The organism is Bacteroides sp. LFL-34 (assembly GCF_027257075.1).
GTDB classification, from domain to species: Bacteria; Bacteroidota; Bacteroidia; order Bacteroidales; family Bacteroidaceae; genus Bacteroides; species Bacteroides ovatus.
Genome location: NZ_JAPQKZ010000028.1, coordinates 1 through 57,671 on the forward strand (window position 1 = coordinate 1; position 57,671 = coordinate 57,671).

At 41.0% G+C, this 57,671-nt stretch carries 46 protein-coding genes, 1 tRNA gene, 1 pseudogene and 1 riboswitch (1 of these 49 running past the window's edge); of the genes and pseudogenes, 16 read left to right on the forward strand and 32 right to left on the reverse strand.

Annotated elements, in window-relative coordinates:
* Window positions 1-529 precede the first annotated feature (529 nt).
* Both N5O98_RS16430 and N5O98_RS16435 read left to right on the forward strand, forming a co-directional pair.
* The gene (locus N5O98_RS16430) at window positions 530-4,741 is read left to right on the forward strand and encodes an acyl-CoA dehydratase activase (RefSeq protein WP_004311436.1); all 4,212 of its coding nucleotides are present in this window, start codon (window positions 530-532) and stop codon (window positions 4,739-4,741) included.
* 4 nt (window positions 4,742-4,745) lie between these two features.
* Window positions 4,746-5,366: a TetR/AcrR family transcriptional regulator gene (locus N5O98_RS16435; RefSeq protein ID WP_004304037.1), complete on the forward strand. Its 621-nt coding sequence runs from the start codon at window positions 4,746-4,748 to the stop codon at window positions 5,364-5,366.
* Window positions 5,367-5,555: 189 nt separating this feature from the next.
* Here the strand turns inward: N5O98_RS16435 and N5O98_RS16440 are convergent, their stop codons facing one another.
* From N5O98_RS16440 to N5O98_RS16485, 10 genes are all read right to left on the reverse strand, one after another.
* Window positions 5,556-5,978: a pyridoxamine 5'-phosphate oxidase family protein gene (locus N5O98_RS16440; RefSeq protein ID WP_004309698.1), complete on the reverse strand. Its 423-nt coding sequence runs from the start codon at window positions 5,976-5,978 to the stop codon at window positions 5,556-5,558.
* Window positions 5,979-6,070: 92 nt separating this feature from the next.
* Window positions 6,071-6,949, reverse strand: a complete 879-nt coding sequence (locus N5O98_RS16445; protein ID WP_008648609.1) for a helix-turn-helix domain-containing protein — start codon at window positions 6,947-6,949, stop codon at window positions 6,071-6,073.
* A gap of 123 nt (window positions 6,950-7,072) precedes the next feature.
* Window positions 7,073-7,621, reverse strand: coding sequence for a Crp/Fnr family transcriptional regulator (locus N5O98_RS16450; RefSeq protein WP_004297054.1), 549 nt, complete (start codon window positions 7,619-7,621; stop codon window positions 7,073-7,075).
* 40 nt (window positions 7,622-7,661) lie between these two features.
* Window positions 7,662-9,026, reverse strand: coding sequence for an MATE family efflux transporter (locus N5O98_RS16455; protein ID WP_004304040.1), 1,365 nt, complete (start codon window positions 9,024-9,026; stop codon window positions 7,662-7,664).
* 236 nt (window positions 9,027-9,262) lie between these two features.
* Window positions 9,263-10,828 (reverse strand): STM4011 family radical SAM protein, encoded by a 1,566-nt coding sequence (locus N5O98_RS16460; protein WP_004309700.1) that lies wholly within the window; start codon window positions 10,826-10,828, stop codon window positions 9,263-9,265.
* Window positions 10,829-10,839: 11 nt separating this feature from the next.
* Entirely contained in the window at window positions 10,840-12,117 is a 1,278-nt protein-coding gene (locus N5O98_RS16465) for an STM4012 family radical SAM protein (protein ID WP_022199476.1), read from the reverse strand.
* Entirely contained in the window at window positions 12,114-12,968 is an 855-nt protein-coding gene (locus N5O98_RS16470) for an STM4013/SEN3800 family hydrolase (RefSeq protein ID WP_004304043.1), read from the reverse strand. The genes N5O98_RS16465 and N5O98_RS16470 overlap by 4 nt, the downstream gene beginning before the upstream one ends.
* Window positions 12,955-13,965 carry an STM4014 family protein gene (locus tag N5O98_RS16475; RefSeq protein ID WP_004309702.1) on the reverse strand — a complete coding sequence of 337 codons (1,011 nt, stop codon included), beginning with the start codon at window positions 13,963-13,965 and terminating at the stop codon, window positions 12,955-12,957. Before N5O98_RS16475 ends, N5O98_RS16470 begins: the two co-directional genes overlap by 14 nt.
* Window positions 13,966-13,968: 3 nt before the next feature.
* Window positions 13,969-15,042 (reverse strand): STM4015 family protein, encoded by a 1,074-nt coding sequence (locus N5O98_RS16480; RefSeq protein WP_004304045.1) that lies wholly within the window; start codon window positions 15,040-15,042, stop codon window positions 13,969-13,971.
* 201 nt (window positions 15,043-15,243) lie between these two features.
* Window positions 15,244-16,380 (reverse strand): OmpA family protein, encoded by a 1,137-nt coding sequence (locus tag N5O98_RS16485; RefSeq protein ID WP_008774604.1) that lies wholly within the window; start codon window positions 16,378-16,380, stop codon window positions 15,244-15,246.
* A gap of 430 nt (window positions 16,381-16,810) precedes the next feature.
* Window positions 16,811-17,031, forward strand: a riboswitch (cobalamin riboswitch).
* Between the two features lie 130 nt (window positions 17,032-17,161).
* Here N5O98_RS16485 and nrdD point away from each other — a divergent pair.
* Both nrdD and nrdG read left to right on the forward strand, forming a co-directional pair.
* Window positions 17,162-19,255, forward strand: a complete 2,094-nt coding sequence (gene nrdD / locus N5O98_RS16490; RefSeq protein WP_004309703.1) for an anaerobic ribonucleoside-triphosphate reductase — start codon at window positions 17,162-17,164, stop codon at window positions 19,253-19,255.
* Window positions 19,239-19,724: an anaerobic ribonucleoside-triphosphate reductase activating protein gene (nrdG, locus tag N5O98_RS16495; RefSeq protein ID WP_004297064.1), complete on the forward strand. Its 486-nt coding sequence runs from the start codon at window positions 19,239-19,241 to the stop codon at window positions 19,722-19,724. Before nrdD ends, nrdG begins: the two co-directional genes overlap by 17 nt.
* A gap of 79 nt (window positions 19,725-19,803) precedes the next feature.
* On the opposite strand, the gene N5O98_RS16500 is transcribed toward nrdG, so the two are convergent.
* From N5O98_RS16500 to N5O98_RS16515, 4 genes are read right to left on the reverse strand one after another with little or no spacing between them, the layout of a single operon-like run.
* Window positions 19,804-20,964: a MalY/PatB family protein gene (locus tag N5O98_RS16500; protein ID WP_004304046.1), complete on the reverse strand. Its 1,161-nt coding sequence runs from the start codon at window positions 20,962-20,964 to the stop codon at window positions 19,804-19,806.
* A 3-nt stretch (window positions 20,965-20,967) separates the two neighbouring features.
* Complete coding sequence (locus N5O98_RS16505; RefSeq protein WP_022199478.1) at window positions 20,968-21,831, reverse strand: DUF3737 family protein; 864 nt, start codon at window positions 21,829-21,831, stop codon at window positions 20,968-20,970.
* An 11-nt stretch (window positions 21,832-21,842) separates the two neighbouring features.
* Complete coding sequence (locus tag N5O98_RS16510) at window positions 21,843-22,394, reverse strand: cyclophilin-like fold protein (protein ID WP_249363212.1); 552 nt, start codon at window positions 22,392-22,394, stop codon at window positions 21,843-21,845.
* A gap of 17 nt (window positions 22,395-22,411) precedes the next feature.
* Window positions 22,412-23,443 (reverse strand): alpha/beta hydrolase, encoded by a 1,032-nt coding sequence (locus N5O98_RS16515; protein ID WP_004326669.1) that lies wholly within the window; start codon window positions 23,441-23,443, stop codon window positions 22,412-22,414.
* A 646-nt stretch (window positions 23,444-24,089) separates the two neighbouring features.
* Here N5O98_RS16515 and N5O98_RS16520 point away from each other — a divergent pair.
* The 3 genes from N5O98_RS16520 (at window position 24,090) to N5O98_RS16530 (ending at window position 26,753) form a co-directional block, all read left to right on the forward strand.
* Window positions 24,090-25,016, forward strand: a complete 927-nt coding sequence (locus N5O98_RS16520; protein ID WP_082431397.1) for an IS1595 family transposase — start codon at window positions 24,090-24,092, stop codon at window positions 25,014-25,016.
* Window positions 25,017-25,115: 99 nt separating this feature from the next.
* A complete protein-coding gene (locus N5O98_RS16525) occupies window positions 25,116-26,390 on the forward strand; it encodes a hypothetical protein (RefSeq protein ID WP_229119332.1) in 1,275 nt (424 codons plus the stop codon).
* A gap of 90 nt (window positions 26,391-26,480) precedes the next feature.
* Entirely contained in the window at window positions 26,481-26,753 is a 273-nt protein-coding gene (locus N5O98_RS16530) for a hypothetical protein (protein ID WP_195600957.1), read from the forward strand.
* Here the strand turns inward: N5O98_RS16530 and N5O98_RS16535 are convergent.
* The 3 genes from N5O98_RS16535 to N5O98_RS16545 all read right to left on the reverse strand — a co-directional run bounded on the left by N5O98_RS16535 (window position 26,750) and on the right by N5O98_RS16545 (window position 29,004).
* The gene (locus N5O98_RS16535; protein WP_195600954.1) at window positions 26,750-26,896 is read right to left on the reverse strand and encodes a hypothetical protein; all 147 of its coding nucleotides are present in this window, start codon (window positions 26,894-26,896) and stop codon (window positions 26,750-26,752) included. The genes N5O98_RS16530 and N5O98_RS16535 overlap by 4 nt on opposite strands.
* A gap of 190 nt (window positions 26,897-27,086) precedes the next feature.
* Complete coding sequence (locus N5O98_RS16540; RefSeq protein ID WP_022199480.1) at window positions 27,087-28,292, reverse strand: MFS transporter; 1,206 nt, start codon at window positions 28,290-28,292, stop codon at window positions 27,087-27,089.
* A gap of 16 nt (window positions 28,293-28,308) precedes the next feature.
* Window positions 28,309-29,004 (reverse strand): flavodoxin family protein, encoded by a 696-nt coding sequence (locus tag N5O98_RS16545; RefSeq protein WP_004309708.1) that lies wholly within the window; start codon window positions 29,002-29,004, stop codon window positions 28,309-28,311.
* A 190-nt stretch (window positions 29,005-29,194) separates the two neighbouring features.
* Between N5O98_RS16545 and N5O98_RS16550 the strand changes: the two genes are divergently transcribed.
* Together N5O98_RS16550 and N5O98_RS16555 are read left to right on the forward strand one after the other, a co-directional pair.
* Entirely contained in the window at window positions 29,195-30,100 is a 906-nt protein-coding gene (locus N5O98_RS16550) for a helix-turn-helix domain-containing protein (protein WP_022199481.1), read from the forward strand.
* A 141-nt stretch (window positions 30,101-30,241) separates the two neighbouring features.
* Window positions 30,242-31,999 carry a 1-deoxy-D-xylulose-5-phosphate synthase gene (locus tag N5O98_RS16555; protein ID WP_022199482.1) on the forward strand — a complete coding sequence of 586 codons (1,758 nt, stop codon included), beginning with the start codon at window positions 30,242-30,244 and terminating at the stop codon, window positions 31,997-31,999.
* A 174-nt stretch (window positions 32,000-32,173) separates the two neighbouring features.
* Here N5O98_RS16555 and N5O98_RS16560 read toward each other — a convergent pair whose 3' ends face one another.
* Window positions 32,174-33,064 carry a helix-turn-helix domain-containing protein gene (locus N5O98_RS16560; RefSeq protein ID WP_004304051.1) on the reverse strand — a complete coding sequence of 297 codons (891 nt, stop codon included), beginning with the start codon at window positions 33,062-33,064 and terminating at the stop codon, window positions 32,174-32,176.
* 155 nt (window positions 33,065-33,219) lie between these two features.
* Here N5O98_RS16560 and N5O98_RS16565 point away from each other — a divergent pair, with 155 nt between their 5' ends.
* Window positions 33,220-33,891 carry a YczE/YyaS/YitT family protein gene (locus N5O98_RS16565; RefSeq protein WP_004297076.1) on the forward strand — a complete coding sequence of 224 codons (672 nt, stop codon included), beginning with the start codon at window positions 33,220-33,222 and terminating at the stop codon, window positions 33,889-33,891.
* Between the two features lie 156 nt (window positions 33,892-34,047).
* Here the strand turns inward: N5O98_RS16565 and N5O98_RS16570 are convergent, their stop codons facing one another.
* The 3 genes from N5O98_RS16570 to N5O98_RS16580 form a co-directional block, all read right to left on the reverse strand.
* Window positions 34,048-37,407: a S41 family peptidase gene (locus N5O98_RS16570; protein WP_022199483.1), complete on the reverse strand. Its 3,360-nt coding sequence runs from the start codon at window positions 37,405-37,407 to the stop codon at window positions 34,048-34,050.
* Window positions 37,408-37,424: 17 nt separating this feature from the next.
* Window positions 37,425-38,246: an MBL fold metallo-hydrolase gene (locus N5O98_RS16575; RefSeq protein WP_022199484.1), complete on the reverse strand. Its 822-nt coding sequence runs from the start codon at window positions 38,244-38,246 to the stop codon at window positions 37,425-37,427.
* A 407-nt stretch (window positions 38,247-38,653) separates the two neighbouring features.
* Complete coding sequence (locus N5O98_RS16580; RefSeq protein ID WP_004297080.1) at window positions 38,654-39,193, reverse strand: flavodoxin family protein; 540 nt, start codon at window positions 39,191-39,193, stop codon at window positions 38,654-38,656.
* A 194-nt stretch (window positions 39,194-39,387) separates the two neighbouring features.
* Between N5O98_RS16580 and N5O98_RS16585 the strand changes: the two genes are divergently transcribed.
* The 6 genes and pseudogenes from N5O98_RS16585 (at window position 39,388) to N5O98_RS16610 (ending at window position 45,340) form a co-directional block, all read left to right on the forward strand.
* Window positions 39,388-40,077: a Crp/Fnr family transcriptional regulator gene (locus N5O98_RS16585; protein WP_004304055.1), complete on the forward strand. Its 690-nt coding sequence runs from the start codon at window positions 39,388-39,390 to the stop codon at window positions 40,075-40,077.
* A gap of 136 nt (window positions 40,078-40,213) precedes the next feature.
* Complete coding sequence (locus N5O98_RS16590; protein WP_004309714.1) at window positions 40,214-41,050, forward strand: AraC family transcriptional regulator; 837 nt, start codon at window positions 40,214-40,216, stop codon at window positions 41,048-41,050.
* Window positions 41,051-41,426: 376 nt separating this feature from the next.
* A pseudogene (locus N5O98_RS16595) lies at window positions 41,427-42,499 on the forward strand (alpha/beta hydrolase).
* Window positions 42,500-42,508: 9 nt separating this feature from the next.
* Window positions 42,509-43,702 carry an MFS transporter gene (locus N5O98_RS16600; protein WP_008774612.1) on the forward strand — a complete coding sequence of 398 codons (1,194 nt, stop codon included), beginning with the start codon at window positions 42,509-42,511 and terminating at the stop codon, window positions 43,700-43,702.
* Window positions 43,699-44,538: an aldo/keto reductase gene (locus tag N5O98_RS16605; protein ID WP_004309718.1), complete on the forward strand. Its 840-nt coding sequence runs from the start codon at window positions 43,699-43,701 to the stop codon at window positions 44,536-44,538. The genes N5O98_RS16600 and N5O98_RS16605 overlap by 4 nt, the downstream gene beginning before the upstream one ends.
* A 40-nt stretch (window positions 44,539-44,578) precedes the next feature.
* On the forward strand, window positions 44,579-45,340 hold the full coding sequence (locus N5O98_RS16610; RefSeq protein ID WP_118161474.1) for an NADPH-dependent oxidoreductase: 762 nt from the start codon (window positions 44,579-44,581) through the stop codon (window positions 45,338-45,340).
* A 66-nt stretch (window positions 45,341-45,406) separates the two neighbouring features.
* On the opposite strand, the gene N5O98_RS16615 is transcribed toward N5O98_RS16610, so the two are convergent.
* The 11 genes from N5O98_RS16615 to N5O98_RS16660 all read right to left on the reverse strand — a co-directional run.
* Window positions 45,407-46,687 carry an alginate export family protein gene (locus tag N5O98_RS16615; RefSeq protein ID WP_008648626.1) on the reverse strand — a complete coding sequence of 427 codons (1,281 nt, stop codon included), beginning with the start codon at window positions 46,685-46,687 and terminating at the stop codon, window positions 45,407-45,409.
* Window positions 46,688-46,716: 29 nt separating this feature from the next.
* On the reverse strand, window positions 46,717-47,508 hold the full coding sequence (locus tag N5O98_RS16620) for a cytochrome c biogenesis protein (protein WP_004297090.1): 792 nt from the start codon (window positions 47,506-47,508) through the stop codon (window positions 46,717-46,719).
* Window positions 47,505-48,740: a cytochrome c biogenesis protein ResB gene (locus tag N5O98_RS16625; protein WP_004304069.1), complete on the reverse strand. Its 1,236-nt coding sequence runs from the start codon at window positions 48,738-48,740 to the stop codon at window positions 47,505-47,507. The genes N5O98_RS16620 and N5O98_RS16625 overlap by 4 nt, the downstream gene beginning before the upstream one ends.
* A 12-nt stretch (window positions 48,741-48,752) precedes the next feature.
* Complete coding sequence (nrfA, locus tag N5O98_RS16630) at window positions 48,753-50,234, reverse strand: ammonia-forming cytochrome c nitrite reductase (protein ID WP_004304071.1); 1,482 nt, start codon at window positions 50,232-50,234, stop codon at window positions 48,753-48,755.
* Window positions 50,235-50,273: 39 nt separating this feature from the next.
* A complete protein-coding gene (gene nrfH / locus N5O98_RS16635) occupies window positions 50,274-50,873 on the reverse strand; it encodes a cytochrome c nitrite reductase small subunit (RefSeq protein WP_004309722.1) in 600 nt (199 codons plus the stop codon).
* Between the two features lie 162 nt (window positions 50,874-51,035).
* Complete coding sequence (locus N5O98_RS16640; protein ID WP_004309723.1) at window positions 51,036-51,527, reverse strand: DUF4625 domain-containing protein; 492 nt, start codon at window positions 51,525-51,527, stop codon at window positions 51,036-51,038.
* A complete protein-coding gene (locus tag N5O98_RS16645) occupies window positions 51,524-53,683 on the reverse strand; it encodes a TonB-dependent receptor (protein WP_195664345.1) in 2,160 nt (719 codons plus the stop codon). The genes N5O98_RS16640 and N5O98_RS16645 overlap by 4 nt, the downstream gene beginning before the upstream one ends.
* 87 nt (window positions 53,684-53,770) lie before the next feature.
* Window positions 53,771-54,085, reverse strand: a complete 315-nt coding sequence (locus N5O98_RS27505; protein ID WP_004297096.1) for a hypothetical protein — start codon at window positions 54,083-54,085, stop codon at window positions 53,771-53,773.
* 145 nt (window positions 54,086-54,230) lie between these two features.
* The gene (locus N5O98_RS16650) at window positions 54,231-54,851 is read right to left on the reverse strand and encodes an HU family DNA-binding protein (protein ID WP_004309726.1); all 621 of its coding nucleotides are present in this window, start codon (window positions 54,849-54,851) and stop codon (window positions 54,231-54,233) included.
* A 269-nt stretch (window positions 54,852-55,120) separates the two neighbouring features.
* Complete coding sequence (locus N5O98_RS16655; RefSeq protein WP_004311208.1) at window positions 55,121-57,367, reverse strand: hypothetical protein; 2,247 nt, start codon at window positions 57,365-57,367, stop codon at window positions 55,121-55,123.
* Between the two features lie 213 nt (window positions 57,368-57,580).
* Window positions 57,581-57,671: transfer RNA gene (locus N5O98_RS16660), tRNA-OTHER, on the reverse strand; it runs 29 nt beyond the window's last position.

Genomic DNA, 57,671 nt, shown 5'->3' on the forward strand with positions numbered 1-57,671 from the left:
ATTGGAATATAGCAACTTGTTGCCAAATGCATGAGGAAAAAGCAGCATAGCCAAAAGAAAATATAGCAGAACTGTAAAATATAAAAGAGGTTGTGCCAACGTTTTGACACAACCTCATTTTGTTTATAATTCAGCTTAAAATCTCTCGTCTGATCCTAGAACTGTTCTACAATAGTTTATAATAAACTCGAATACCGTTTTACTAAAACTATCAAAAAGTTTATTATAAACAGAATCCGGGTTTATTAAAAGCCACGTTACCTTTTGTCAAAAATAGAGTAAACAAGATTTCTAAGATTCACCATAAAAGATCTACTACAACCCAACAAGTAATATAAATACACAATTATTCATTTACGTCTTTTTTTACACGATCGTTTTCCTCCCTCACATTCCATCTTTCTTTTTTCCCAATTCGTTAATTAAATCAAAAACTTCAATTACGATTTGCCGTATCTACCATATTTTTACATACATTTGCGTCTGACACAGATGTCAAACACGAGGTCTAATTTAAGATATTTGGTATATGAATGTATATAAAGTGGGTTTAGATATAGGCTCTACTACCACTAAGATGGTAGTATTGGATAAAGATGGAACTACAGTCTTGTTTTCCGGATACAAAAGGCATCAGGCAAAAATACAAGAATGTTTACTCGGATTTCTTTATCAAATAAAGGAACAGTTGGGTGATATTCCTTTATCTTTCCACATTACGGGCTCTGTTGGAATGGGAATTTCAGAGAAATGCTCTCTGCCGTTTGTGCAAGAGGTTGTAGCTGCAACAAACTATGTGTGCCGGGAGCATCCGCACACAGCCACTATGATCGATATTGGAGGAGAAGATGCGAAAGTTGTTTTCTTTCAGGACGGACAGGCTACAGACCTGCGCATGAATGGAAATTGCGCCGGCGGAACCGGGGCTTTCATTGACCAGATGGCTATTCTGCTTGGAGTCTCCATCGACGAATTGAATGAACTAGCACTTCGTTCCAATCAGGTATACTCTATCGCTTCACGCTGCGGAGTATTCTGCAAAACGGACATACAGAATCTGATAGCCAAAAATATATCTAAAGAAAATATAGCAGCTTCCATTTTCCATGCAGTAGCCGTACAGACCACTGTCACACTTGCACGCGGTTGCAATATCGTAGCTCCGGTATTACTCTGCGGTGGCCCATTGACTTTTATTCCGGCCCTTCGAAAAGCATTTGCCAACTATCTGAATCTGTCACAAGATACAGATTTCATATTACCGGAAAAAGGAAATCTGATCCCTGCCTGGGGAGCAGCATTGGCAGAGAACAATGAAGAAAGTATTCATCTCTCCAACCTGATACAGGTAATAGAAAACAAACTAAGTGTTACCTCACCTTTCCAGAGTGATCTTTCTCCTATATTCGACAGTGAGGAAGAATATCGGTCATGGAAAAAAGAAAAAGACCAGTATAAAATTCAATATGCCAGTCTGCGTCCCGGATTACAGGAAGCAACTATCGGCATAGACTCCGGCTCTACTACCACCAAAATCGTAGTACTCGACAACAATCATCGTATCCTTTACTCCTATTATCACGACAACAACGGAAACCCTATAAAAACAGTAGAGAACGGCTTGCAGAAACTATATGAAGAATGCCGGAGACGAGGAACTACCCTGCGCATAAAAGGAGGATGTTCTACCGGTTACGGAGAAGATCTGATAAAAGCGGCTTTCCACATGGATGCGGGAATCATTGAAACCATCGCTCATTATGCTGCTGCCAAACATATCAGCAAAGAAGTTTCTTTTATCCTGGATATTGGAGGGCAGGATATGAAAGCCATCTTTGTGAACGACGGAGTAATCAACAGAATCGAAATCAATGAAGCCTGTTCCTCCGGTTGCGGTTCTTTTATCAGCACATTTGCGCAATCGCTGGATTACAGTGTGGAGGACTTTGCCAAAGCAGCTTGTTTTTCGCAAGCACCATGTGATCTGGGTACACGTTGCACAGTCTTCATGAACTCCAAAGTAAAACAGGTACTTCGGGAAGGAGCGTCCGTAGCGGATATAGCTGCCGGATTATCTTATTCCGTTGTTAAAAACTGCCTGTATAAGGTTCTGCAATTAAAAGACACGGAGATACTTGGCGACCATATTGTCGTGCAGGGAGGAACCATGCGTAATGATTCCATCGTACGAAGTCTGGAAAAGCTGACCGGGAAACAAACCTTCCGCAGTAACTGTCCTGAATTGATGGGTGCTCTTGGTTGTGCCCTATATGCCAAACAAATCGAAAATGCCCGGGTGACGGAGCTGAACGAGATGCTCCAATGGGCGCAATATACTTCCAAGCAACTTCAATGCCGGGGGTGCGAGAACCAGTGCGCCATTATGCGATATACGTTCAACAATGACAACCATTACTTCTCCGGCAACCGATGTGAAAAGGTATTTTCCAATAAAGGAAGCCATGCGGACAAAGGCATCAATACGTATGATAAAAAGCTGGAATTATTATTCGACCGGAGCGCAGACATTCCACAACCCCTATTTACCATAGGCATTCCACGTATTCTGAATATGTATGAGGAATACCCTTTCTGGCATACCTTATTTACTGCTTGCGGCATTCAGGTACAGTTGTCGGCCCCCTCTACATTCAGCAAATACGAGACTGCTGCCGGCATGGTGATGTCTGATAACATCTGCTTCCCTGCCAAACTTGTGCACAGTCATATCCGTAACCTGACACTGCAAAACGTCAACCGGATATTTATGCCGTTCGTTGTTTTCGAGAAAAAGGATAAGCAACAGCAAAACAGCTATAATTGCCCCATCGTTTCCGGTTATTCGGAAGTCATCAAAAGTGTACAGGAAGAGAATATACCGATAGATGCTCCGACTATCACCTTCAAAGATGAAGCATTGCTGTATAAACAATGCTATGAATATCTGAAATCTTTGGGTATCAGGGATGAGGTATGCAAAAATGCCTTCTCACGCGCATTACAGGAACAATATGCTTTCGAAGAAAAAATTGCTGCCTATAATCAGGAAGTTCTGAACGAGGGACGGGAAAAACACAAACTGATTATCTTACTCGCCGGACGCCCTTACCATAGCGATCCACTGATACAGCACAAGGTTTCGGACATGATTGCTGCGATGGGAGTTTATGTGATAACTGATGATATTGTCCGCCAGCAGGAGATTTCATTGGAAAAGACTCATTACCTCTCTCAATGGGCATTTACCAACCGTATTCTGAAAGCAACCAAGTGGGCGGCAATGCAAGAGGGTGACATACAATATATGCAGATGACTTCTTTTGGCTGCGGTCCGGATGCTTTCCTTATAGATGAAGTACGTAACTTGCTGAAACGATACGGCAAGAATCTTACTTTGCTCAAGATAGACGATGTTAATAATATCGGCTCCATCAAATTACGAGTCCGCTCGTTGGTGGAAAGCTTGAATTTCAGTTTGAAACATTCTCAAGCGAAAGATCCCGAGCCATTTGTTTCAACTGCTCCTTTCACCAAGAAAGACAAAAAGAAGAAAATCCTCGCTCCATTCTTTACGCCTTTCATTTCACCACTCATTCCATCCATCATGAAAGTGGCCGGATATGAAATGGAAACGTTACCGTTGAGCGACACCGCATCTTGCGACTGGGGATTGAAATACTCCAATAATGAGGTATGTTATCCGGCAACATTGATTGTCGGCGACATAGTAAAAGCCTTTAAAAGCGGACGTTATGATCCTGCCAATACGTGCGTTGCCATCACACAAACCGGTGGACAATGTCGTGCCAGCAACTATATTTCACTGATAAAAAAGGCATTGATTGAGAATGGATACACCAATACACCGGTGGTATCACTTGCTTTCGGCAGTGGTATTGAAAATGAGCAATCCGGTTTTAAAGTAAACTGGCTCAAGGTTTTGCCAATCATACTTGCGTCTGTGTTATACAGTGATTGTATCGCTAAATTCTATTATGCAGCCGTCGTTCGTGAGAAAGAACGGGGACAGGCCGCCCGTCTGCGCGATCTTTATCTGGATACAGCACAGCCCATCATCCAGAAAAATAAACCGGAGGACTTGTTGAGTTACTTATATCTCGCTGCCAGAGACTTCAACAAAATCTGTGAACAGAGATCCTGTCACAAAGTAGGTATTGTTGGAGAAATATTCCTGAAGTTCAACCCTTTTGCTCAAAAGGACGTCACCTCATGGCTCATCAACCAGAAGATCGAAGTGATTCCGCCACTGATAAGTGATTTCTTCATGCAGGGATTTGTCAACCTGAAAGTGAGACAGAACCAACACTTGCAGCGAAAACTCACTCCCGACTTTGTTATCGACTGGTTATACAAGAAAGTCCAGAAGCAGATTAATAAAGTGAATGAAATCGGCAAAAATTTCAATTACTTCACGCCGTTCGAATCAATCTTTGAAAAGGCAGAAAAAGCTAAACAAGTCATCTCCCCGGGCACCCAGTTTGGAGAGGGTTGGCTGATATCCGGTGAAATACTATCCTTTGCTTCCCAAGGAGTCAATCATGTCATTAGCTTGCAACCTTTCGGATGCATTGCCAATCACATTGTAGAAAAAGGAATAGAAAAACGTATAAAATCGCTGTGCCCTCAAATGAATATACTATCTTTAGACTTTGACAGTAGCGTCAGCGATGTGAACATAACAAACAGATTATTACTTTTTATTGACAACATAAACAACTAAAATTATGGCTACAACGGAACATAGCGATTTAGAGCAGCAAATAATAAAAACTGCCCAACAACTTTTTATAGAAAAAGGATTTGTGGAGACCAGCATGAGTGATATTGCTGCAACGGTAGGAATCAACCGGCCCACTTTACATTATTATTTCAGAACCAAAGATAAGATGTTCAAAGCCGTGTTCGGCTCGATAGTCATGTCTTTAATGCCGAAAATACAGGATATAGTAAAACAGGATATCCCATTTATGGAGCGACTAAGCATGATTCTGGATGAGTATATTGAGCTTTTCACAAGTAATCCCTGTCTTCCCAGATTCATTTGCGGAGAAATACAGCGTGATGTAAACCACTTGCTTGCCACTGCAAAAGAACTTCAGTTCGGAGATGCTTTATCCCAAGTGAAAGACAGTATACTGACAGCAATGGAAGACGGTAAACTTAAAAAGGTTCCGATACATATTGTATTTCTGACTGTCTACAGCCTATTGAGCTATCCATTTCTTGCCAAGAACCTGATAGTATCTTTATTCTTGGAAGATGAAGCCGCTTTTGCTGACTTCCTGCAAGAATGGAAACAAAACATCATCAACCAATTGCAGAACTTATTGTGTTATGAGGAATAGTATAGATACTATATAAGGAGGTGTGTCATAATGAATAATAAAACGCAGATTAACGCAAATTATCGCAGATTATTCCAATTATATTGATATATTAATCAACGACTTATAAAATTATTTCTGCGATAATTTGCGTTAATCTGCGTTTTGACACACTCCGTTATTACCATTCCAATCACCCCATCTTGCACCTTATTCGACCACAAAATCTTCCGATTTAAAATTACTATAGAAACGTCCTGAAATAGCAGTAAACTTCAATACACAGTAATCGGGATCCGTCACTCCCTCCGGATAATACATGGTATCTCCCTCCTGCCAGATCATCTCTTTACTGGCACTATCCGTCAAGACATCCATCGTACCGCGTAGCATGACACCTCTAAAGAATCTCGTATCACAGAAGTAGATACACGCATGGTTGTTCTCACGGTATTGCGCCACACGCATGGACGAAGTATTTGTTGTCAGATAAATAGTTTTTATCCCCTTTCTTTTTCTGGGTTGCAGCATTGCTTTGATGGTAGGAAATCCTTCACCGTCTATCGAACCGATAAAAGCTGTTTTCAGCTTATCAATCATGTTGCCTACTGTTTTTTCCGCGTCTCTCATCATTTTACTTTTTATTATTGGTTTATTATCTGATGCGAAAGTAGAGAAATGCCAGGAAAGCAATGCAATAAAAAGAAAGGTAGAAATAGCACTTTTTACGGTTTGTGTACTTTACGATACAATAACGGAGTTTCTCCCGTATGCTGCCGGAAGCTACGGATAAAATAAGAAACCGTTGAAAAACAGAGTTCAAATGCAATATCAGCTATAGGAAAGTCCGTATAAACAAGCAGCCTCTTAGCCTCTTCCATCACCTTGCTCTGAATATATTGTTTTGCGCTGATTCCCATGGTCGAGGTTATCATCTCATTCAGATAATTAGGAGTAATGCAGAGCTTATCCGCATAATATTGAACCGAATGTTGCTCTTTTGCATGTGTAGCAACCAAATTCATGAATTTACTTACATGATTATTGGAAACTTCCCTACTTCTGCCCTCCTCTATCGAAGTCATTTTAAGGTAAGCACGGTCCAGCAACATCAGGACTTCATAAAGCAATGCTCTCAAAACGTGTACATCGCCCTGTTGATACGAATCAATCTCCATCTTTATATCATGCAAGGTTTCAAGTATGCGTGTATAAAGCTCATCAGACAAATGTAGTAGCGATGAAGAACTTTCTATCTGAAAAAACGAAAGATGCTGTACAAACAAAGAATCTTTAAAGAGGAAAGACAAAAATTCTTCTTCGAAAATCAGAGCATACCCATTGGTGATATGATGAGTATCCCAGTTCCGGATTTCCCCCGGTTTAGAGAAAAGAACGTCACGAGGAATTGCTTCATAGGTTTGGTTATCGACTGAAAAAGCTCCCTTACCTTCTGTTATAAAAGTAATATCATAATAATTTAGAGTGTGGACAGCACTTTTAGCCAGGAACTTCTTCACATACTTCAGTTCTACTACATCGACCAAAAGTTCACTCCCATACTTATGCTTATAAAAAGTATATCGAGGTATTGAGTTTTTCATTCAGAATACAAAAATAGTATTCCTTACCAAATAATCCAAAGACTTTTCAAATTCGATTCGATTGAATAAGCCATGAACCATCTGATAAGGAATACATAGAAAAATATGTCTAGGTTATATTTCCTATTTAGAACTTCCGGCCAGATATCCCAAACTGGTCACATCTGCCCCCAAGTAATGATTAATGTGCTTCAATGGCACCCTGTACAGAATATCCGGAATTTCCGCCAATAAAGAGAGGTACCTTTCCCTTACTGTCAGCTTGCGGGCATTCATATCCTCTTCCTCTTTAAAGTAAAACTGATACTCCATCAGTTGACGGACCAGATTCGCAAATGAAATTGAAGATGCACACAACTCTTCAATCTCCTCTTCACTGATGTAATAAGCAGCACATTTCGTCAGTGTCTTGATAGAATACTGACTTGAATTATAGCATAACACAGCATCACCCGCAGAGAAAAACCGATTGGTTCTCTCTTCTCCTTCATGAGTGGTATATGTATGCAAAATACCGGAAACAATAATGTACAAGCTCTGTTCTGGCAATGTGGCAGAAGCAATCGTTTCTCCTTTATCCAGATACACCATTTCCATTCGAGCCAACAGCTCTTTCACTTCTCTTTCATCCACCTGATACTCAAAACAGAGTTTCTTCAAATAAGCTTCCATACAAAATAGATTTTAGTTAATATATGTCACTTAAAAACACCTAATTCGACATAGCAGGCATCATTGTGCCTCTCAAATATAATTTCCTTTGGGTATATCGTAAATACCAGATACAGATCAATAATGAAACGACCGTTGAAATGGGTGGAGCAAATCCCATGATAAACAGCGACGAGCTATCTATCTGGCTGAACCAGTATGACAACGGTATACGGAACAGGAAAGTGGCTATCAGACTGTGAATCATCGGGAATAACGAGTTTCCTTGTCCGCTGAAATAAGAATTAATGCAGAACACGAAACTAACCACGATGCAGTCGATGCTATACCCTCGCAAATAATCTGCCGCCATTGCCACCACAGCAGCATCTTTCGTAAAGAAAGCAGTAAGAGTCTCCGGCAGGAATTGCGAATACACGCAAACCGACACACCGAAAACAAGAGCAATCCCAATCCCCGAAGCCAGACATTTATTCATTCTCTTGATAAGTCCCGCTCCATAGTTCTGTGCAGTCATGGTTGCCACAGCCGATGATATAGCCATCGGAGGCAGCATAGCAAACACGATGATTTTCTCAACAACACCCAGGGAAGCAGATGCAATGACTCCCATCTGATTGACAATGACAGTGATAATCAGAAAAGAAACATTGATTAAAGCATCCTGCAAAGCAATAGGTGCTCCCAACACCAAGATCTTTTTAGACAGATTCCGGTTCAATCGAATATCTTTCCGTGAAAAGTCAAAATGGAATCCGTGCCGGTATAAGAACCAGAGCGCTATTCCAAAGCTGACTCCTTGTGCAGTTACAGTAGCGATAGCCGCTCCCGTAGCCCCCCAATGGAAATAACCGACCAATATAAAATCGAGCACTATATTTATCACACATGCCAGCCCAACAAAATAAAGTGGTGTTTTAGAATCACCCAATCCACGCAAAATACCACATACAACATTATATCCTACTATAAACAGAATACCCAGAGAGCATACCAAAATATAGTTTTTCGTATCTACCATCGCTTCGACAGGAGTATGCATCAGTTCTGCTATCCGACTATGAAAAAGCACCATGACCAAAGTTAGCACTACGCCGGTTATTGAAAACAACCATACGGAAGACCCGATAGTAAAAGCTACTTTTCGATTGTCTTTAGCTCCGGTAGCAATAGCAATCAGCACTGTTGTCCCGGTAGTAATACCCAGAATAATACCTGTAATTGTCTGCATCACCTGACTACCAATAGCTACGGCTGCCACACTTGCCGAATCATCATATTGTCCGACAACGAAAAGGTCAGCTCCGCCATAAAGTGCCTGGAGCACATTGGCAATCAGAAAAGGTACTGCAAACTGCAACAATACCTTCGGTACGCTTCCTTGTGTCAAATCTAACTCTTTCATAGTTTCTTCGATACTTTTCCTCTTTATCTTATTTTGTTACAACAAAAAAAAGTGCCGGACAAGCGAATGATTTGCACCATTCATCTTATCCAGCACTATAATTATTATTATAGCACCCTCCGATGAGGATTTTTATGCCTGTCCCTATTTCAGGGCTGCAAATATGGGCTTTGTTTTCATAATTACCAAATTTTAACCGGTTTTTATTTTCTTATGAAGATGTAACTAGCTATATATCAACTATTATCAGACGAGGTTTGGTCTATAGGATCTCCGTTAGAAAAACGAAAGAAAGCTGCCAACCGATCCGGATTCAGCGTATAACGTGCGCATTCTTTTAATAAGGGTTCCGCATTCATTACGGCACAAGAATGAGAAACCACGGACATCATCGGCCAGTCCTTTAACGAATTTCCTACAACTAAAGTGTGTTCAGAAGCTAAACCCAAAGCCTTACATAACTGAAGCATCCCCTCTTTTTTACTCGCTTCAGGATGAATGACTGTTATCAGCGGAGCTTTATGAAAGACCTGGCAGGGATTTTCTTTCAACCGGGTAAGAATAGATTCTCTCTGTTCTTTATCACGTACCAATATACTATACTTGTAAACCACTCCTTCATAACTATGAATAGTAACTTTTGACGATTCTCCATATACCTCCGGATATACTTTCACCGGCAAACACTTAATCTGCCGCGAATAAGATAATAAACCTCCATCTGCAAACACTCCTCCCCTGAATAAATCAAAAAGAGCCTTTCCCAGCTTTTTCTTCGCCTGCTCCATCGACAGAGAAGTGGCAAGATATAAGGAAACGGACTGTGCCATATATCGCAAAGCGTTAGCATAACTTTCTGGAACTTTTCCCTGTGAATCAGTCAGTGTTCCATCCACATCGAAGAAAACAGTCGTAATAAGTGGCTTGTCCGGTATTCGCCAGAATGCCCCTTCTCCCATTATTCGATGTAAAGGGTGATTGTTCAGGTTACTAAATGCAATATAACAGTCACAAACCTTCCTCTTGCAAGATAACGGCACAACAGCTCCATCACCTTGATAAAAATTACCTATCTTCACCCGGCTTCGGGGACAAGCATACATATCCCCTTTCCAATCGATAAAACAATTATCCCTTCCTCCTGCGCAAACTTCCCATTGTACCGGAGCATTCTTCAAGTCATACTCAAAAAGATTATCCAGTTGACTGAAAAACTGAATATCTTCCTGACTTAATGGTGCCCTTAACCCTTGCATAGCATTAATGAATAAATAAATATCCGGCAAAAGAGCATTCCGTAAATCATTGAGTACGGCCTTTGCAGAGGGATTTCCTACCGCTCCGACACATACCTGTATTCCCGCATGATGGAGTATATGAATCTGATGCGCAAATTTCTCTACCGAAGTCATCTCAGGATGAAAACTAGCCCAAAGCCTTATCTTACTTATCACAGTGGGAGCCACACGAATCTCATCAAGCCAGTGTTTAGCCGGAAAAGAAAGGTTAGTCTGACAGGAAATTCCGGCCACCTGTGGCAATGCCGCCAAATGCACCATTCCTTTCCGATAATAACGATGGATCAATACTTCACCGTAAGGAATAATAAATAACTGCAACGGCTCCCCTTTCCATTGTTCAATAGCTGCTATAAAACGATTCCATGCCTGTTCATCCTGTGTCGTATCTGCCAGATGCGACTTCTTGCCGAAAGGACAATAAGAACAGGTATAGTTGCAGCTATTCAATTTGCCGCGATAATATATATGCCTGAAGGAAAGTAAAGAGCTTTCGTTTTCCATTTCTATTTCGTTCAATAAGAATAAGTTTCCATCAGTTCTCTTATTTCAGGAGTAATGAACAACTGACCAATATAATCGGAGTATGCCATTCCGTCGGAAGTCAGACAAATACGACCGTTATCCGTATTTTCTATCCATTGCCGTTCAGCTAACTGTCGAAACAACATCACATTATCCGGTGATTCTCCAAAGCGACGCTTATATTCGGCCTTATCAAGCCCCATATAATACATCAGATTTTTAATGATGAAACGTTGTCGCCGTTCTTCCTGAGAAAGAATAAATCCATTACGAGCCACTGTAAAATCAGTAGTGCCCATATAATCATCTATCTCTCCGGCAATACAACGCTGGCAAACAGTATACCGGGTGGCATAATGCAAATTACCCAGGTAACTGCGTCCGCCGGAGCCACACGACAGCATCACTTCATCCCCACATGAGATTTCCGCATCAGTAGACGGATGATGAATAAAACGTCGCATCGACGTTTGTAGAAAACCTCTGTCTTTCAACAAATCACAAGCGGCACAATACATCTGAAAACAGACATCGTCGGATTCCCGCTCCGTGATAGCCGTTCCCGGTCGTACATATAGCGGATAGATAAAGAGTTCGTTAGGCTGAAACAGAAGAGCCTGTTCCAATGAATAAAGAAAGCTGGCCACAGTTTGTCCTCTGATTCCGTAAATCAAATCAATATTAAAAAACGGGAATTGTCTCTTCCGAATAGCCTCCAGCGCCTGATTAATCATGTCTCGCCGGGGACGTCTTTTCAAAGCTGTTAATTCTTCGTCAAGGAAACTCTGTACGCCAATACTCACACGAGCTACTCCTGCTTGCTTCAACAAGTCCAAACGGGTAGGATCGGCATATTCCGGCGATGTTTCTACGGAAGTAAAGGTATGTGAAGGATGCACTCCGAATAAGGCAGCCGTATCCAATAGGTATTCCAGTTGAGGAACAGTGAGGAGCAACGGTGTGCCTCCTCCAATGGCGAAACTATCAAATGCCAGTCCGGTAGTGAGTGGAGACAACTGTTGCGCCTGCTTGTGAAGAGTTTCCAAATAAGTTGCGATATAATCCGCACGATTTGTTTGCAGAGAAAACAGGTTGCAATATCCACATTTATGACTACAAAAAGGAATATGGAAATAAAGCGATGCTTTCTGTCCTTCCACCTGTTTCAGGTAAGGAACCAGCGAAACCGGGGACGGAAAAGAACGATAAGCAGTTTTATGTGGATAACTATACATATAGTCTACATATCGTGGTAGCGGTTGATTCATTTTTTCGTTAAAATAAAGTGTTTGTAAGGGACTGTATAAACCGTTTCGTGAGATATGCAATGATATTCATATCCATCCTCTCCATAGCAAGTGCCATGATCGGAAAGAGCAATCACCAGCGTATTTCCCCGCTTCTGAAAGGCCTGAAATAAACGGGGTAGCTGACTGTCGACATATTGCAGCGCGGCAGCGTGTGATTCCTTATCATCCTTCATTTTGCCTTCCACATAATGACAGTTCGGATAATGAATAGCAGAAAAATTGATATACATAAAAATCCGTTTGTCCTCCGGATAGTTTTCGAGTTTCTTCAATGCAAAATCAATTTGTTTTTCAGTACTATCGGGTGCCGTGCATCCAAAGGTCGGCAGCCAATAACTTTTAGTAAAGTAACCGGGAAACACACGCCCCAGTTCATTACGCTTGCTGAAGAAGTTCACCCCTCCTATACAAATCGTTTCATAGCCTACATTGGCAAGGCTTTGCACAAAAGTTGCTTCCGTAAACGGATAACTTCCCGCAGGCGGAATACGTCCCGTACCAGCTTGCACAGGGAAAAACAACCACTTACGGCTGCGTAGCGAATGAGGTTCCGCCGGAGAAGGCAGAAATCCTGCAAAGATGGCAAAATGAGACGGGTAAGTAAAATTTCCCGGCGCATGTCTTTTTTCCCATTCTCCTCCGTGACTGTTCAGTACCGGTGTTCTTCCTGCCTCTTCTTCCTCCTTGCTGACATCATAACGCAAGGTATCAAAGCAAAGCATCAATATATCATGAGTACCCACCACCTGATTCATATCCAGATCCGGATTTTGGGTCTGTTCGCCAGCCGGCAGTTCATCTATTTGCATGGTTATATCTCTTTTTTATGTTTTTTATCTGTTGAATATAAATAGAATTATGAGCAAACATATCCTGATACACATGATCTCCCTGTCCGTTGACTTCTATTATATAAGGAATATCTGTTCCTCTCTCTATCAGTACATCCACTCCGGCATATTGCAAATCCAAAGATTGAACCGCTTCCTGACACTGAAAATAGATTTGTTGCCGCACTACTTCCGGCAAAGACAATTCGTTCCACCAATGTGCCTTATTGTTCAGATGCAGATTGGTTATGCTTCCTTTACTGCATCTCACAACGATATAATCAATTTCAGATTCCCGGCACACTACACGAAGATCATAATTCTCTCCCTGCAACTGCTCTTTAGGAATCCATTCTTCTAAAATAGCTTCTGTTTGCATCACAGCTTCCGCCAACGGGATCATCTCTTTTTCCGTACTCAAACGGTTGATACGTTTAGTGTTATGAATGACTCCATCCACTTGTTGCAAGGTAGTATAGACTACCCATTTATTCCGGTTGGGTTGATAGCGAACAGCCATAATACCTCCCGCCCCCGAACCGTAACGGGGTTTCAAAAAGCATCCTCTACCGCAATCGGCAAGAAGCTCTCTCAACTCATCAAAAGAACGGGGAGAAGGTAACATCGGAGTCACTTTCAACCCTCTGTCCATCAACACTTGTTTAGTTTCCTTTTTATCAAGAGCACGTAATAAAGCATGGGGAGTATTCAAAAAGCACACGTCATCAGATAGCCTCATCTCGCCTAAACGTTGCAGTGTCTCCTTATATGCCTGATTCAACAGCGCATATTTCAGGAAATTCGTTTCATCGCTTACACAAGGTTCCAGTTTGATAACTGCCTGCCGTAGTTGCGGCAAGCAGTTAAAAAGTTCCCCGTAAGTCATAAAACGAACTTCCACCTGCAAGTGTTTGCCTGCTTCAATAAAGTATTCTATACGTTTGGACAGAGAGTTGCTGACAACGATTATCTGCATCTCCTATTCTGTAATCATCGGGTAATACCACAATTCACCATCATATTCATCTGCCTCTTCAGTTTCAGCAATATCTATTTTCATAGGGAGACTCTGCAACTGTTTCTTCATCTCCTTGCTCAAATAATTATAGCGCATATTGATAAACTTCAAATGAGCGATCTTATCCATATTATCCAGCAATAATTGGGCACCTTCATCTTTGAGAGTACCAGCCGAAACATCCATTGTTTCAAGTTGGGGAAGAATATCCGACTCCAGGAACATTTCTACAATCTTGTCCTGTTCTTCAGAGTTGACGATCCCCAGATAAGTCAGCTTCGGGAAACGTTCTTTGGAGAACAACGGACGGAATATCTCAATATCAGCTTCAAATCCATAATCTTCCACACCAACATATAGAATCAGTTTTTCCAGATTGGGGAAATCAGAACCAAGAATATCTTCTACCACTTCGGTAGGCAGGCCACCACTGATAATTTCGAGTGACCGCAACTCCGGCCGTGAAGTCTTTCCCAAACGCAGATTATTGGTTCCTTTGATTTTCAGATCTTTCAATTTAGGCATGGCATCGAGCAGCGGACTAATATCAGCTTGTTCAATCCATGAAATCTCCTGTTCTTCCTGCTCAATATCTCCCCAGAACAAGCCTTCTATTTGTGCGAACTTCTCCTTATTTTCAATCATTCCCTGTAATAAGGCAGAACAGTCGCCACCCTCATAATCCCAACAACCGATTGTTATTTGTTTATATTCAGAGAGATGTTTATCTTTCAATATCTTATCCAGAAGATTCACATTGTTTTCATACTCATCATAACTCAAAGTATATTTCTTGGCTTCCACTTTCATTTCACGTGCAGTTTCTTCAGCAGTTTCTACATACCCTTTTTTGGTCTTTTCCGCAATCAGTTTGCTGGCTGCTTTTTCAGCTTCTTCAGTCGTTGCGTAGTTTTTCACTTGTGTTTGTCCGTCGGTCCCCAACTTACCATAATTTACAGTAATATCTGTTCCGACTACCTCTATGCTCCAGAATTTCTGCGATTTAAAATCTTGAAAAACGAATACTCTCTTCATAATACAGTTTTTAATGGTTGATATTTGCACACTCAACACAGAACGCGCATGAACAATACCTGCAAAAATAACCATTTTATGTAATGTACAAAGAAATCTGTTTACTAAACTTTCAGAGTATTCAAAAATACAACCCAAGATATGCAACAAAGGCTGCCTTTTGGGGCAGCCTTTGTTATTCTATTTCTGTAATATATCAGTTTAATCTTCAATAGTACATATACTTACACGGTTCCAATCCGGTTCAGTAAACATATCGCCTACACCCTGACCTTCAGCAGTGATACGAGATGCACTGATTTTATACTTGTTGACCAAGATCGTTTTTACAGCTTCTGCACGTGCTGCGGCAATTCTGGCATTCACTTCAACACTACCTTCCGGAGAAGCGTATCCCTTAATAACCACTTTAGAATCAGCATATTTCTTCAGGTAAGAAGCTACACGTTCCACATTAGGAAGTTGTGAAGCGTCAACTGACGATTTACCTTGTCTGAAAGTAATGATAGATTCGGGTACACGGGCGGTTTTCACTACAGTCTCCACCGGAACCACTTTTGTGCGGCATGCTTCAAGTTCTTCCTGCAATCCGTTGATACGTTGGTTTGCATTGCTGATCTCACCATCTTTGTTGTTTACATCTGCACGAAGTGCATTGATTGAAGAGTTCAGTCCGTCAATTTCGGCTTGATTATATACTCTCACTTTGGCAAAATGATGTGTTCCGTTACTTGTCTTAAAGTGATATGTCAATCCGGCTGTCAACTCAAAACCTGCGTTATTAGCATTGAAACGGCTCTTTGTTTCAGGGTAAGTACCTTGCATATCATACACAATGGCAGGTTTGATTCCTAATGTCCATGCTTTACTTTCACCCAAGTTGAAATTGAAATTCAATCCCAAACGCGTAGACCAGGAGTTCTGATCGCCATCGCCATTCACATAATAATGTAACCAACCCATTCCGGCCACAGCTTCCACTTCAAACAAACGAGGTTCGCCCGTGTAACTTGCAAATAGATTCATCAAATTGACTTTACCCAATACGCTGACATCCGAAGCATCGAAAGCCGTTTTACTGGATGTGGTATTGATATATCCCATTCCTTGGAATCCCAAACCGAAGATAGGAGTTAATTGCTTTGAGACTCCCACTCCAAAAGTGGGACGCATACCTTTAAAGAAAGCACTGTGAGTAAGGGGAGTAACTCCACCGGCATTTACTCCGACAGACCAATTATCTGTAAGTTTGGTACCTTCTACAACTGATTGGGCATTTGCTACTGTAAAGCCACCCAATATAAAAGCTAATAAAATAATAGATTTTCTCATATTCATAAGTTTTAAATGTAATGTTTTATCTGCTAAATCATTAGAAATGTATTGTTTGTTCATGTCTAACTTTCTAGTTCATTTTTTAATTCGTTATTCACTTTAAACAACATATCATATCAAAAATTAGTTCGCAAGCCATGAGCCCTATTAACATCTATTATGCTTTCGAAAAATCTAAAATATGGAAACATCAATGCAAACGCCTCATTCCCTGAAGAGAAAGGGATCCCAACATCGCTAACCATTATGCATCTTGTTTCATTATTCTACACTTTCATTCATCCATCAGGCAGGAAATACATAAACCGGACTCTACTAAAATACGAAGAATAGAACATAAACGGAAAGTTATCAGGTTGTTAATGCCATATATCGTTCTGATAAAGAGCGGATATTTTTCTTCCTTTTCAATTGGAATCTTGATTTAATTTCTAACTTTGCCGCCAACATCGGTTTCCGGAATGGCATTATCACCAGACGGAATTAAAAGGGAATCCAGTGAAAATCCGGAACTATCCCCGTAGCTGTAAGTTTTATCTCTCTCATAAAAAAGAGAAATGTTATGGCATTCATTTGCCACTGATTCATGAAACGGATCGGGAAGGCGCCACAACAAAAACAAGTCAGAAGACCTGCCGATAAAATTTCCGTTATTCCAGGCTTTCGGGTGAAAGGCAATAGAACGAATCGTACAGGTCCATTTTATTACAAGTCTCCAGAAATTGTCGTGCATGAATAACTATGTAGGCACTAAATCTATTTTGTTAATTCTTAAAATATAGGTATGATTAGTTCGGAGATATTCATTATCAAAAGAGACGGAAAAAAAGAAGCTTTTTCCCTCGACAAAATCAAAAATGCCATATCCAAGGCATTTTTATCAGTAGGTAGTTTTGCTACGCAAGATGTGATAACCAATGTGTTAAGCCGTGTCAGTATCAGTGACGGAACAAACGTAGAGGAAATCCAAAACCAGGTGGAAGTCGCCTTGATGGCAGAACATTATTACAGCGTGGCCAAAGCGTATATGCTGTATCGTCAAAAACATTTGGAAGACCGTGAAGTCAGAGACAAACTTAAATTCCTCATGGATTATTGCGATGCTTCCAACCCTGCCAGCGGTAGCAAGTACGATGCCAACGCCAATGTGGAAAACAAGAATATCGCCACGCTGATAGGAGAACTGCCCAAATCCAATTTCATCCGCCTCAACCGCCGCCTGCTGACAGACCGTTTGAGGGATATGTATGGTAAAGAGGCTTCCGACCGTTATTTGGAACTCCTGAATCATCACTTCATCTACAAAAATGATGAAACCAATCTGGCAAACTACTGTGCCAGTATTACTATGTATCCCTGGCTGATAGCAGGAACAACAGCAGTAGGAGGCAATTCTACCGCCCCGACCAATCTGAAATCCTTCTGCGGAGGATTTATCAACATGGTATTTATCGTATCCAGTATGCTAAGCGGCGCATGTGCCACTCCTGAATTCCTGATGTACATGAACTATTTCATAGGTTTGGAATACGGACAGGACTATTATAAACACCCTGATAAACTGGCAGACTTGTCTCTGAAACAAAGATCGATCGATAAAATCATCACAGACTGTTTCGAGCAAATCGTATATTCCATCAACCAGCCTACGGGTGCCCGCAATTTCCAAGCAGTTTTCTGGAATGTGGCTTATTATGACAAGTATTATTTCAATAGCCTTTTCGAGCACTTTGTTTTCCCCGACGGAAGCAAACCCGACTGGGGTTCGCTTAGCTGGTTGCAGAAGCGTTTTATGAAATGGTTTAATGAGGAGCGTACACGCACCGTTCTGACATTCCCTGTAGAGACAATGGCACTCCTGACCAAAGACGGCGATGTACTGGATAAGGAATATGGCGACTTCACCGCTGAAATGTATGCCGAAGGACATTCATTCTTCACCTATATGAGTGACAATGCCGACTCTTTGAGTAGCTGCTGCCGTCTGCGTAATGAAATACAGGACAATGGCTTTAGCTATACATTGGGAGCCGGAGGAGTCTCTACCGGTTCGAAGAGCGTGTTGACCATCAATCTGAACCGTTGTATACAGCATGCTGTAAAATCAGGTATTCTCTACCCTTTCTTCCTGGAAGAAGTAGTAGACTTGGTTCACAAAGTACAGCTTGCCTATAATGAGAACCTGAAATTATTGCAGGCAAAGGGTATGTTACCTTTGTTTGATGCGGGTTATATCAATATGAGCCGCCAATATCTGACTATCGGCGTGAACGGACTGGTGGAAGCAGCCCAATTTATGGGAATCGACATCAACGACAATCCGAAATACGTGGCTTTTGTGCAGGAGATTCTCGGCATGATTGAGAAATACAATAAGAAATATCGTACCAAAGAAGTACTTTTCAACTGCGAAATGATTCCTGCCGAAAATGTGGGTGTGAAACACGCGAAATGGGACAAGGAAGCCGGATTCCAGACTTACCGCGAATGTTACAACAGCTATTTCTATATTGTAGAAGACAAATCGCTGAACATTGTCGATAAATTCCGCCTGCACGGGCATCGTTATATCGAGCATCTGACGGGTGGTTCGGCTTTGCACATGAATCTGGAAGAGCATCTTAGCAAAGAGCAATACCGGCAGTTGCTTCGTGTTGCCGCTACCGAAGGTTGCAACTACTTCACATTCAATATTCCGAATACAGTATGTAACAAATGCCATCATATCGACAAACGGTATTTGCATGAATGTCCCGAATGTCACAGCGAGAATGTGGATTATCTGACCCGCGTCATCGGATATATGAAGCGTATCAGCAATTTCTCCCAAGCACGGCAAAAGGAGGCCGATTTAAGATATTATGCTCCGGTACGCTGATTATGATATTGTTTTTCAGGAGATACCGGATGAGGTGACATTAGCCATCAACCTCTCCAACTGCCCCAACCATTGTAAAGGGTGCCACAGTGCATATCTGATGGAGGACGTAGGAGAACCGTTGACGGAAGAAAGTCTCTCTACCCTGCTCGGTAAATATGGAAAAGCGATCACCTGTGTCTGTTTCATGGGCGGTGATGCTTCACCCGCAGAAGTGGAACAACTAGCTGCTTTTTTACACAAGCAGACCATCACTCCGGTAAAAGTCGGATGGTACTCCGGGAAGAGCAAACTGCCGGAGCACTTTGATGTATCTCATTTCCAATATATAAAGTTGGGACCTTACATCGAGTCTCTGGGAGGATTAAAATCTGAAACGACCAATCAGCGGTTGTACCACATAGAAAATGGAATAATGGAGGATATAACTTATCGTTTTCTCCCCCATCATTCCAAAAAGATTTCTTAATAAGAGAAACGCTCAAACGGAGTATGTCATATTTACCGTTTGAGCGTTCTTTTTTCTAACTACTTCTTTTCATTCGTATTTATGATTTCAGTACCCGCTTCAATCTGTTTAATCCTTCTATCAACCGCTGTCGCGGACACGCAATATTGATACGGATAAACCCTTCACCAGTCTCTCCATACAGACTGCCTTCGTTCACCCAAAGTTTTTCTTTCTTCAACAAGTCTTTTACTATTTCTGCTGACGTTTGATTCAAGACCGAGCAATCCACCCAAACCAGATATGTACCTTCCAACATCATTACGGGAAATTCCGGAAGATATTCATCAAAATAACCTTTTAAATAGATGTAATTCGCAAACAAATAGATTTTAAGTTCTTCCAGCCATTCTTCGCCCTCATTGTAAGCAGCCATCAACGCCTCCACTCCGAAAGGATTCACATCACATACCTCATTTATATTAATCGCTTTATCTATTCTCACCCGTACATTTGCATCTGCAGAAATAATATTGGCTATCTGAAGCCCTGCCAGATTAAAAGCCTTGCTAGGCGAAACAAAGGTTACCGAATTCATAAGAAACTCTTCTGATATAGAAGCGAAAGGAGTATATTCATGCCCCAGAAAAACCAATTCACAATGAATTTCATCAGCAACCACAAACACATTATTCCGAATACAAATCTCACCTATCCGCCTTAACTCTTGTTTGCTCCACACTCTTCCGGCAGGATTGTGCGGATTACATAACAACAGAAGTTTGACCTTCGGGTCTGAAGCTTTCCGCTCCAAATCATCAAAGTCAATCTGATAGCCCCTGTTTCTATATACCAAAGGATTGGCAATCATCTCGCATCCGTTATTACGGATAGAGGAGAAAAAACAGTTATATACAGGTGTCTGCACCATTACTTTATCTCCGGGCAGTGTCAACGCTTTAATAACAGCAGATATTGCCGGCACAACACCGGTGGTGTAAATAATCCACTCTTTTTCTATCCGCCAGGCATGTCGTCGAACAAACCAATTTACAACTGCCTCGTAGTATACATCAGGTACACGTACATAACCGAAAATCCCATGTTCCACCCGTTTCTTCAGTGCCTCCACGACAGGGGGAGCCGTACGGAAATCCATATCAGCTACCCACATCGGCAATACATCCGCATCTTCAGCCGAATCCCATTTATAAGAATTCGTTCCTCTGCGTGGAATAATTTCATCGAAATTATACTTCATATTTCAATTAAAACAGGTTAGATCGTCCCAAAGTTTCAATTCGCAATTTGCTGGTGATTTAATATTTTCGTCCAAAATGATTGCTCCGAAACTTTCGGCAACAATACTTCCCGTACGAGGATTTTTTACGCTATGAACGGGACTTTTAATCGTTGCCTTCACACTACTGTATTCAAAAGCAAGGTCAGCATCTTCTGCCATCGTACAATTTTCCATCACCAAATCATGTGCGTAGCAAAGCGGTTGAGTCCCCGAAATCCTGCAATTTACCAAACGTAAGTTTTTAGAATGCCATCCCAGATATTCTCCGTTCAACTCGGAATCATAGACTGTTACATTTTCCGTATTCCAGAAAGCATCTTTGGAGTTGATAACTGCATTATGGATTTCTACATTCTTGCAATATTGGAACGAATAGTTCCCGTTTTGGGCATAGTTTTGTATCTTAATATTCTCACTGTGTATAAAAAGGTAATCCGCTTTATCAATCTGTACGTTCTTCAGCTCTATATTATGACAATACCAAAACGTTTCCAAAGCATTAGGCAACTGCACGTTTTCGAGTTTTATTCCGTCCATTTCACGGAACATCTTCGGTGCTTCTACCAAGGTATCTGCCATTTGCAGACTTTGAGAGTACCATAGAGCAGCACGGGCTCCCTCTGTAAAGAGACAGTTTTTCACAATGAATCCGTTGGTATGCCAAAAAGGATATTTTCCTTCAAAGCGACAGTTGATTGCTATAATATTACTACATTCTTTCAATGCAGATTCACCGGCGTGAATTGTTACATCTTCCAGTTGAAGGTCGTGGGTCGCGAACAGAGGACGTTCGCCTCCATATTCTTTATTTCTTATTTGTTCCATTAGTTTATTCTTTAATCTGTTATTTCAAAAGTTACATTTACGCCTCCTGAACCAAGGGTGGAGGCCAGTCCTGAAGGATTTGTTATACGTCCTAAACGGGTATAAGTATATGAAGTGGAAAAGGTTTCATAAAATAGGACCACACAAGTGGAACCGTAAAGCATCAAGTCACCTGTCCGAATAGTCCCGGGATTGGACGACGCTGTCGGCAAACCATTCGACAGATAATAATATTTTTCATTACCATGCAGTTCGGACATATCCACTGTCATAGGGAGTAGTCTCTTAAATGCTTTCGCTGTCTCATTATTTTCCAATGTGGCATTGAATGAAACAGGTCCGATTGTTATTTTAAGATTATTGCTCACTGGGGTATCATCGTTATTGTCGTCATTATCATCGGGATTATTGCCATTATTGTTACTGCCATTATCACCGGAACCCGAACCATTACCCGGAGTCACTTGTTGACCTGTTCCCTGTATAGGTTCATCTTCGCTACATGATGCGGAACCGACCGATAATGTCAGCATAGTAAGAATTGCTATTATATAGTATCTCATATTTATAGTATTAAAACTTATTTCTTTAGATATTCCTTAAAGAAAGATTCCAGTTTATTAAATGGAATAAGGCTCACACGATCGTAAAGATCTACGTGTCCGGCACCGGGTACTATATACAGTTCTTTAGGTTCGGCGGCCAATCGGTAAGCGTCTTCACTAAATTCACGTGAGTGGGCATTTTCACCGGTGATGAAAAGCATAGGGCGAGGTGAAATAGTCTCAATATCTTCGAAAGGATAGAAATTCATAAATTTCACATTACTTGAAAGTGTAGGATGAGTGGTGGTCATAGGAGTTGCTCCGTCGGGGGTAAATTCTCCTCTTTGTGTACGGTAGAACTCATAGAACTCCCGTTCAATCGGACTGGACTTTTCTGTCAGTTGATGTACAGTACCACCTGTATATTTAGTTTCTCCACCTAAAAATTCAGCATAACGCTGTTCTGCCGCTTCAGCCATTATTTGCTTTCTCTGTTCCAATGTCAATGAGTGTTTTAACCCATTACGGCTAGCCGTACCCATATTGTACATACTGATTGTCGCAATGGCTTTAAGGCGAGGGTCTATTTTCGCTGCACTGATAGCAAAACTTCCACTGCCGCAAATACCGATTACTCCAATTAGATTCCGGTCAACAAACGGACGGGTACCTAAAAAATCAACTGCGGCACTAAAGTCTTCCGCATAAACTTCCGGCAGAACAGCATTGCGCGGCTCGCCTTCACTCCCACCCCAAAAAGACAGGTCTATGGAGAGTGTTACAAAACCCCGTTCGGCCATTTTCGTTGCGTAAAGATTCGCGCTCTGTTCCTTGACAGCTCCCATTGGATGTCCGACAATGATTGCAGGGTATTTGTCCCCTTCTTTCATATTCTTAGGCAGAAACAAATTTCCGGCTACCTTCATTTTATACTGGTTGGAAAAAGAAACTTTCTCCACACTTACCAAATCACTTTTATAAAAGTTATCTGCATCTGTCTGTGCAGAAGAAAAACTAGTTCCAAGCATCATCATAAATACAGTTGTTAATAATAAAATCCGTTTCATATCTCTTATTTTTAATTATTAAAGAATTGATTGTCTACTTTCTACATTACAAAAATACGATGAAAGAAAGAGACCGTTTGTAGATGAATTACTGACATAATAACCCCAATTACGGATTATATTTTTTTAGGTAACTATATACAATCTTACAGCTTAACCCTTGTTAAAATATAAAATATTTTTATTGTATAATAAGTTTTTATATAGATATATAATTAAAAAAAGAAGTTAGGGGATTTTGAGGGCAAAAACAAATTAATCAATGTACTCTATTCTGTAGAGTACTATCCACGCTAAACCTTTGTCAGTCATTTGTGGATATTCAGCTATTTTGTACTCAATATATTTTCTTTTCATAAAAATGCACATTTATTAATTGATGTGGTGTAATGTGATTTTTGGAAAGTGAAAATCCTCCTAACTTCTTATTTTGCAAACATAAGAAATTTATAAAAGCAATCAATTATTTTAGTAAAAATAAGTAACCCCTATTAACTCCTCTTTAATAGCTTTGACAATTAATCACATTTCCCTTATATACCTTTGCATTATTAAGATTTAAATATCTAATAATCAATTAATTATAATATTTAAATCTATTGATTTATAAATAAAATATTAATAATAAAAATGCAAAGGAGGAAACATGATTGATGTATCTAAATTTAACTCTCTAATTGAATTACTTGAAGCTTTTCCAGATGAAGAATCTTGTATCGTTTACTTAGAAAAATTACGTTGGAGAAATGGTAAAGTCAAATCTCCATTTGATAAAAAATCGAAAGTCTATTATTTACCTAATCATAGGTATATGTGCAAGAATACTCAGAAAATATTCAATGTTAAAGTAGGAACAATATTTCATGGTACTAAATTACCACTAAGAAAATGGTTCATGGCAATATGGTTAGTATTAGCTCATAAAAAAGGTATATCTTCATTACAGTTGTCAAGAGATTTGAAGATAACTCAGAAAACAGCTTGGTATATATTACAAAAGATAAGAACTTATTTTATTTGTAGAAATAGAGGTAGGCTTAGTGGTGAAGTTGAATGCGATGAAACTTTTGTCGGTGGCAAAAACAAAAATAGGCATTGGGATAAAAAGGTAAAAAACGCTCAAGGTAGAAGCTTTAAAGATAAAACTCCTGTTTTTGGAATGTTGCAAAGAAAAGGAGATGCTATCACTCGAGTTGTAGAAAATACATCTCAAAAAGAATTGACTCCCAAAATATTAGAATTTGTAAAAAGAGACTATACTGTATTATATACAGATGAATGGTTAGGATATAATGCAGTAGATAAGATGTTTTATCATTATAGTGTAGACCATGGTAAAGGTAAATATGTTGACGGAAGAATTTATACCAATACAATTGAAGGATTTTGGTCTATATTCAAAAGAGGTATTATAGGTATCTATCACCATATAAGCAAAAAGCATCTACAATTATATGCTAATGAATTTACCTTTAGATACAATACAAGAAAAATAAAGGATTCGAGTAAATTCAAATTACTATTACGTAACTCCTATTTTAAGATAACTTATTTGGATATTGTAGCTGCATAAATTTTATGCAAATCGTTTTTTATTAATTTAACATCTTTGTATTGTCTATAATTATTATATTTGAACCCTATTATGTATAATTTTAATTTTATGTATGTTATGAAGAAACTATTATTGATATTATTCACTATTTCATTATGCTTTAATGTATTTAGTCAAGATTCAACTTATACTTATGAAAAATATGGTGTTATTAATCAATATACCAATAATATGGTATTAGAAGTTGATGATATTTTAAGATTTTCCAAACATAAATTGAAAAATGAAAATTGTTTTATTATCAATATCAATGATTTATCTTCTTCTAGTAAAAAATCTACTGGATTTATTTTAACTATAGCTTTAAAAGGTTATGATGAATTGAATGAACAGTATGTTTATATTGGTGATGCTATTGAAGCTATAAGTGAGTTAGTTTATATAGGAAAATGCTTAGTTAAATCTAAGAATAAATTGGATATATATCTTAATAATCAAGGTTATAATTATGAAGCAACTTATAATAACGACCTATCCTTTAGTGTGAATTTTTATAATATGAAAACAGACGAAAAAGGATATATGCCACAAATACCAAATAAATTTATAAGAATATATCCAATAAAAAATAAAACCGAGCAAGAAAAAAAGGAAAAGGCTCTAAAAGAAAAGCAAAAACAGGAATATGAAAAAAGAGAAATTGAAGAAATTAAATCAGTCCTAGATGAAGTAGATATTGAGAAAAAAATTTCAAATATAGAAAATGATATGATAAAATCTTATCTACAAAAAACAAAGGATGTAATATTAAACACTCCAATAGAACAATTAATTAAAGAGAATAAAGAGAAGAAGAAAAATGCTTTTTTAAATTATAATTTTGAATTGCGCATAGATAGTAATAAAAATGTAAATATCTTTAAAGATAAATGTAGCTATGAATTTCCCTATTATAATTACAATAGAAATAAACCATTCGGTGATTATAAAGAGAAAAAGTTAAGCACTTTTGAACTTTCACTTAAAGATAAATGTAGGAATAAATATTATCTAAATAATTTTAATTGTTGCAAGATTGGCAATAATATATTTATAGAAGATTGTGGGTTTTCTTATAAATTCATATTTGAAACAGATATAATTGGAGTTAAGGTAAAAGGAGATAATCTTAAATATTATTCAAATGAAAACAGAATATCCCAATTTGAAGAAGTACATGATTGGTGTTCTAAAAATATTACAAAAAATGGATTTTATTTTATTCATTATATTCTTATAGATGGAGAATTGGTTTGTAGAACTTTAGATTTAAATAAAACCCAAAAGAAAAATTTAAAGCAATATTTGAAAATAGGTCTATTATATAAATTGAACAATTATATAAACAATTAACACCCCTTCACACCTCTTTATTAGACTTTGCATAAAGGATTTCTACCTTTGTAGAAAAGAAAAAATGTAACGTCTAATAAAGAGATTATTATGAAAAAGGAAAAAAGAAAATTGTTTAGGATTCAAGAAATACTTCGTTTATCAGAAATAACAAAAATAAATGGAGAAGTAATAACTCCATTTTATAAAGTACGTGAGAATATAAATAAATTTCAAGTTTCAGAAGATGAAATGAGGGAATATTTGCATCTTTATCCTAAAGAATATCATAAATACATTGAACAGATAATACAAAAGATATATTATCCAACAGAAAATGATCAAAAAAAAGATGATATTCTTAAATTAGCAGAATTAAATTAGTCCTCATCTTTAATTTCAGGAGATTTATCAATTTCTTCTTCATTATCATCATCTTCTTCAGGAATATCTATTTGTATATTTGTAAGTATTTTAGGAAGTACTCCATTCTCTAAATCTTGCTCAATATCTTTTCTAAATTTCATATCTTTAAATCTTTGGAAGCAAAGATATGGAATATGTTCTGGTAATCAAAAGAATTTGTTGTTTTTAACTAATTTGTTTTGTGTATTTTATTATAAAATAATAATTACATAAATAAATATATTTAATTTGAAAATTTATAACTTTTAAGAGGTTTTAAGCTGTAAGATTGTATATAATTACCTTTTTTTATTATTCTGTTACAATATTGATATTAACCTGCTTCCGGATATGCACTACGCGAACCCGCAGATAAACGAATACAATACTCGCAATCAGGAAAAGCAACGAGCCGAAAACAGAATATCGTGTGCCCATTTCCGTAATAAAAGTTCCGCATATACCTGTACCAATCGTTGTTCCTAAATTGGCTGAAGTCAGAAACATTCCATTGGCAAAGTCTGGAGCTTCGGGAGCGGCATCTGTTATCATATATTGCATATTATTACTTGCTATACCCGCCAATACGCCTAAAATAAGGATGACAATTACCATAGCTCCAATCCATTCTCCAACAATGAACAGACAGATATATGAAACCAATAACGCAAAAGGCATGAGGATAATTGAACGCCTGGCGTTTATTGATAGCAGTTTTCCCGCCATCACATTACCCACAATATTTGCCAAACCATATACGAGCAACACTGCACTTATCACATTATATGAGACCTCCGTTACTTTTTTCAGGTAATCCGACATATAGCTAAAGAATCCGAACATAGCTCCATTAATCAAGGTAACAGCAATAATTGAATACCACATCGTTGTTTTCTTCAATACGCTAAGCTGTGCACCATAAGATACTTTTTCTTTTACAGGCATGGAAGGGATAAACAGAATCGTAGCAACAAAGACTAATGCGTTTACAACAGTGAAAAACAACATCGCCATGGAGAACGAAACTTCGCTGGCAATAAAACTGGTCACCGGAACGCCCAGCACCATGCCGGCGGACACACCGACAAAGACTTTAGAAACAGCCTTGGGAGCCTGTTCCTTGCTGACAGACGCCGCGGCTACCGTAAAAGCCATAGAGACATATACCGGATGCAGGAAAGCGGGAAGTATCCGTGCAATCAACAATACTGTGAAATTAGAGGTGAACATGGATATTACATTACTTATTGTAAACAATCCCAATGCCAGCAACATTACTTTCTTCCGGTTAATCCCCGAAAATAATAAAGGTGTCGCAGGGGCTGACGCAGCCACCACCAATGCGAAAACACTTACCGTCCAGCCGGCTTGAGGTACGGAAACATTAAAAGTTGTGGCTATCAAGGGCAGGATCCCCACTACTCCCATTTCGGTGTTTATAATTCCAAATACACCGACCGTAAGGATAAAGACGAGCAAACCGCCCGAATTGAGTTTTAATTTATTTTTTTGTTCCATAGTTACTATATGCTATTTATAATTCCAATCCCATTTTATAGGCGTTTTCAAGATGTACTTTATCAATCTGCCGTGCCAGTTTCTCGCATCCGGTACAACCGCCGGCACAATATAATCCCACTTCATTCCAACCTAACGCCTGATTGAGAAGACGAAAATATCGTATGGGCTGTTCGAAGGTCGTATCATTATCATCACCGGCTGTCATCAGCAATACCGAATCTTTTTGAGGATATTTATCATCGACAGAAATGGCATAAAGTCTATCAATGAACGATTTCAGCTTTGCCGTGATTGTCCAAAAGTAAAGAGGAGAAGCCATAACCACTGTATCACATTCCGCAAACAAAGGATATATATCCTGCATGTCGTCGCGAACAGTACACTGATGTGCAAGACGCTGACAAACTCCACATCCCCGGCACCCTTCTATCCGCATACTACCCAGATAAACCTTCGTCACAGAATGTCCGCGCTCTACCAATCCTTTAATGTATGCATCGGTCAGTCGGTCTGTATTGCCGCGTTTTGTGCCTGCACTCATTATTACAAGTATCTTTTTCATATTTCCCTGATGTGTTTTATCGATTAGCGAAGGAAGTGAAGTGTCTGTCGTTTCTTTACTATTCAAACACCGATAAATAGTCGTACCACCTAATAGTACGCCTCCGGTTGTTAGTAACACGCTTTTCAAAAAATGCTTTCTATCCATATTCTCTCATTTATTAATTTCCTCTGATTCATCAAGTTTTATTTAACATGGCAAAGGTCGGAAGAATATAAAGAAGCCGTTGTAGACGGATTACGGGTATGATAACCCCAATTACAGATTAGTCATTTCCCTACTATGAAAACAGAACATTTATCTGTATCTTTGTTACCGATTCCAAATACCAAAAGCCATGGATAAAGTTATAAAACTAGAGAATGTAAATCAGTATAACGAACTGTACGGACTGGAAACATTGCATCCTTTGGTTAGTGTCATCGACTTGACCAAAGCAACGAAAACAGTTAACCATATCCAGATGAACTATGGTCTTTATGCTCTTTTCCTAAAAGAGAGCAAGAGCTGTGACATTAAATACGGTCGTCAGTATTATGATTACCAAGAAGGAACCATTGTCTGTTTTGCCCCAGGTCAGACAGCCGGTGTAAGTACCATTGAAGATGAAATCAATCCGGCTGTTTATGGTATTATTTTCCATCCGGACCTGATTCGCGGCACCTCACTTGGAAAAGATATTAAGAAATATACTTTCTTCTCTTATGCAGTAAACGAGGCTTTACATCTTTCAGATCAGGAAAAGGAAATAGTCATGGATTGCCTGAAGAAAATCAGTATCGAACTTGAGCATGGTATCGATAAACATAGCAAAGCATTAATCGCCATGAATATCGAACTGTTACTGAACTACTGTATGCGTTTTTATGAACGGCAGTTTATCACCCGGAACAGTGCCAATAAAGATGCTCTTACAAAGTTTGAACAACTTCTGGATGAATATTTCCAAGATCAACTTCCCATACAAAACGGGTTACCTTCCGTGAAGTACTTTGCTGATAAAGTCTATCTCTCCCCCAACTACTTTGGTGATATGGTAAAAAAAGAAACAGGAAAAACTCCACAGGAACATATTCAGACCAAAGTAATCGAACTAGCCAAAGAACGTATTGTCGATACGAAAGAAACCGTCAGCCAGATAGCTTATTCGTTAGGATTCCAATACCCGCAACATCTCTGCAGATTATTCAAAAGACGCGTCGGATGCACGCCTAATGAATACAGAAATCAGGCTTTAGCATAAAAATATAGTCCCTCAAATAAGGGAACTGTAATATAGGTAAAACAATCCGTAATTCATATACAAACAGATTTCAAATCCTGCTGTATCTTTGCAGTGTCATAAAGAAATAAGTAAAAACATTATTTAGAAAAACTGTTTGATATGTATTTAGAAAATATTTATTCTCCTGCAGATGTTAAGAAACTGTCGGAAAAAGAGCTAAACGAATTAGGTGGAGAAATCCGTGCAGCGCTCCTGCAAAAATTAAGTGAGCATGGCGGGCATTTCGGACCTAATTTCGGAATGGTGGAAGCAACGATTGCTTTACATTATGTATTCAATTCGCCCAAAGACAAAATTGTATTTGACGTATCGCACCAGAGTTATGTACACAAGATGCTGACCGGTCGTAAAGATGCGTTCCTTCATCCGGAAAAATACGACAACGTATCAGGTTATACCGAACCGCAAGAAAGTGAACATGACTTCTTCATCATTGGACATACTTCCACTTCTGTCAGTCTGGCCAGCGGATTGGCAAAGGGACGCGACCTCACAGGCGGCAATGAAAATATCATAGCTGTCATAGGCGACGGCTCCTTAAGCGGAGGGGAAGCTTTCGAAGGACTGGATTATGCAGCAGAGCTTGGCACCAACATGATTATTATCGTCAATGATAACCAAATGTCTATCGCTGAAAATCATGGAGGTCTATACAGGAATCTGAAAGAATTGCGTGACAGTAACGGTCAGTGCGAATGTAACTTCTTCAAGGCGATGGGACTGGACTATATATATGTAAATGACGGTAACGATGTACAGGCGTTGATTGAAGCATTCTCCAAAGTGAAAGATATTCAGCATCCGATAGTAGTACACATCAACACTTTGAAAGGTAAAGGTTATGCATGTGCCGAACAAGATAAAGAGACTTATCACTGGCGCACTCCATTCAATCCGGAAACCGGAGAAGCAAAAGTCAGTTATGAGGAAGAAGATTACAGCGAAGTAACTGCTCAATGTCTGCTGAAAAAGATGAAAGAAGATTCTCGTGTGGTGACAATCACTTCGGGTACTCCTGCCGTTCTCGGATTCACTCCGGACCGCCGCAAGGAAGCTGGCAAACAGTTTGTAGATGTCGGCATTGCAGAAGAACACGCAGTAGCTCTTGCTTCGGGCATCGCAGCCAATGGCGGAAAACCTGTTTACGGAGTGTATAGTACATTTATCCAACGTTCATACGATCAACTTTCGCAAGACCTCTGTATCAATAATAACCCGGCTGTTTTGTTGGTATTCTGGGGAACACTGTCCGGAATGAATGATGTAACTCACCTCTGCTTCTTCGATATTCCGCTCATCAGCAATATTCCTAATATGGTTTATCTGGCACCGACTTGCAAAGAGGAATATCTTGCTATGCTAGAATGGAGTATCCGCCAAAATGAATACCCGGTTGCTATCCGTGTACCGGCAACAGATGTAATTACTTGTGGGGAACCGGTGGAGACTGATTATAGTGTTCTCAATCGCTATAACGTGACGCATCGTGGAGCGAAAGTAGCCATTCTTGCTTTAGGTTCGTTCTATGGATTGGGACAGTCGGTTGCATCACTTCTGAAAGAAAAAGCCAATATTGACGCAACACTCATCAATCCGCGTTACATCACCGGTGTAGACAACGAACTGATGGATGAACTGAAAGCAGATCACGAATTAGTGATTACGTTGGAAGACGGTGTATTGGATGGCGGTTTCGGTGAAAAGATTGCCCGTTATTATGGTGCTACAAACATGAAAGTTCTGAACTTTGGAGCTAAAAAAGAATTTGTTGACCGATATGATATACAGGAGTTTCTCCGTGCCAATCATCTGACGGATGAACAGATTGTAGAAGATATCACAGCAGTGATCGGTTAAAATCAGACCCATTCACTATATATTCAGGTAGGTTGATGTATACGGTCTTTAAGGACAGTTGAGTTGCATCAACCTACTTCCATTTTTATTCAAATCAGCCAACTTATTATTTAGATTCATTATATTCACTATTCAGTTCAGTAATTCCCCATTCAGTTCAGCAATCCTTTCCGTTCAAATCAATAATCCTTTCCGATAATTCAACGGAGTCTGTCCCGCATTTCTTTTAAAGAACTTACAAAAACCGGCTGCATCACTAAACCCCAGTTTAGCAGCAATCTCGCCAACCGTAAATTTGGTAGAACTCAATAAAGTACGCGCTTCCATTACTAACAATTCATTAATAAGGCTATTGATAGTCTTACCTGTTCCAAGACGTACAATGCGTGCCAGGTACTGTTCACTAATAGCCAGTTTATCCGCATAAAAGCTCACGAAATGTTCTTCCCTGAAATTACGGGTAACGAGTGCATGAAATTCTTGCAGAACGTGATCTTTACGACTGATCTCTTTTTTGATAACGGTCTTTCGGGAAAGAAAATCTGCTATATCCAAAAACAGAGAATTGCACGCTGCCTGTATACGCCGGAAAAGGAAATGATGTTCAATATTCATCAGATGCATCAATACTTCCAGCTCCTTATGGATGATTTGAGCTTCATACTCTGTCAACTGAATCGTATATTGCTTATTCCGCCTCATGGTTGCCAACAGGATTGCCGTGATTTGTGTCAGATATGAATCGTCCGTCCGCATAGATTCGGAAAGGGCGAGAGTGATAAATTTAATATCCCGGCTTGAATAAAGATGTTCCGTGAGATAATTTGCTCCGTGAATAAGTAACATATTCGGTTCTATCGCAATAAACTCTCCATTCAGTAGAATTTCCGAACGGCCTTCAAGAACGAATATCATATAAAGCTCCCGATTGAAATAACATTCATTTGCCGGATAACTTCTATCTTTATATTCACTCCGGAAACAGACTACCTCCTCTTTATAATGAGGAAGTTCAGGATGCTCCTTCAATAGTTGCGTATTATCAAATATACGAGATTTTACCATTTACACCTTTATTTTATGACGTAAAAATACGATTTGTTTCGGATATGACAAAAACTGTATGGAATTAGATAATCTATTTCAGAGTAAAAAACAAGACCTTTGCATATCCTTTTCAATACATGAAAAAGGAATCAATAGAAAGAGGTTAAAAAGACATGGAAATGAAAGAGATTTTTAAGAGGTATTTAGTGTTTGTTATCGGACTCTATTTTTTAGCGGCAGGTATCGTGTTGATTATACGCTCGGCATTGGGAACTACTCCCATATCGAGCATCAATTATGTATTAAGCCTGAATAGTCCTTTATCGTTGGGTACTTGCACATTTATCATCAACATGGTGCTTATCCTGGGACAGTTCTGGTTAATCCGAAAGAATAGAACCCGACAGGATATTATTGAAATTCTTCTTCAACTACCGTTCTCTTTTATCTTTTCGGCATTCATTGATTTCAATATGATGCTGACAAGCGAACTGCATCCCGCTAATTATGGTATGTCGATTGCTTTATTACTTACAGGATGCATGGTGCAGTCTATCGGAGTAGTGCTTGAACTGAAACCAAAAGTAGCCATGATGAGCGCAGAAGCATTTGTGAAATATGCATCCCGCCATTATAACAAGGAATTTGGAAAGTTCAAAGTTTATTTTGATATTACTTTGGTTACATTAGCCGTGATTCTCTCGCTGCTGCTGACTCAAGGTATTCAGGGAGTACGAGAAGGATCACTCATTGCCGCTTGTATAACGGGGTATATCGTCAGCTTCCTGAATCAGAAGATAATGACTAGAAAAACCCTCCATAGATTACTGCCGGTCTGGAAGTAAGCCCTATATCTATTTAAAATAAACGCCTTATAAAAGGAGTCATATAAAAAGGTCAATATAAGAAAATCACTATAAAAGAAAGTCGCTTCTCTGTTAGAATCTGATTGATTCTTTCAAAGAAGCGACTCTTTATTTTAGATATAATTATACTCGTATTTACTTCTTCTGACTATCTATCTCTTTCAGAAGTTCATCCACAGCCACCTTTAGTTGGGTATCCTCTCCTTTGACTACTGTTTCCGGATTATTGGCAACCTTTACATCCGGTTCCAATTGGGTATTTTCCAAATAACTGCCGTCAGGCAAACGATAACCGACGATAGGAATACCAAAAACCAGTGAAGGATCTTGTAAAGTTTCCCAAGACACACTTGTCATAGTACCCGGAACAGGCATACCGACAAGTTTGCCAATCTTTTGATGTTTATATACCCACGGAGTTCCGTGTGCATTCGAGTAGTTGGCCTCACATTGCAACATAATGGAAGGTTTGTTCCAACGACGACTCGGCATATCACAGGCTTCACGTCCGCGTACCACCTGTGTGAAGTATTTCTGACCGCTGAACAGTATTTCAATATCTTCATGCAGACGGCCACCACCGTTGAAACGGGTATCAATCACAATGCCTTCGCAGTTGTTATATTTTCCCAGAATGTCCGAGTATACAGTACGGAAGCTGTCATCTCCCATCGACTGAATATGAACATATCCCAAACGTCCTTTCGACCATTTTTCAACATCTGCCGCACGTTGTTTTACCCAACGTTTGTATAACAATCCATTCAGTTGCCCGTTGGTGACCGGCATCACCACTTCTTCCCAACGCTCTTTATTTTGTGGATTGTAGATTGAAATCAATGTTTTCTTCCCTGCTTTATTATTCAGCAAGCAGGTTATGTCATTATCGAGAGTTATCTCTTCTCCATTAATCTTTTCAATGATGCAACCAGCCTTTACTTTGGTACGTGAATGATCGAACGGACCTTTTTCTATTACTTCGGCAATCTGCATTCCTTTTCCCTGATAATTCCAGTCGAACAAGAGTCCGAGATTAGAAGTGACATCTCCTTTTCCTTTGGGAGAATAACGTCCTCCGGTATGTGAAACATTCAGCTCACCCAACCACTCACTCAATAATTCTGCAAAGTCATAATTGTTATCAATATGAGGCAAGAACTTACGATAAGCATTAGTCATAGCATCCCAGTCAACCCCGTGCATATTGACATTGTAGAAGCGTTTTTGATGCTGTTTGTACACATGGTCAAACATCGTTTCACGTTCGGCAGCCAAATCCATTTTCATTTCAGCCTGATAGCTGATGGACTTCAACGCATCCGACTTGGCATCCATCTTTTGCATAATCCGGCTTCCCAACAAAAAGATATCTCCTTTTTTGTCCAACATCAACGATGCCCAACCGGTATTGAGTTTGTGCAGACGCTTCGTATCTTTTTCACGGAGATTCATTTTCCAAAGGTCATATCCACCTTCGAACGCGGAGAAATAGTAAAGATCTTCCCCGTCTTTTGAAAGTATGGCACTACCCAAGTCGGAAGAATTGGGAGTCAAACGTACGATACGGTCTTCAATGCCGTTCAGCTCGACAAGTATCTCTTTTTGATCTGCCTTATCATCAGCAGACTCATCCTGATTACTGTCTTTGCTGCTATCTACTTTGCTCTTTTCCTTGTCGGCCTTGCTTTTATCAGTCTTTCCCTTGTTAGCATTTCCTTTATCTGCTTTTTCCGCCTTAGACTTCTTTCCGTCTTTCGTCTTCTCATCGTCTTTCTCCTTTGCCTTCTTCTGTTCCTTTTCAAATTCCTTGAGTAATTCGAAATCTTCCTTACTCAAACGGTAACGATCATAAGCATCCTGATTGAGAAACACCAACATCACATCTTGCTGCGATCCCCAGGAAGCGTGCGCACGCATACCATAGCGCTCGGTTTGGAAAAGAATAGCATTCCCATCGAGTACCCAACGCGGAGCACCACTGATATATCCACTATTTGTCAGATTAGTAATTGCACCTCCCTGTGCGCTGACAATGCCTACATCCGAATAAGGATCGTGGCGGTTGCCTATAAATTCAAGAGTGAACCATTTACCGTCAGGCGACCATTCGTAATCGAATCCACCTCCGGTGTTATACCATGTAGAACCATCCGTTACCTGACGTACCTTTTTTGTTTTCAAATTGAGTACCATCAAACGATTACGGTCTTCGATAAAAGCCAATTCTTTACCGTCCGGTGAATATTGCGGATAAGTACGTTCTACCGTTTTAGACGGTAATAATACTTCCTCTTCAATAAGAGTGGCATTAGGGAAATTCGGGTCTTCCTTACGACTTATTTTGGCGGTATAAAGTTGCCAGTTACCGGTTCGCTCGCTGGCATAAACCAGTGTCCGGTTGTCCGGAGCAAAAGAAACGGCAGCTTCTTTTGCCGGAGTATTTGTGATTTGCTTGGTGGTAGCATAATCAGTTGAAGTCACAAACACATCACCACGTACAATAAAAGCAATTTGTTTACCGTCCGGAGATACAGAAGCGGAAGTTGCTCCCTGCGAGAACTTAAGTGTAGCAAGCTGCTGCTCATCATCACGGACAAGTTCTACTTTTACTTTTTCCGGACGTGCACCAGACTTCTGTGTGTATAACTCACCATCATAGGTATAACATAAGGTACCTTTATCGCTGACAGACAAAAAACGTACCGGGTGAGTTTTGAAAGTAGTCACAGCTTTCACTTCCTGTGGGGTATTCAAAGGGAAAGTATACACATTGAAAGAACCTCCATCACGCTCACTTAAAAAATAGACAGCATTACCATCAGGTGCATACACAGGATTACGGTCCTCGCCTTCCCGGTTTGTCAGGTTCGTATGTTTTCCCGTTTGGGTGTTATATAACCAAATATCTCTCGTAATGGAAGAAGTATGATGCTTTCTCCATTCATCCTCAAACCCTTTACGATCCTGATAAAGAAAGTTCTTCCCTGTTTTATCAAAACAGACCAGTTCGGCAGGAGTGCCCAGCACTTGCTCGGTACGTCCGCCGGCAACAGGAACTTTATATAATTCCGTCATTGCTCCTGTAGGAAACAGGGCACTGCTTGCCGGATCCTGTATAGAGGCAGAGAAAAAGATATACTTTCCATCCGGAGTAAAAGCCGACGGTATTTCAGATGCAGAATGATAGGTCAGTCGCCGGGCGGCACCTCCGTCAGCAGGCATAATGAATAAGTCAAAATTTCCATTCCGGTCACTGGCAAACGCAATTTGCTTGCCATCGGGCGACCAAACCGGATTGGCTTCATAAGAGGTTTGTGTGGTGAGTTGAACAGCTGTTCCTCCTTGTGCAGGGACTTTATAAATGTCACCCTTGTAACAAAAAACAATTTCTGATCCATCCGGTGATATACGTGCATCACGCATCCACAAAGGAGTAATTGCATAGCTGGATAATGCTGATAGTACCAGCGCTAAAGAAGTTATTAGTTTCCTCATATCAAATTATTATAAATTTATTCCGATAAATCGGTTTGAATTAGTTTTCCCGTGTAATTATAAAATGTGCTGTCACCAAAGTCCTTGTAAAAGAAGGCATATTTATCCACTCCCGTACAATGACAAACGCCAATCTGTCGGGGAAGATATTCCTGTAAATAATCTGCAATGACCTGATATTTTTGTTTTTCCGCATTATGGATATGAAAACCTCCCAGAAGTAACTTACAAGGAGATTCGGGAAAGGCAGCCTGAACCGTACGCAAAATATTGGTTATTCCCCGATGAGAACAGGCACTTAATACGGAAAATCCTTCTGGTTCCACCAATACCACCGCCAATTCATCCTGAAAAGTATCCGGTATTTTGCATCCATCTTCTTGCTGAACCCAAAAACGTTCAAAATGGGTATCTGCCTGATTTATAATATCAATAGAGGGAAAAAGGAAAACTCCGGGAAGCAGTTCGGTCTGCTTTGTAATAAAGCGGAAACGGGAACGATCGAGGTTTTGTGTATGCATCATCCCGTTCTCACGTTCATCCTTGAATTTAGGAGAAAAAATCTCACGCTTACAGACAACGGTTGCCTGCGTATTCAATTCCAAAAAATAACGTAGTCCGCCCGTATGATCGCTATGACCATGAGATAATATCAAATAATCGACTTTTTGCAAGTCAATATGCAACAAGCGGGCGTTACGGATAAACAAGTCGGATGCTCCCGTATCGAAAAGTAACCGATGTCCCGATGTCTCAATATAAAGAGAAAGACCATGCTCTGCCTGCAATTTACGTCCATAGACACAATTCTCCACAAGAGTCGTTATTTTATAGCCCATGACACTTAGTTAGTTATCAAACGAATTATACAAAATAAAAAGTTCTGCCACAAAATTATAATAATTCTGTGGCAGAACAAGCAATCCAGTCAATTAAGTAATCGTAAAAAGGGGAAAAAGGTGAGGGTAGTGAGGGAGGAATTGCAACCTTTTATTTTTATATTTTATTTTTTCCTATCTATATTTTCTCTAAAAAAAAACACGAATGTTAGAAATCCTCCCTCACTACCCTCACCTTTTCCCCTCTTCTTGTAAAAAAAAGACGGCGGAAAATCTGGAAAACATAACCGTCTTTTCCAGATTTCCCGTCAGGTTTTAAAAGTTAAGTTCGAAACTATATCTCAAATATTCGAACAATCCATTTTATCATATTCTTTATGAATATCTTTAATATGGAAAACAAACAGTTACACCATCTTTCCCATATTATATGCTTCCTGCATGTAGGGAGTATCTTTAATCTCTCCTACTTTCCATGCACCGATTCCATAGACCGTCCCTTTTTCCTGTGGTCCTTCCAAGCAATCGAGGAAGCCACGGAAGCCGTCGATAGTACGCTCCATCATTGCTTTATCGTTTTCTGCTGCCGCAATAATGAAATAAAATTCCTTATTAGTTATTTCCGTATAACGTGCGCAACAGCGGTCAATCATTATCTTCATCTGCCCGCACATGGTGTAAAAATAGACCGGGGTTGCCATTACAATCACATCGGCAGCAATCATCTTCTCCACGATTTCCGCTGCATCATCCTTCTGTGGACAGGGTTTACCGTACATACTGCAAACACTACATCCCGTACAAGGATGAACCGTTTTGTCTTTCAGAAAAATCTTCTCTACTTCATTGCCCGCCTCGATAGCACCTTTCATAAATTCATCACAAAGCAAATCCGAATTACCACCTTTACGTGGACTGGACGAAATGATCAAAACTTTTTTAGCCATAACTTTCTTTTATTACTTTCATCTTTCAGAATTAATCAGTCTTTTCACTCTGCAAAAATAGACTATTTATAACATAGCGAATGTATATAAATTACAGAGAAATATACCCAGATTACAGATTCAAACATAACAAAAGATTTTTTCTACCAATATTTAATTTATATCTTTGTCCACAATACGAACAACATGATACAATGAAAAAAATACAACTGACCGACACACATAAAGAAAAGCTGTTTCAAATCCCCCTTTTCCGGAATTTGCCCTTAAACATTAAAGAATCCCTATTGGAGAAACTAGATTTCGTAGTCTATATAGCAAACAAGAAAGAGATAGTTGTTACGCAGGGAACGCCTTGCAACAAACTGTATGTGTTGTTGGAAGGGAAATTGCGCACGGATATTATCGACGGACTGGGAAATGAAGTGATGATTGAATATATCATTGCGCCACGCACTTTTGCCACTCCACATCTTTTTAGCTCGGACAACACATTGCCGGCTACTTTCACTGCCCTTGAGGACAGTGTGATACTTATGGCAACAAAGGATTCTACCTTTAAAGTTATCAGCCAGGACCCGCAAGTATTGCACAATTTTCTCTGCATTGCAGGCAATTGCAATATCTGTACCGTATCACGTCTGAAACCACTCTCCCGCAAGACTGTCCGGGAAAGATTTATCGTTTATCTGTTCGAGCACAAGAAGAAAGATTCCCTGATAGTGGAGATTACACATACGCAATCCCAACTTGCCGAATACCTGAATGTATCACGTCCCGCCTTATCGAAAGAAATTAATAAGATTATCAAGGAAGGGCTTATCACTATGGAAGGGAAACGGGTGGAAATTTTGAATAAGGCCGCTTTAGAGAAATTCATATAATAAAGAAACAGGGGCAGGGTTGAAACTAAGGAATAATTTGGCTCTTATATCGAAAACAAGTTAAATATATAAATGAGCCGAAGAGAAATAAAACTGTTTTTGCTATATTTGCAATCAGAAAGAAAAGCAAAAAAATATGACAGATGAACAATTAGGGCAAATGAAGCTTATCTTCAATTACAACGATGTATTCTACAGCTTCTTCTATGATGACCTCAGCGGCTGCGTACATCGCTCCCGCGAATATGCCATCAATTACGTCTATTCGGGTGAGATGATTCTCGACAATGGCAATGAGCAAATTCATGTCGGAAAAGGCGAATGCGTCTTCATACCGCGCGACCATCACATTACGATGTACAAGAAGACGAAAGATGGTGAACGCTACTGCGGTATCTTCCTGATGTTCACACGTCGTTTCTTACGTGAAATGTACGGTAAGTTGGAACAACGTAAAGTACCGACCAATACCGCGAAACTCAATTCCGGAGTGATAAAACTTCCGAAAACGGCCGAACTCGCCAGTCTGTTCGCTTCGATGACGCCCTACTTCGATCCGAAGGTGAAACCTGCGGATGACCTGATGCAACTGAAATTGCAGGAAGGTCTGCTCGCATTATTACATATCGACAAAAAGTTCGCGCCGACGCTTTTCGACTTCAATGAACCGTGGAAAATAGATATTCTGGAATTTATGAACGAGAACTACATGTACGAGCTCACGATGGAAGAGATGGCACACTACACGGGACGCAGCCTTGCCACATTCAAACGGGATTTCAAGAAAATCAGCGACCTCACTCCCGAAAAATGGCTTATCCGTAAACGACTCGAAGTAGCTTACGCCCTGATGAAAGAGGGCGGCAAAAAGGTCGTGGATATTTATGCCGAAGTCGGTTTCAAGAACCCGTCTCACTTCTCAACCGCCTTCAAAAAACAGTACGGTATGCCGCCGACCGCCACATTCGTGTAAATCGGAGCAAAATATATTGAGTTTTTTAATTAAATTATTTAAGCCTCACTGCGACATCGCAGTGAGGCTTAAATATCAACTTACAGCTTGTTCCTTACAGTAACCTTACGGTAAGGGCAGCCCTGATAATTTACCGGAAAATATAGAGCATACAATCTTCATAGCAATGTGTATGCTGATGCCATATTGTCCACCGCCAAACTTGATTATCATAAATTCAGAACTACTTTTCCAGCCATTTGCATGGAGCTTTTAAGAAAATAGATAGTTGAGCTTTTGAGTAACTCCTTTTGAGCCCGACAATAATGTGCCGCTTATTTTATAGCCGTACCTTTGCAATATGAAATAGAACAATAACCATTTAAATAATAGAATGATGAGAACAGCGAATTTTAAATCCGCAGCTATCGCAGCCTTGTTAAGTATGGGGTTGCTTACCGGCTGCACGAACGGTATTACAAATCAAAAAACAAGTAATCATATGGACACATTGAATCTTACACAGGAATGGGACAAAAAGTTCCCACAGAGCAACAAGGTTAATCATCGTAAAGTAACCTTCAAAAACCGCTATGGCATCACACTTGCCGCCGACTTGTACGAACCCAAGAATATCGAAAGAAAGTCCCTGCCATTGCCGTTAGCGGCCCTTTCGGGGCTGTGAAGGAACAGTCATCGGGACTTTATGCGCAGACAATGGCCGAATGCGGATTCCTCACCCTTGCGTTCGACCCCTCTTATACGGGTGAGAGCGGTGGCGAACCCCGTAATGTGGCATCGCCCGACATCAACACCGAAGATTTTAGCGCGGCAGTGGATTTCCTGATTGCACACCCCAATGTAGATGCCAAACGCATCGGTATCATCGGCATCTGCGGATTCGGTGGTATGGGACTGAATGCCGCGGCAATGGACACGCGCATCAAAGCAACAGTAGCTTCTACAATGTACGATATGAGCCGCGTGAATGCCAACGGCTATTTCGATGCCGAGGACAGTGCCGAAGTACGCCGCAACAAACGCGAGGCGATGAATGCTATCCGGACCCGTGATGCACAGAACGGCACGGCCACTCCCGGTACGCCCGGTCTGCCCACTAGCATCAAGGGCGACGAGCCGCAATTCGTCAAAGACTACTTCGATTATTACAAGACTGAACGTGCTTTTCACGCCCGTGCCATCAATTCTAATGGTGCATGGAACCCCACGATGGCTCTTTCGTTCATCAATATGCCATTGTTAACCTATATCCACGAGATTGACAATGCTGTATTGCTCATTCACGGCGAAAATGCCCATTCGCGTTATTTCAGCGAGGATGCCTTCAAACGCCTCAAGGGCAACAACAAGGAGTTACTAATCGTTCCCGGAGCCAACCACACCGACCTTTACGACCGGAAGATTCCGTTTGACAAACTGGAAACATTTTTCAAGTCAAACCTCAAATAAAATAAAAACATGAGTATATCAACTAAAAATAAGCATAACCACTTGTTGATGTTCATCCTCACACTCGGAGTATTCGGAATATTGAATACTGAAATGGGAGTAGTGGGCATCATCCCTATCATTGCCGAAACCTTCGGTGTTACGGTGCCGGATGCGGGTTGGACGGTCAGCCTCTTTGCGCTGATCATTGCCTTCTCTGCTCCCGTCGTACCGTTACTTTTTTCACGGGTAAACCGTAAAACGGTCATGGTGCTCGCCTTGTCCGTGTTCGTGATTTCCAACCTCGTTTCGGTCTTCACGACGAACTTTACCGTACTGTTGATAACCCGTGCGATTCCGGCATTCTTTCATCCGCTCTATGTATCCATCGCTTTCTCAACCGCAGCCTCTTCCGTTAGTCGGGAGGATGCTCCGAAAGCCGTTTCCAAAATCTTTGCCGGAGTATCGGCAGGAATGGTGCTCGGAGTGCCCGTGACGAGCTACATCGCCAGTGAATTTTCATTCTCTGCAGCAATGGTATTTTTTACCGTTGTTAATGCATTTGTACTGCTCGCCACTATTTTCCTCATACCGTCCATGCCCGTTAAGGAACGGTTATCGTATGGCACACAACTCAGCGTTTTGAAAAAACCCGTATTGTGGAACTCCTTCCTTGCGGCATTACTGATGAATGCAGCCATGTTCGGATTTTACAGCTACTTGTCCGATTACCTGATAACGGTTACAGATGTCTCCTTCAAGGTAATCAGCCTTCTGCTGTTTGTTTACGGCATGGCAAATATCGTCGGAAATATCGCAGCCGGAAAATTGTTGGCACAACGTCCTTTCGCCACGTTGAAATACGTACCTGCCATCATGGCGATACTTTATCTCGTACTTTACGGACTAGGGAAACTGACCGTACCAACGTCAATCGTCATTCTGATATTGGGAATATTCGCAGGTATTGCAAATAACGGGAATCAATTCATGGTATCTACGTCGGCAACCGAAGCACCCGATTTTGCCAACGGATTGTTCCTGACCGCCGCAAATCTCGGAACAACGTTGGGAACGGCAATATGTGGCATGTTCATAACCGTATGGGGAACACAATCATCTCCGTTGGGAGCTGTGGCATTCCTGCTTGTCGGAGTGGCAAGCATTATTATCAGGAATAGCTTAATGAGCCGCAATAAACACATAATGGCAGTGACAATATGAAGAAAACAGAACGACCAATAATCACTTTCCCGAATGGACAAACTGTTTGTCCGTTGGGACAAGGCACATGGAAAATGGGACAATCCGCCGCACGGCGGCATGAAGAAATACGGGCATTACAACATGGCATCGAGCTGGGAATGAACCTTGTCGATACTGCCGAGATGTACGACAACGAGGAACTGGTAGGCGAAGCTGTCCGCGACTGTAGAGAGAAAGTGCTTCTCGTGAGCAAAGTTTTACCGAGTAATGCAAGCTATCGTGGAACGAAACTCGCCTGTGAACGAAGTTTGCTGAAGCTCGGAACGGAGTATATCGACCTCTACCTGTTGCACTGGAAAGGACGCCATCCTTATGAAGAAACCGTTCGGGCGATGACCGAATTGCAACAAGAGGGAAAAATCCGTTTATGGGGTGTCAGTAATATGGACACAGCCGACATGGAACGTATTGTTTCACTGTCCGGTGGAAGCGGCTGCGCCACCGATCAGGTACTCTATAACCTCGGCGACCGGGGCATAGAGTTCGACCTCATGCCGTGGTGCGCTGCCCGTAGAATGCCGCTTATGGCTTATTCGCCCATCGGAGAAGGACGACTTCTGCACCACCATACATTGGTGGAAATCGCCCGGCGACACGATGTATCGCCTGCACAAATCGCATTGTCGTGGACGATGCGTCAGCCCGGTATCATTGCCATACCCAAAGCCGGTAATGTAACCCATGTGGAAGATAATTTCCGAAGCCTTTCCATTCATCTGACAGAGGAAGATTTGCATGATTTGGATACCGCGTTTCCCGCACCGGCACGGAAAATACCATTGGCAGGTTGGTAATAACATGAAATGCTATAAATTATGAACTATAATAAGAAAAATGAATAAAGTCATAGATAGTATGCTGGCACATCGTTCCATCCGTTCATACACCGACAGAACGGTAAGTGATGAAGATTTAAACTCCATCATCCGTGCCGTACAAGCCGCACCGAACTGGGTAAACCTGCAACTCGTTTCCATAATTGCAGTAAAGAATACCGACCATAGAAGACGTTTAGCCGAATTATGCGGAAATCAGGTACACATTGCCGAAGCTCCCGTATTCCTCGTGTTCTGTACTGATTACCATAGGGTGGCTCTTGCCTGCCATAAGAAAGAGCAAACGCTCGATGAAGTAATGCAGGACATTGACACATTGCTCGTGGGAGCTCATGAAGTCGGTATCGCTCTCGAAGCGGCTGTCGTGGCTGCCGAATCATTGGGATTGGGAACAGTCCCTATTGGAGATGTACGTAAAAATGTGCTGGAAATTGTCCATGAATTGCAACTTCCGGAATATGTCTTTCCTATGTTGGGATTATGTATCGGCTACCCCGCAGAAGAACCGGGATTAAAGCCTCGTTTTCCACAACAGGCTGTCTTTTTCGAAGAGACATATAAGACTGATTTAAAAGATAAACTCGCTGAATATGACGTTATCTACGCCCATTATCTTAAAGAACGTCCATGGAATAATCGTGTAGGCAACTGGACAGACCTGGCAGCTGATTTCTACCGACATCCGTTTCATTACAAAGGAGTTGCGGATGCCTTAAGTCAACAGGGATTTACCTCGGCTAAAAGCAGATATTCGGTATAGAGATCAAAGTCCTAAAATCCCGGTCAACATAAGTCAACCGGGATTCTCATCATTCTGTTTATTTCTCTACCATTTAGTGAAAAATACTTTCGGATTGATATTCAACGATACCCATCCCCAATCCTGCCAGCTTTTATGATTGCCGGTTTTCACAGCGTCCATCGTCTTCGTACCACGCATAAAAGAATATCCGGCAGAGAGTTTCACATCTTTCATGATCGACCAGTTTATCTGATAATCGACTTCCGAACCTAAATATTTCTTCAAGTCCTGAACCTTTACAGCTGTACTAAAATAATGGTAATTAAGTTCCATATCTACCTTGCCAGATAGACGGAAACGACCTCCGATACGAGCATCCATCAATCCCGGTGCATAACCGTTTGCAAATGTAGAAGCATAAAAATAATCCATTGCTCCATAGAATTTATGATGGGTCCCATAAAGAGGATCAAAAGCCTTATACTTACCGCCATTTCCTTTATCACCGCTTAAATAATCAAAACTAGCCACGGCTCCCCATGTCTGATTAAACGTATAGGCGGCTTGTATGCTACCCATCAAAGCTGAAACTTTCTCCGCAGCTTTATTCTTACCCATCTGATAGTAGAAAGCACCATCCAGATTCCAGTTACTATTCTTATAAGTGAGGTAAGTACCCATTGTTTGTAAATAGCGGGTATGAGAATCATCCGTGGCTTTATCACCCGTTTCCAATCCCAGATTCATAAACAACAAAGAAGCTCCGAACGGAACATTATCCGCTTTATAATGATACCAGACGGTTTGCATATTCTTATAAGGCTGTCCGGTAGAAGAATCATAGTAAGTACCTCCACTTGTTCTATTGTCATTATTCTGGTTAAAAGCAAGAATCAGATGGACTTCATTATTTTTGTTGGCATATCCCAGCTTCAATGCATCGTGGTAACGGCCCGCTACATTCCAATCCAGTCCTCCCAAAATACGTTCATCATCATAAATCAATGACTGACGTCCCAGTTGAGCAAAGAACCCTTCACCAAAGTTCAGTTTCGCCCAAGCCTCATTCAACATAAAACGCCCATTCTTCTCAATCTGCGGGTCTTGTCCCCAAACACCGACATGCTGTGCCGACATCTTTAGTTCCAGATCCGAACGTTTATAATCCATCGAGAGGCGTGCACGGTTATTGATGAAAGATGTAGGAGCTACCCCTTCATCCCGTGGAGTCAGTGCACCATTCCGATACTCCGCACGAGGTCTGATTTGCATAGACATCGTAAATTCATTCTCTTTCTCCGTGTTTTGTGTATATGCCATGCTTGGCAATAGCATAAGCAAGAATGACCAATAAAGTGTTTTCATTGATATTGAAGTTTAAGTGATTCGATATTTCAATTTAAATTATAAGTATGCACACTGACTCCTTGCGCGGCCGGAAGGTAATTGATTCCATACCAGCACATTTGCAACAGGACAAATGATACTAACAGAATAATCAACGCAGGACGTGCCTTCAATGGCTTGCCCAATCTGAAATGGATATACACCAGATAAGCGAACCAGGTAGCTGCCGCCCAAGTCTCTTTCGGGTCCCAAGCCCAGTAATGTCCCCAGGCTTCTTTTGCCCAGATAGCTCCGGTAAGCATACCTAATGTCATAAATGCCAGACCTACATAGGTGAGGTTGTCACACAAATCCATTTCTTTCCGTTCAATCTCCTTCTTTTTGAACCAAAGCAGATAGACGGCCATCACCGTCGCCGCTCCCAACATAGCATAAGCAAACATATACACAATGACATGAGGGGCAAACCACGGGCTTTGCAAAGCAGGCATCAACGTCTTATTATGAATCTCCGGTTTGAAGATATTGATACAAATAAAGACCAATGAAAGGATACAACTGAAACTTAAAATCCATTTATACTTCCAGCGTGCATAGGTTATCAATCCCGCCAACGGAAGGAAGAAAGAATACCACAGCCGTGTCTCTCCCATTGTCCGCATCGGAGGACGTTCTAATGAAATCCACATTCCGATAATGAAACTGAAGAAAATAGCCAGACCTAAGAAAGTAAATCCATAAGCCCATCCCGTTTTTGTACCTTTCCAGGCAGCAAAAGCTCCCAAAGCCCAACAAACCAGTGCGGCTATTGCAAATAGTATAAAGTATTCCCAACTCATGCTTTGTCCTCCTCTTTCCTCTTTTGTGCGCTGACAAACAGACAGATGGCTCCTGCCATCATCATTATTATTCCTGTGTAAACAACCGGCAACCACGGATCGCGAACCAACTCGAAGACACTGATATCGCTCCATCGTCCCTTTGTTTCATCGTAACTAAGTTGATAAATTTTCCAACCTTCTATCTCCATCGGGCGGTTCACTTCAATGGTTCCTCCCGTGATCGTTCCTTCTTGTGTGTAAATCTTCACTTCCGATACAAATCGCTGCGGTTCCCGTTCCGGCATTACAATACTGGTTAAAGAATCCAGCCGGATTGCCTTATAGGGAAAAAGAAAACTACCGCAACTTACCCATCCCTCTTTGGTTGTTTGATTCTTCTGATTGACTGCTTTCAGATAGACAGCATAAGTCGCTCCCATCGAATGAAATTCAGTAAACTTCAAAGTATCTTCGGTAGCCACAGAAGCAGCCATCGGAATAGATTGCTCAATAGTTAGCTGCCAGTCCTGCAAGCTGCCATTTGTCACTCCCTCTTCCAACAATACATGTACAGGAGATTTTTCGGGAAGCGTACGGCCGGTTTCATTATCAATCAACATCAGTTTCGGAGGATATTCGTCGATAGTGAAATCCTTCAGTTCGATAGCCAGCGGAAGTTCAATCAGTTGACCTTTATCATCCGTAGCCCGCCATTCGGCACTTCCCATCCGGGTTGTCATTTTCAACCTTTGCATATCGGCATTTCCCAAAGTGGCTGTTATCAGTGCAATAAACAATCCGATATGATTCAGTAGGAAAGAAATCCTGCTGATCTTCAAAGAGAAACCGGTGCGAAGGATTGTCAGCCCCAAGGCGGTGACCATCCAAAAGTATAGCAGGACAAAAGGCCAGGAAGAAATCATCTGCGAAAATCCCAGCAGATCAGCCGGAGCATGACCGGAAGGAGCCTGCCGGATCAGTCCCATCACTACCGTCATGCCGACCACCCACAATAGAGACGAGACAGCAGCGGAATAATGACTCAACCATCCGAATAAATAGACACGTTTGCGAAGAAGGTGCATGGCTACCAAAGCAATGATATAAACCACTAACACAATCACATTGACCGGACAGGCAAACAGGTCCCAATGTATGGCTCCCACTGTCATTTGCAGCAATAGCCCTATCACCAGTAATCCTGCGCCAATCACCAGCCCTTCTTTATAACTCCATGGTTTGCTCCACATATATAAATTCTCTTATTTCTGTGCCAGACGGCCGTTTTCTTTCGCTTTCTCCAACCATGCCGGAACAGTTGTTTTCAGGAATTTCTCCTTAGCCGCTCTTTCAGCATCCATATCCAAGCCGATATATTCCTGTGCTTTTGCCTTTGTTGAAATGTCCGGCATCGGAACATCTCCCGTATATCCATTCTTTGCCAATACTTTAGATACAGCCAGACGGGCTTGCATGGCACGATCCAATCCATGAGAAAGAATTCTCTGAATTTCCTGCGGTGCATGGAATGAACCTCCGTGTGAAGCTACTCCGAAGTCCCAACGCCATTGTGCCTGACGAATCAGTGCGAGCACATCTTTCATCTGTGTTTCTGTAGCACCCTTGTCCCAGGCAAATTTAGCTTCGATATGTGCTTTTGCCAATTCCTGTTCCAGACGGTTACGGATTTCATTCGCTTTACGTTGGCGTTCGTACACATTATTACGTAAAGTCTCTTCACTTTCGCGGTGACAAACCTGACAGGTGCGGTCAATCATAGCCAACGGGCTTTGGATATGGTGATCGCTGAATTTCACACCACCTTCACTCTTATACGGCATGTGGCAATCGGCACAAGAGACACCTCTCTGTCCGTGGATACCCATCTGACAAATCTCATAGTCAGGATGCTGTGCTTTCAGAATCGGAGTACGGCTCAATTTATGAATATAATCATAAAAACCGGCCTCATCATAATAAGCCTCCATATCTTCTACCGTAAAACCTTTGTCCCAGGGGAAAGTCAGATACTTACCATCCCCTTTGAAATAATATTCCACATGACATTGTGCACATACCAATGAACGCATCTCCTGCGGAGTAGCTTTAGTGATGTCTTTACCCTGACGTTGGAAAGCCTCTATCAAAGCGGGACGACTGATATGAAGATTCATTGTTTCGGGATCATGACAATCGGAGCATCCGATAGGATTCACAATTTCGGCGCCCATAGCCCCCCATTTATTGTTATAGAAAGAATCGACACCCAATGCCTCCATCATACGGGGAACATCCGGACTCTTACAAGTCCAGCAGGTAGACGGTTGAGGACCTTCGGTCGGGCTCATGGGCGAACCGGTACGCAAAGATGCCGTAATATCCTCAATGGCATGCATGTGTCCCCGTGGAGTGGAATAATCTTTTGAGAAAGCATATCCCGCCCATAGAATCACCATTTCAGGACGTTTTTCCAAAGCATCTACAGCAATATTTCCATTAAATTCACTCTCAAAGTCAGTCTTTGCAGTCTCCGTCCAAGTCTGGTATTCACGGGGAAAGTCATCCTTAAACAGTTCATTTCGTGCTTCAATCCCTTTGATAACGTTTTTACGGTTATTGAAAATGCTGGCAACTTCCGCCCTCCGTTCCATCAACGCAGAAACGCATAATCCCAAAACAAATACAACGACCATTGAACCTCCGAACAACAGCCATCCTTGCCATGATTTTAATTTCTTTTCCATTGTATATCGGTTTTATTATTTTATTACGTATTTCATTTCTTATTTATCTTTCTGATTCACCATCTTCCGGAGCCATTCGGGAACAGGCGATTCCGGAAGAGGAACAATCGCTCCCGGAGTACCGGACAGGGAATTCTTTCCACCATGAGGAACATCACGATGGCAATCCCAGCAAGCCTTCCCCTCTCCTACCTGTGACATCATATAATCAATCTTCCCCGTCTTCACAAATTCCGTATTGAGTTGTGTATGACAGCGGATGCAATTATTCATAATCACTTCGGAACTGGCTTTATGAGCCTGAATGACCTGCGGCTCGCTTTTGGTAAGAAATGCAGCCACGTGTTTCATACCGTCCATACCTTTAAAGGTCCATTTCTTCACAGCATTTTCATGCGGCACATGACAATCATTGCAAGTGGCATTCCGGGCATGTGAACTATGGAACCAGGTTGCATAGTAAGGAGTCATAATGTGACAATTCACGCATGCAGCCGGGTCATCTCCAAGATAGGTATGCGCCCGGAGCATATACATAAACAGTGCTCCTCCACCCACAATAACACCGCCAATGATGACAGCCGCTACCTTCCATTTATAAGAAGGAAAGAGTCGATTTATTATTGGAAACTTCATCATACGAAAAAGTATTTTTCACAAAAGTAAAGGATTGGAAACAAAAAAGGTGTAATAGATATTACACCTTTCGAAAGAAAAAATACTCATTACGTAAAAAAACAGAATGGGAATGTGTCAAACGTCCCTTTTTGACCTCACCTCATTCTTTCTCTATGTATTGTCTTATTCATCATGGTGATGGTCTTCGTCTTCCACCTCATTACTTAATTTGATATTGCGTGCGATATAAGATTCGTTACCTGCGGCATCCGTGCAATAAACCATCAAATGATAATCTCCTGCAGTAGCATTGGCCGGTATTACAATATCGTGATGATGAATATGGGCGGTTTTCTGTCCGGACACATCGTAGGATCTGTTGAAACTAAAATCTACTGTTTCCTGTGCAGCCCTGCTATTACCTCCGTGTGAATGGTGGTCGAAATTACTATGAATTTCAATCTTATAGGATTTCAGCATGACATCATCCGACAAATCCATTTCAAAATGAACCCCATGTTCGTTTCCTATCTCCAAAGCCTGACCTTCTTCCGGTTCGTGAAGTTCAATCAGAGGTTTGGTCGTATCACTGGAGTCATCATTATCACAAGAGGAAAACATGAAAGTAACTGTTGCCAAAAGGCTAATCATTGGGAGATAAAATTTATTTTTCATTTCAGTAATTTTTTAAATGGAACTTTGATTAATATCTGGAAGTTACGTCCCGGTTCGGGGATTTCAACTTTCCTGTAAAAACTAAGATGATTGTAATATCGGGTATCGAATATATTCCGGGCGGTCAGGGTTATTTCAATCTCATTGTTTCCACCTATCGGAATATTCAATGAACCACCCAGATGAAAGAGATTTGCTCCGGCTGTACGGTCTTCGTTACGGTCCACTCTATTTTGCCGGGCAATGCTCTGCCATTCTGCATACAACATATACCGATTCTTTTGCCAGGTTAATGTATTGCGCATAACAGGAGGTGGCGAGAAACTCAATGGAATATGTTCATCACAATTATAGGTGTAAACGTATTCAGCGGAAATCCGATAATTGAAGTTGCGCAGAAAATCAACATCTACGGTAGCTTCAGTTCCTGCAAATAGCGCTTCTGCTCCGGTATAGCGATAGATTTGTCCGGCATGAGGTAACACAGACCACTCTCCGGTAGGACGCAGAAAGATGTAATTGCTGAACCAACTGACAAATGGAGAGACGGAGAAAGAAATTCCCCGGTACTTCAGATGATAAGAAGCGTCTAGTTGCCAGCCTTGTTCGGACTTTAGGTTTGCATCTCCCTGTTCATGGCGGAAAGTGCCGTGATGTACACCGTTGGCAGCCAACTCATTCGCACCGGGCAGGCGGAAACTACGCCCGATATTCACCTTTACCAGATGTTTGTCGGAGGGAGTCCATACCAATCCCAGAGAAAGAGAATAATCACCGTAGTGCTTATTCACAGAGTGACTGTTCCACTTGTAGAAGTCTATCTGTTCCGGATCATAGCCCTGTTTCCGAAGATAATCGGCAAGGTAAGTATCTTCATGCGAAGAGATATTCATATATCCGTAGTCATATCGCACTCCTCCGCTGACTGAAAACACATTGTTGGGTCTGTATGTCGTAAGCCAAAGCATTCCGGTAGTGGAACGGCGATATTCAGGCAGTAAAAACGAATAGCCGGAAATGTCGTTCCGTTGATGTTGTCCATCCCACCCCAATGTATGTTCCCACGAAGAAGAACCAATAAAACGAGCTTTCACCGAAGCACTGAAAGTGTTCAGATTAAAAGCAAGTTCCTTGTCGGGGTCTTTCTCCGGTGCGGGTTGCGAACCATAGTGAGTATGGAAAGCACTCCACTCTTCACGGTGATTGTTCTGGAAACCTAAATCGCCTGACAAGATCAGTTTCTCCCATGCATATTGCTGGTGGGTGGTCACTTTCAGGTGATTCACTTTACTGAATGACAATTCAATATTACGGCTGTCTCCATCATCTTCCACACGTGACGCATCGGGTATGCCATGTGCCCCCGGAAAGAATCCCGTCTTTTGATATACATTACTCACAGCATAATTCGCTTTATAGGCTCTTCGTTGATATTGGGTAAAAAGTCCGATATTGCGTTCAATGCCTGCCGTATTCTTGAGTTTACGCCCATATATGGGAATTCTTTGTGTCAGGTAGACAATAGAATCCGTCGGAATACGATAGTCACCGAAATGTTGTTCCGAATAACGAATATGGGAGTACCAGGCATTCTTCCTGATTCCCAGCATCAGTGATCCTCCGATGGTTCCATTGACTGATTTACCCAGCAGTGTGACATCTCCGAATACACGATTATCAGCAGGAACAGCCGACGGAACAACATCAATCACTCCTCCCATTGCATCACTGCCATAGAGCAGTGAGGAGGGTCCTTTCAATACATTGACTGCTCCGATATTGAAAGCATCCAGTTCTAGTCCGTGATCGGCTCCCCATTGTTGTCCTTCCTGTTTGATTCCGTTTTCCAATACAGCAATCCGGTTGAATCCCATTCCGCGAATCATCGGTTTGGAGAAGCCCGAACCAATATCCATTGCCTGTACTCCGGGAATATTCTCCATCGCCTGCATGAAGTTTCCTGTAAAATGTTTGCGCAAAAAATCCTGATCGGCTACATCAACCGTAAGGGCAGACTTTTTCGCTTGACGTTGCTGGTACGTTTCGGTTACCACAACATCAGGCAAAAGCATGCTCTTGATTGAATCGGATTTCTGTGCATGGACGGATAAGGTTACAAATAGCCCTATTACGCCCGAAATAATTCCGATACGCATCAATTACAATCTTTTATTTAATGTGTAAAATGAATGTAAGGATAGATTGAAAGCCAATCTATCTCCATTGAAAATATGAGTATGTAATCATGCGACCGGAGGCCCGCGTAAATGATGCGAATAAGTTCGTTTGCAAACAACCTTATCCTGGTAAATAATCGGCTCGTAGGGCACGAGCGTCAGTGTGCAATGAAATTCTATCGGTTGAGGTTCAGTAAAGAAAGAAAGGGAGTATTGGCAGATCGCACAATCATCAGATGATTGGTGAGAATGCTTTGCATGGGAACACGACTTTTCATCCTCACTTCCATGATAGTGAAAGGTCTTCACTACAAAGAAGGGAATGAATGTCATGAATAACATCCATGCTATATATACCCTTATATTTTTCTTTTGATACATTCTCCCTCTATTGATTAATAGAATAGCGGGACAAATATAACAGTATGAAAAATAATCAGCAAGTTATACATCTTAATATGTGTTACCGTGAATGACAAAAAACACAAAGCTGTCAGTAACAGCACGAGGATTTTTTAGTTGATTATCATTCTTCCTGTTGCCAGACATAAAACACGGTTCTTCCAGCTCCACGTTTACGAAGAATCCCTTTCTCAATGAAAGTATTCAAATCATCTATTGCTTTCAGTCGGGAAAGTCCGGTCAGGCTACTATATTCCAATCGGGTAATACCACCATTTTTCTTTAGAAATTCCTGTAAAAGCTGTTGGCGTTGCTCCATAGAAAATTCCACTTTTTGAGAAGAGTGTTTGGATTTATCCACACGTTCCAACTCTATTTCACGCTTAATCTTCCTTTTGAACTCTTTGGAAGTGCGCAAATGCACATTATCAAAACAGATTGATTCGGCACGAATCTCACGTTTAGTCATTACTTTATGCGTACATTTCAAAGAGATGCTAAAATGCCCGAGTTCGCCAAGTTCTACGATATATCCCTCTGCTAACGTTTCGGCTAGTTCATCCAATACAACTCCTACTACCGCATCTATCACGTTATAGTTAAAAGTCTGGGAAGAACGAGATACACGTTCCATGAATTCTTTCTTCGAGTAAGTTCCATTTGGAACGATACGGGCATGCAAAGGCTTTTGTTCTCCGGTACAATCAGGATCCGGTGTTTCATACAAATCATATTGAGCACTCATAAGTATATCTTTTTATTAGTTCATACATTTATTACTTTCACTACGTATATTTAATCGCCTGTTCATTGAACTTTAATCTTCAGTTCATATAAAAATAATCGTCTGACAGCTGTATCTTTTTCGTCTGACAGTTGTCAGACGGAAAGATAACAGTTGTCAGACGAAAGTTCAACAGCTGTCAGACGATTAATTGATCGCATACAAAGGTATAACTTTATGCGATACGACCTTTAAATCCTAGGAGGAAAAAGACAATTCCTCCCAAGAATTTAATCACCCAACAGTAATTTAGTCACAGCGGCAGTATTCAATGCCCATTCACGAGTATATATCTCGTCCGCTTCCGGAATATCAACTAACTTCAATCCCTGTGCCTGTGCTTTGACAGCTAACAGTTCACCAACAGTTGTTTTCGCTTCCAGCTTATCCAGATACTTTTCAATGGTCTGTGTATCCAAAGAAAGAATCGTCTGTCCACCAAAAGGTATTTCCAGCCAAACGATTTCCCGTTCTTTCACTTTCAGAACTCCGAAAACAAGCCCTTTCTGCAAACTTTGGGAAATACGTACCTGATGCTGTACGCAAGAAGGATCGTAAGCTACTCCTGTTCTTTCCGATATCTTCATTGGATAGGCAGAGTTCATCCAACCTACCACCAGATTAGGAGAGATAGTCCCGTTGCTATATGCATTGCAAGTGAAAGCGACATATTCCGCACCTACACGGTTCAGTTCATTCAAATCCAGCTCGATATATTCAGCAGTACCTTTCTTATTAGGAATACTTCGGATATCCCCGCTATGTTTAGCGCCAATAGCTTGCAAGTTGAAGAAGGAACAAACTTCTGTTGTGGAAGGCAAAGTGATATGACAACTCAAGTCCATGTCAAGATGCTGTGCCGGAAGCCCTTTTCCCCACTGCATAAACAATCGCACTTTATCCCCCTCTACCGGGAAACGCGTTCCCTGCAAAGCACAGGAAGTATCCTGAATTGTTTCACTACGATCGCCGATAGCCAACGGGATATGGAACAACATAGGGTCAATATACATACTTTTGTTTTCACTTTCGGCAGCTGCATTGGCAAAACGGGCAGCTACGACTTCCTTACACAAATCCTGTACATCCTTCACCATCGCTTTTAGCTGATCCTCCATATACAGACCCACCAAATAATGTGGTTCTATCAAAAGAGCATTCCCCCCTAAAGGTTTCACCATTCTCTTATGTCCCGGTTCAAAGTAGTTCTCCGCATACATACCCAAAGTAACTACCAAACGTGCCGGCAACAAATGAACTACTTCTTTAAATGCAGCCAACGTCTCTTCAGCTCCGAACCAAAGCATATTCGCAAATAAAGAACGTGCAAACATACCCGGTCGCTGCTTTAACAAAGCAAATGTCTGTTCCGCATCCGCCTTCAAACGGTTGCGCTCCACTTCTCCTTGCCACACAGTATATGCCTGGCGGTAGAATATATCCATCAATTCCTTCAAATTTCCGAATTCCGGCTTACGGGCATATTCCGCCAGACGCAACGCACGTATCATACGTACCCACATCTCTCTTTTCGGATGCATGATTTCGCAAGCCTTCTCCGGAGCCATTGTCAGGTTGTTCAACCAAAGAGCTACCATTTTACATTCACGACGCGTATATTTCAACTTCAACTCCTCACGCTTCGCTTGAGCTGCCGAACGACTTTTATCCAAAACTCCACATATATGTGTGTTGTTTCTACCTGTTTTACGGATAATAGTCTTAGGCTCTATGATTTGCAGGAATCCGGTTTTCTTATACCACAGATAACGCAATATATCATTCGGAGTAGAGAAATAGATTTGCGCTTCCTGCGCTCTATCCTGTTCCACCAATGTATCTATCACCAACATCAATGTCTCCTTCATTTTGATTTCGACTGCCGGTAACGGAAGTTCGCCAAGCATTATTTTCAAGCTATCCGCTTGTGTGGCATCAAGAGCTGTACGCGATTCAAGCAAGTCACAGAAAAAAGCATTCAGCTCCTTGTCCTGCCAAAGTTCCAGCACTTTCAGTTTACTTCCCTGTCCGAAATATTCCGTAGTAGCCGTTTGGAACAGGGTTCCGCAGAACGGACAACCATTGTATCGTTCCATAGGGAATGTATTATCAGGGATCACGTGTCCGCAAGGTAGTTTAACGCCTTTCTGGCTATTAAACAGGTTAGCGATCCATGTAACCAGATGATCCAAGCGCGTTTCTCCGGTAGGTACATCCCACCCTTTCACCAATGGAGACCAGTTTAGCGTCACGCCTAATGCTTCTTTCATCACCTGAAGAATCATCATCTGTTGAGCCGGATATAACTGATTAATGGCATGCAGCAGTTCTTCGGACAAGCTATATCCTACTTTACGGAGTTGGGCTACCAATGCAATGGTAGTCGAAGTCAACTCTTCCTGCTTTTTCTCTTCTTCTATCAAAGGCAAATAGATTGCATTCTGCCTGATAGACACTTTCAACAAATCTTTATTCATAACTTTGTTTTTTTAAGTAAGGTAATCGGAAGACTGTGAATCAATGGAGCATTCCTGCGGTTTTGAAGTAAGTCTTCCTTGACCTTAGTTGATAAAAAGAGGTAGAACAGGCCGGATTCGAACCAGCGTTATCCACCGTTAAGAAGTAAGCCCCGGTTGACCTCATTTCAGATAATCCCGAAGCTGCTGTCCTACCTCTATATTTATTTTTTGTGGAGCAGGCCGGAGTCGAACCGACGACCGTCACAGGATAGAAGTAAATCTTAATTGACCTTTTTCATCAGGATAATCTCAAGATTATGTA

What these genes read in the sequence shown, in the direction of transcription:
- N5O98_RS16430 (WP_004311436.1), top strand. Translation starts at nt 530, where the DNA reads ATGAATGTATATAAAGTGGGTTTAGATATAGGCTCTACTACCACTAAG.
- N5O98_RS16435 (WP_004304037.1), top strand. Translation starts at nt 4,746, where the DNA reads ATGGCTACAACGGAACATAGCGATTTAGAGCAGCAAATAATAAAAACT.
- N5O98_RS16440 (WP_004309698.1), bottom strand. Translation starts at nt 5,978, where the DNA reads ATGATGAGAGACGCGGAAAAAACAGTAGGCAACATGATTGATAAGCTG.
- N5O98_RS16445 (WP_008648609.1), bottom strand. Translation starts at nt 6,949, where the DNA reads ATGAAAAACTCAATACCTCGATATACTTTTTATAAGCATAAGTATGGG.
- N5O98_RS16450 (WP_004297054.1), bottom strand. Translation starts at nt 7,621, where the DNA reads ATGGAAGCTTATTTGAAGAAACTCTGTTTTGAGTATCAGGTGGATGAA.
- N5O98_RS16455 (WP_004304040.1), bottom strand. Translation starts at nt 9,026, where the DNA reads ATGAAAGAGTTAGATTTGACACAAGGAAGCGTACCGAAGGTATTGTTG.
- N5O98_RS16460 (WP_004309700.1), bottom strand. Translation starts at nt 10,828, where the DNA reads ATGGAAAACGAAAGCTCTTTACTTTCCTTCAGGCATATATATTATCGC.
- N5O98_RS16465 (WP_022199476.1), bottom strand. Translation starts at nt 12,117, where the DNA reads ATGAATCAACCGCTACCACGATATGTAGACTATATGTATAGTTATCCA.
- N5O98_RS16470 (WP_004304043.1), bottom strand. Translation starts at nt 12,968, where the DNA reads ATGCAAATAGATGAACTGCCGGCTGGCGAACAGACCCAAAATCCGGAT.
- N5O98_RS16475 (WP_004309702.1), bottom strand. Translation starts at nt 13,965, where the DNA reads ATGCAGATAATCGTTGTCAGCAACTCTCTGTCCAAACGTATAGAATAC.
- N5O98_RS16480 (WP_004304045.1), bottom strand. Translation starts at nt 15,042, where the DNA reads ATGAAGAGAGTATTCGTTTTTCAAGATTTTAAATCGCAGAAATTCTGG.
- N5O98_RS16485 (WP_008774604.1), bottom strand. Translation starts at nt 16,380, where the DNA reads ATGAATATGAGAAAATCTATTATTTTATTAGCTTTTATATTGGGTGGC.
- nrdD (WP_004309703.1), top strand. Translation starts at nt 17,162, where the DNA reads ATGATTAGTTCGGAGATATTCATTATCAAAAGAGACGGAAAAAAAGAA.
- nrdG (WP_004297064.1), top strand. Translation starts at nt 19,239, where the DNA reads ATGCTCCGGTACGCTGATTATGATATTGTTTTTCAGGAGATACCGGAT.
- N5O98_RS16500 (WP_004304046.1), bottom strand. Translation starts at nt 20,964, where the DNA reads ATGAAGTATAATTTCGATGAAATTATTCCACGCAGAGGAACGAATTCT.
- N5O98_RS16505 (WP_022199478.1), bottom strand. Translation starts at nt 21,831, where the DNA reads ATGGAACAAATAAGAAATAAAGAATATGGAGGCGAACGTCCTCTGTTC.
- N5O98_RS16510 (WP_249363212.1), bottom strand. Translation starts at nt 22,394, where the DNA reads ATGAGATACTATATAATAGCAATTCTTACTATGCTGACATTATCGGTC.
- N5O98_RS16515 (WP_004326669.1), bottom strand. Translation starts at nt 23,443, where the DNA reads ATGAAACGGATTTTATTATTAACAACTGTATTTATGATGATGCTTGGA.
- N5O98_RS16520 (WP_082431397.1), top strand. Translation starts at nt 24,090, where the DNA reads ATGATTGATGTATCTAAATTTAACTCTCTAATTGAATTACTTGAAGCT.
- N5O98_RS16525 (WP_229119332.1), top strand. Translation starts at nt 25,116, where the DNA reads ATGAAGAAACTATTATTGATATTATTCACTATTTCATTATGCTTTAAT.
- N5O98_RS16530 (WP_195600957.1), top strand. Translation starts at nt 26,481, where the DNA reads ATGAAAAAGGAAAAAAGAAAATTGTTTAGGATTCAAGAAATACTTCGT.
- N5O98_RS16535 (WP_195600954.1), bottom strand. Translation starts at nt 26,896, where the DNA reads ATGAAATTTAGAAAAGATATTGAGCAAGATTTAGAGAATGGAGTACTT.
- N5O98_RS16540 (WP_022199480.1), bottom strand. Translation starts at nt 28,292, where the DNA reads ATGGAACAAAAAAATAAATTAAAACTCAATTCGGGCGGTTTGCTCGTC.
- N5O98_RS16545 (WP_004309708.1), bottom strand. Translation starts at nt 29,004, where the DNA reads ATGGATAGAAAGCATTTTTTGAAAAGCGTGTTACTAACAACCGGAGGC.
- N5O98_RS16550 (WP_022199481.1), top strand. Translation starts at nt 29,195, where the DNA reads ATGGATAAAGTTATAAAACTAGAGAATGTAAATCAGTATAACGAACTG.
- N5O98_RS16555 (WP_022199482.1), top strand. Translation starts at nt 30,242, where the DNA reads ATGTATTTAGAAAATATTTATTCTCCTGCAGATGTTAAGAAACTGTCG.
- N5O98_RS16560 (WP_004304051.1), bottom strand. Translation starts at nt 33,064, where the DNA reads ATGGTAAAATCTCGTATATTTGATAATACGCAACTATTGAAGGAGCAT.
- N5O98_RS16565 (WP_004297076.1), top strand. Translation starts at nt 33,220, where the DNA reads ATGGAAATGAAAGAGATTTTTAAGAGGTATTTAGTGTTTGTTATCGGA.
- N5O98_RS16570 (WP_022199483.1), bottom strand. Translation starts at nt 37,407, where the DNA reads ATGAGGAAACTAATAACTTCTTTAGCGCTGGTACTATCAGCATTATCC.
- N5O98_RS16575 (WP_022199484.1), bottom strand. Translation starts at nt 38,246, where the DNA reads ATGGGCTATAAAATAACGACTCTTGTGGAGAATTGTGTCTATGGACGT.
- N5O98_RS16580 (WP_004297080.1), bottom strand. Translation starts at nt 39,193, where the DNA reads ATGGCTAAAAAAGTTTTGATCATTTCGTCCAGTCCACGTAAAGGTGGT.
- N5O98_RS16585 (WP_004304055.1), top strand. Translation starts at nt 39,388, where the DNA reads ATGAAAAAAATACAACTGACCGACACACATAAAGAAAAGCTGTTTCAA.
- N5O98_RS16590 (WP_004309714.1), top strand. Translation starts at nt 40,214, where the DNA reads ATGACAGATGAACAATTAGGGCAAATGAAGCTTATCTTCAATTACAAC.
- N5O98_RS16600 (WP_008774612.1), top strand. Translation starts at nt 42,509, where the DNA reads ATGAGTATATCAACTAAAAATAAGCATAACCACTTGTTGATGTTCATC.
- N5O98_RS16605 (WP_004309718.1), top strand. Translation starts at nt 43,699, where the DNA reads ATGAAGAAAACAGAACGACCAATAATCACTTTCCCGAATGGACAAACT.
- N5O98_RS16610 (WP_118161474.1), top strand. Translation starts at nt 44,579, where the DNA reads ATGAATAAAGTCATAGATAGTATGCTGGCACATCGTTCCATCCGTTCA.
- N5O98_RS16615 (WP_008648626.1), bottom strand. Translation starts at nt 46,687, where the DNA reads ATGAAAACACTTTATTGGTCATTCTTGCTTATGCTATTGCCAAGCATG.
- N5O98_RS16620 (WP_004297090.1), bottom strand. Translation starts at nt 47,508, where the DNA reads ATGAGTTGGGAATACTTTATACTATTTGCAATAGCCGCACTGGTTTGT.
- N5O98_RS16625 (WP_004304069.1), bottom strand. Translation starts at nt 48,740, where the DNA reads ATGTGGAGCAAACCATGGAGTTATAAAGAAGGGCTGGTGATTGGCGCA.
- nrfA (WP_004304071.1), bottom strand. Translation starts at nt 50,234, where the DNA reads ATGGAAAAGAAATTAAAATCATGGCAAGGATGGCTGTTGTTCGGAGGT.
- nrfH (WP_004309722.1), bottom strand. Translation starts at nt 50,873, where the DNA reads ATGATGAAGTTTCCAATAATAAATCGACTCTTTCCTTCTTATAAATGG.
- N5O98_RS16640 (WP_004309723.1), bottom strand. Translation starts at nt 51,527, where the DNA reads ATGAAAAATAAATTTTATCTCCCAATGATTAGCCTTTTGGCAACAGTT.
- N5O98_RS16645 (WP_195664345.1), bottom strand. Translation starts at nt 53,683, where the DNA reads ATGCGTATCGGAATTATTTCGGGCGTAATAGGGCTATTTGTAACCTTA.
- N5O98_RS27505 (WP_004297096.1), bottom strand. Translation starts at nt 54,085, where the DNA reads ATGTATCAAAAGAAAAATATAAGGGTATATATAGCATGGATGTTATTC.
- N5O98_RS16650 (WP_004309726.1), bottom strand. Translation starts at nt 54,851, where the DNA reads ATGAGTGCTCAATATGATTTGTATGAAACACCGGATCCTGATTGTACC.
- N5O98_RS16655 (WP_004311208.1), bottom strand. Translation starts at nt 57,367, where the DNA reads ATGAATAAAGATTTGTTGAAAGTGTCTATCAGGCAGAATGCAATCTAT.